The organism is Pontibacter harenae (assembly GCF_020907245.1).
GTDB classification, from domain to species: domain Bacteria; phylum Bacteroidota; class Bacteroidia; order Cytophagales; family Hymenobacteraceae; genus Pontibacter; species Pontibacter harenae.
Map to the genome: position 1 here is coordinate 1 of NZ_JAJJWH010000032.1, position 50,186 is coordinate 50,186.

At 45.3% G+C, this 50,186-nt stretch carries 38 protein-coding genes, 1 tRNA gene and 1 pseudogene; 18 read left to right on the forward strand and 22 right to left on the reverse strand.

The features are described from left to right. Positions 1-715: 715 nt before the first annotated feature. A complete protein-coding gene (locus LN893_RS14705) occupies positions 716-1,342 on the forward strand; it encodes a DNA-3-methyladenine glycosylase family protein (protein WP_229971346.1) in 627 nt (208 codons plus the stop codon). Positions 1,343-1,399: 57 nt separating this feature from the next. Here the strand turns inward: LN893_RS14705 and LN893_RS14710 are convergent, their stop codons facing one another. Continuing rightward, on the reverse strand, positions 1,400-2,503 hold the full coding sequence (locus LN893_RS14710; RefSeq protein ID WP_229971348.1) for a glycoside hydrolase family 43 protein: 1,104 nt from the start codon (positions 2,501-2,503) through the stop codon (positions 1,400-1,402). Between the two features lie 221 nt (positions 2,504-2,724). Between LN893_RS14710 and LN893_RS14715 the strand changes: the two genes are divergently transcribed. Then, complete coding sequence (locus LN893_RS14715) at positions 2,725-3,009, forward strand: hypothetical protein (RefSeq protein WP_229971350.1); 285 nt, start codon at positions 2,725-2,727, stop codon at positions 3,007-3,009. Positions 3,010-3,086: 77 nt separating this feature from the next. Here LN893_RS14715 and LN893_RS14720 read toward each other — a convergent pair whose 3' ends face one another. Next, on the reverse strand, positions 3,087-3,998 hold the full coding sequence (locus tag LN893_RS14720) for a DUF58 domain-containing protein (RefSeq protein WP_229971351.1): 912 nt from the start codon (positions 3,996-3,998) through the stop codon (positions 3,087-3,089). A 16-nt stretch (positions 3,999-4,014) separates the two neighbouring features. Beyond that, positions 4,015-4,425: a septal ring lytic transglycosylase RlpA family protein gene (locus tag LN893_RS14725; protein WP_229971352.1), complete on the reverse strand. Its 411-nt coding sequence runs from the start codon at positions 4,423-4,425 to the stop codon at positions 4,015-4,017. A 131-nt stretch (positions 4,426-4,556) separates the two neighbouring features. On the opposite strand from LN893_RS14725, the gene LN893_RS14730 reads away from it, so the two are divergent. Together LN893_RS14730 and ychF are read left to right on the forward strand one after the other, a co-directional pair. After that, complete coding sequence (locus LN893_RS14730) at positions 4,557-4,907, forward strand: DUF3276 family protein (RefSeq protein WP_229971353.1); 351 nt, start codon at positions 4,557-4,559, stop codon at positions 4,905-4,907. Positions 4,908-5,105: 198 nt separating this feature from the next. Continuing rightward, entirely contained in the window at positions 5,106-6,203 is a 1,098-nt protein-coding gene (gene ychF / locus LN893_RS14735) for a redox-regulated ATPase YchF (protein ID WP_229971354.1), read from the forward strand. Between the two features lie 411 nt (positions 6,204-6,614). Here ychF and LN893_RS14740 read toward each other — a convergent pair whose 3' ends face one another. The 3 genes from LN893_RS14740 to LN893_RS14750 all read right to left on the reverse strand — a co-directional run bounded on the left by LN893_RS14740 (position 6,615) and on the right by LN893_RS14750 (position 10,046). Then, positions 6,615-8,033 carry a ferredoxin reductase family protein gene (locus LN893_RS14740; RefSeq protein ID WP_229971355.1) on the reverse strand — a complete coding sequence of 473 codons (1,419 nt, stop codon included), beginning with the start codon at positions 8,031-8,033 and terminating at the stop codon, positions 6,615-6,617. Positions 8,034-8,179: 146 nt separating this feature from the next. Beyond that, on the reverse strand, positions 8,180-8,692 hold the full coding sequence (locus LN893_RS14745; protein WP_229971356.1) for a cupin domain-containing protein: 513 nt from the start codon (positions 8,690-8,692) through the stop codon (positions 8,180-8,182). Between the two features lie 88 nt (positions 8,693-8,780). Next, positions 8,781-10,046 carry a type IX secretion system plug protein gene (locus LN893_RS14750; RefSeq protein ID WP_229971357.1) on the reverse strand — a complete coding sequence of 422 codons (1,266 nt, stop codon included), beginning with the start codon at positions 10,044-10,046 and terminating at the stop codon, positions 8,781-8,783. A gap of 210 nt (positions 10,047-10,256) precedes the next feature. On the opposite strand from LN893_RS14750, the gene LN893_RS14755 reads away from it, so the two are divergent. Then, positions 10,257-10,805 carry an SDR family oxidoreductase gene (locus LN893_RS14755; RefSeq protein ID WP_229971359.1) on the forward strand — a complete coding sequence of 183 codons (549 nt, stop codon included), beginning with the start codon at positions 10,257-10,259 and terminating at the stop codon, positions 10,803-10,805. Between the two features lie 21 nt (positions 10,806-10,826). Then, positions 10,827-11,126 (forward strand): hypothetical protein, encoded by a 300-nt coding sequence (locus LN893_RS14760; RefSeq protein WP_229971361.1) that lies wholly within the window; start codon positions 10,827-10,829, stop codon positions 11,124-11,126. Between the two features lie 50 nt (positions 11,127-11,176). Here the strand turns inward: LN893_RS14760 and LN893_RS14765 are convergent, their stop codons facing one another. From LN893_RS14765 to LN893_RS14780, 4 genes are all read right to left on the reverse strand, one after another. Beyond that, positions 11,177-11,788 (reverse strand): TlpA family protein disulfide reductase, encoded by a 612-nt coding sequence (locus tag LN893_RS14765; RefSeq protein WP_229971363.1) that lies wholly within the window; start codon positions 11,786-11,788, stop codon positions 11,177-11,179. 4 nt (positions 11,789-11,792) lie between these two features. After that, positions 11,793-12,185, reverse strand: a complete 393-nt coding sequence (locus tag LN893_RS14770; RefSeq protein ID WP_229971365.1) for a hypothetical protein — start codon at positions 12,183-12,185, stop codon at positions 11,793-11,795. A gap of 548 nt (positions 12,186-12,733) precedes the next feature. After that, positions 12,734-13,174: an OsmC family protein gene (locus LN893_RS14775; RefSeq protein WP_229971367.1), complete on the reverse strand. Its 441-nt coding sequence runs from the start codon at positions 13,172-13,174 to the stop codon at positions 12,734-12,736. 70 nt (positions 13,175-13,244) lie between these two features. After that, the gene (locus LN893_RS14780; protein WP_229971369.1) at positions 13,245-14,330 is read right to left on the reverse strand and encodes a sensor histidine kinase; all 1,086 of its coding nucleotides are present in this window, start codon (positions 14,328-14,330) and stop codon (positions 13,245-13,247) included. Between the two features lie 146 nt (positions 14,331-14,476). Between LN893_RS14780 and LN893_RS14785 the strand changes: the two genes are divergently transcribed. Next, complete coding sequence (locus tag LN893_RS14785; RefSeq protein WP_229971370.1) at positions 14,477-15,265, forward strand: IS5 family transposase; 789 nt, start codon at positions 14,477-14,479, stop codon at positions 15,263-15,265. Positions 15,266-15,453: 188 nt separating this feature from the next. Continuing rightward, positions 15,454-15,528: transfer RNA gene (locus LN893_RS14790), tRNA-Glu, on the forward strand. Here LN893_RS14790 and LN893_RS20780 read toward each other — a convergent pair. The 5 genes from LN893_RS20780 to LN893_RS14815 all read right to left on the reverse strand — a co-directional run bounded on the left by LN893_RS20780 (position 15,488) and on the right by LN893_RS14815 (position 21,414). Further along, the gene (locus LN893_RS20780) at positions 15,488-17,173 is read right to left on the reverse strand and encodes a recombinase family protein (protein WP_369427685.1); all 1,686 of its coding nucleotides are present in this window, start codon (positions 17,171-17,173) and stop codon (positions 15,488-15,490) included. The two genes, LN893_RS14790 and LN893_RS20780, sit on opposite strands and share 41 nt — an antisense overlap. Then, a complete protein-coding gene (locus LN893_RS14800; RefSeq protein ID WP_229971374.1) occupies positions 17,157-17,531 on the reverse strand; it encodes a hypothetical protein in 375 nt (124 codons plus the stop codon). Before LN893_RS14800 ends, LN893_RS20780 begins: the two co-directional genes overlap by 17 nt. A gap of 334 nt (positions 17,532-17,865) precedes the next feature. Next, positions 17,866-18,828, reverse strand: a complete 963-nt coding sequence (locus tag LN893_RS14805) for a hypothetical protein (protein WP_229971376.1) — start codon at positions 18,826-18,828, stop codon at positions 17,866-17,868. Between the two features lie 73 nt (positions 18,829-18,901). Beyond that, positions 18,902-19,156 (reverse strand): hypothetical protein, encoded by a 255-nt coding sequence (locus tag LN893_RS14810; protein ID WP_229971378.1) that lies wholly within the window; start codon positions 19,154-19,156, stop codon positions 18,902-18,904. A 29-nt stretch (positions 19,157-19,185) separates the two neighbouring features. Beyond that, positions 19,186-21,414 (reverse strand): VapE domain-containing protein, encoded by a 2,229-nt coding sequence (locus LN893_RS14815; RefSeq protein WP_229971380.1) that lies wholly within the window; start codon positions 21,412-21,414, stop codon positions 19,186-19,188. On the opposite strand from LN893_RS14815, the gene LN893_RS20575 reads away from it, so the two are divergent. Next, the gene (locus LN893_RS20575; protein ID WP_255710073.1) at positions 21,413-21,538 is read left to right on the forward strand and encodes a hypothetical protein; all 126 of its coding nucleotides are present in this window, start codon (positions 21,413-21,415) and stop codon (positions 21,536-21,538) included. The two genes, LN893_RS14815 and LN893_RS20575, sit on opposite strands and share 2 nt — an antisense overlap. Before the next feature lie 196 nt (positions 21,539-21,734). Here LN893_RS20575 and LN893_RS14820 read toward each other — a convergent pair whose 3' ends face one another. Then, positions 21,735-22,490 carry a hypothetical protein gene (locus LN893_RS14820; RefSeq protein WP_229971382.1) on the reverse strand — a complete coding sequence of 252 codons (756 nt, stop codon included), beginning with the start codon at positions 22,488-22,490 and terminating at the stop codon, positions 21,735-21,737. Positions 22,491-22,891: 401 nt separating this feature from the next. Between LN893_RS14820 and LN893_RS14825 the strand changes: the two genes are divergently transcribed. The 6 genes from LN893_RS14825 to LN893_RS14850 all read left to right on the forward strand — a co-directional run bounded on the left by LN893_RS14825 (position 22,892) and on the right by LN893_RS14850 (position 32,032). Then, on the forward strand, positions 22,892-24,982 hold the full coding sequence (locus LN893_RS14825) for a type I restriction-modification system subunit M (RefSeq protein WP_229971384.1): 2,091 nt from the start codon (positions 22,892-22,894) through the stop codon (positions 24,980-24,982). A 12-nt stretch (positions 24,983-24,994) separates the two neighbouring features. Next, positions 24,995-26,143, forward strand: coding sequence for a restriction endonuclease subunit S (locus tag LN893_RS14830; RefSeq protein ID WP_229971386.1), 1,149 nt, complete (start codon positions 24,995-24,997; stop codon positions 26,141-26,143). After that, positions 26,140-29,349, forward strand: a complete 3,210-nt coding sequence (locus LN893_RS14835; protein ID WP_229971388.1) for a type I restriction endonuclease subunit R — start codon at positions 26,140-26,142, stop codon at positions 29,347-29,349. Before LN893_RS14830 ends, LN893_RS14835 begins: the two co-directional genes overlap by 4 nt. Before the next feature lie 44 nt (positions 29,350-29,393). Then, complete coding sequence (locus tag LN893_RS14840; protein WP_229971390.1) at positions 29,394-29,777, forward strand: hypothetical protein; 384 nt, start codon at positions 29,394-29,396, stop codon at positions 29,775-29,777. Positions 29,778-29,917: 140 nt separating this feature from the next. Continuing rightward, positions 29,918-30,646, forward strand: a complete 729-nt coding sequence (locus LN893_RS14845; RefSeq protein WP_229971392.1) for a hypothetical protein — start codon at positions 29,918-29,920, stop codon at positions 30,644-30,646. Positions 30,647-31,459: 813 nt separating this feature from the next. Next, entirely contained in the window at positions 31,460-32,032 is a 573-nt protein-coding gene (locus LN893_RS14850; RefSeq protein WP_229971394.1) for a hypothetical protein, read from the forward strand. Between the two features lie 286 nt (positions 32,033-32,318). Here LN893_RS14850 and LN893_RS14855 read toward each other — a convergent pair whose 3' ends face one another. Together LN893_RS14855 and LN893_RS20980 are read right to left on the reverse strand one after the other, a co-directional pair. After that, positions 32,319-33,209: a class I SAM-dependent methyltransferase gene (locus tag LN893_RS14855; RefSeq protein WP_229971397.1), complete on the reverse strand. Its 891-nt coding sequence runs from the start codon at positions 33,207-33,209 to the stop codon at positions 32,319-32,321. Positions 33,210-33,314: 105 nt separating this feature from the next. Further along, positions 33,315-34,026 (reverse strand): annotated as a pseudogene (locus LN893_RS20980) (IS1 family transposase). Between the two features lie 217 nt (positions 34,027-34,243). Here LN893_RS20980 and LN893_RS20985 point away from each other — a divergent pair. Continuing rightward, positions 34,244-38,791: a DEAD/DEAH box helicase gene (locus tag LN893_RS20985; RefSeq protein WP_439651215.1), complete on the forward strand. Its 4,548-nt coding sequence runs from the start codon at positions 34,244-34,246 to the stop codon at positions 38,789-38,791. A gap of 2 nt (positions 38,792-38,793) precedes the next feature. After that, positions 38,794-39,390, forward strand: coding sequence for a hypothetical protein (locus LN893_RS14880; RefSeq protein ID WP_229971403.1), 597 nt, complete (start codon positions 38,794-38,796; stop codon positions 39,388-39,390). 157 nt (positions 39,391-39,547) lie between these two features. Here the strand turns inward: LN893_RS14880 and LN893_RS14885 are convergent, their stop codons facing one another. From LN893_RS14885 to LN893_RS14890, 3 genes are all read right to left on the reverse strand, one after another. After that, entirely contained in the window at positions 39,548-42,907 is a 3,360-nt protein-coding gene (locus tag LN893_RS14885) for a hypothetical protein (RefSeq protein WP_229971405.1), read from the reverse strand. A 483-nt stretch (positions 42,908-43,390) separates the two neighbouring features. Then, positions 43,391-43,525: a hypothetical protein gene (locus tag LN893_RS20580; protein ID WP_255710074.1), complete on the reverse strand. Its 135-nt coding sequence runs from the start codon at positions 43,523-43,525 to the stop codon at positions 43,391-43,393. Between the two features lie 725 nt (positions 43,526-44,250). After that, complete coding sequence (locus LN893_RS14890; RefSeq protein WP_229971407.1) at positions 44,251-47,637, reverse strand: T9SS type A sorting domain-containing protein; 3,387 nt, start codon at positions 47,635-47,637, stop codon at positions 44,251-44,253. Positions 47,638-47,922: 285 nt separating this feature from the next. Between LN893_RS14890 and LN893_RS14895 the strand changes: the two genes are divergently transcribed. After that, positions 47,923-48,639, forward strand: coding sequence for a response regulator transcription factor (locus LN893_RS14895; RefSeq protein ID WP_229971409.1), 717 nt, complete (start codon positions 47,923-47,925; stop codon positions 48,637-48,639). A gap of 2 nt (positions 48,640-48,641) precedes the next feature. Here the strand turns inward: LN893_RS14895 and LN893_RS14900 are convergent, their stop codons facing one another. After that, the gene (locus LN893_RS14900; RefSeq protein WP_229971411.1) at positions 48,642-49,526 is read right to left on the reverse strand and encodes a proline iminopeptidase-family hydrolase; all 885 of its coding nucleotides are present in this window, start codon (positions 49,524-49,526) and stop codon (positions 48,642-48,644) included. Positions 49,527-50,186: the final 660 nt, after the last annotated feature.

Below are 50,186 nucleotides of genomic sequence, written 5' to 3' on the forward strand. Positions count from 1 at the left end.
AATACTCCTAATCCTTTGACACAGTTTGTTTTACAGCCTCGAAATATGCGCTTCTTTTATCTCCACACATGGTGCCACAGAATAGTTTCATGAAGTTTTTGCCCACACTTATGCAACTCCAGATGCTCTTCTTATATTCTGTGCATTAAGCAAGAGTCATTTGTTTAATCAAGAGACTCTTGTTTAACACATATCCCATATGTTTAACACACATCCCATACCCCCTATAAATTTAGGCTAATCCTATAAAAAAGTTAAATATTTAACACCACCCCTATTGTTTTATAACCCTATTAACTATATTTGTACACACACAAGCCCCCCCTTTACGAACAGGTTTAACATCAAAATAAACAAAGCTATATTAATCTAACTTTTCTAAACTTATTACCGCCTAGCCAAACTAATCTAATCTTTACCTAAACTCCTTTGAGCAGAGACGAGCAACGATTTATTCCGAACTTGTTTCTGCTCATTTTGTTAAGAGGCTTGTTGTTTCTAACGTTTAGCTCAAGTGTACCAATATTGCCTTACCTAAAGCTTAACATTAGGAAAAATGTAACTTGGTATGCCAGTGAGTGTTTGTCGTTCGCTCATAGAAACGCTGATCAATCTACCTTAGCTTTAATTAAAGTTCAAATTTGCAGTTACAGCTTATTACGCAGTTCGTACGTAGTTTTAGTTTTCTATATATTTACTTCGCAAACTATAATCTATGTCAGAATCAGCTATGCTTACTCCTGAGGCCAAAGCGATTCTAGTACAAGACCCCGTACTAGCAGAAATTATCAGAAACACTCCTCCCCTACAATCCCGAAAGTCAACAGATTTATACTTCAGGCTGTTGAGCGCTATTGTGTCGCAGCAGCTTTCTACCAAGGTTGCCGCCACTATTTTCAGAAGGTTCACAGAATTATTTCCAGAAAATTACCCGCACCCCGACCAGGTGCTGGCATTAAGCGACGAGACTTTGCGCGGTGCAGGCTTGTCTTTCCAGAAGCTAGGGTATATCAGAAATGTAGCTCAGTTTGCAGCAGCAGGCAATCTAACACACGACACCATCGATGCCATGCCTGATGAAGACTTGATCAAGCACCTTACCCAGATAAAGGGCGTTGGTAGGTGGACTGTGGAGATGCTGTTGATGTTTGCGTTGGAGCGGCCAGATGTGCTGCCGCTAGATGACCTTGGTATACAAAATGCTATAAAACGACACTATAATCTGGAAGAAACAGGAAAAGCCTTGAAGGCAAGAATGGTGGAAATTGCAGAAAATTGGCGGCCCTTCAGAACAATCGCCTGCAAGTACCTGTGGCAGTCGCTTGACAACATGCCCAAATAAAAAATCCCAGTTCATGCCTAGATGACATGAACTGGGATTCAACAAAAGAGAAAACAACTACTGCTCTCTGTAAGCTGTTATTGTCTGGATAGTGCCATCAGGGTTATGCTTAAGCTCCGTCACCTTGATGTTTCTTAAGTGCGTTTTGCCTGACATCTGTATATCGTGATAGAAAATGTACCACTTGCCGTTATGCTCTACTATAGAGTGGTGGTTTGTCCAGCCCTTCACAGGCTCTAATACCACTCCTTTATAAGTGAAAGGACCCATTGGGCTGTCACCTACGGCGTAGGCAATGTTATGCGTGTCGCCTGTAGAGTAAGAGAAGTAATATTTGCCATTGTACTTGTGCAACCAGGCAGCTTCAAAAAAGCGTCTGTCGTTATCTCCTGCCAAAAGCGGCTGTCCATTCTCATCTAAGAGTTTAACATCTTGCACGTCGCCTTCAAAGCTTTTCATATCAGCGCTCAAGCGAGCCACTTTAGGACTTAAAGCTGGTTGGTCATCTGCAGGATATTCATCGTTCGGGTTATACTGGCCAGTGCTCCAACGCTGTAACTGTCCTCCCCAAATACCACCGAAGTACATATAAGAATTGCCGTCTGTATCTGTAAATACAGCAGGATCTATACTGTAGCTCTTAGCTATAGGTGCAGATTCTGGCTTGAACGGTCCAGTTGGAGACGAACTAGTAGCAACACCAATTCTAAAGACATCTTCTTTGTCTTTAACTGGGAAATATAAATAGTAGGTACCGTTTTTGAAGGCTGCATCAGGAGCCCACATTTGCCTGCCAGCCCAAGGAACATCTTTTATATCGAGTGCTACGCCATGGTCTGTAACCTCTCCTCCAACACTATCCATCGAAAAAACATGGTAGTCTCTCATGTCATACTGGTCGCCAGAGTCATCCTCTTTTATGCCTGCATCAATATCGTGCGATGGGTAAATGTATATTTTACCATTGAAAACATGTGCTGAAGGGTCAGCTGTGTAAATATCCTTTACAAGCGGCTCTGACAAATACTGCTCGTTTGATGCAGTTTCTTGTTCTTCAGAAGCCTCCTGATTTTCAGTAGTCGTTGACTGGCAAGAGCTTACCATTACGGAGCCTAGCAACAGAGCAAACAAAGTTTTTCTAAAATGTGAGCGTCTATCCATTTTTATTTATAGTGTTTATAACAATTTAGCTATGTAAGAAAGTAAATCTTACCAATATATCCAATGCAGAACTAAACAACAGGATTGATTTGCCTGTAAGAGTTAAAAATATCCTTTATTAAAAACTATGCTCTCATACCTCAGTACAAACAGGATATAAATTTTACAAGCAGATAATTCTCTATTTAAATCAATACAAAAATAACTGAAATATACTAGCAATGAATTTTGTCACTTTTGAAGAAAGCTTACAAAAAGAAACTCCTCCCATTGATGCCTCCGTTTACCTGTGGGCATTATGGTTTGATGCCAAAGGAAACTGGAACAGCGCCCACGAACTGATCCAGGACTTACCCGATCAAGATGCCTCCTGGATACACGCCTACTTACATCGCAAAGAAGGTGACACTTGGAATGCAGATTACTGGTACCGTAAAGCAGGAAAAAAAAGTCCATCCGTTTCTTTGGACGAAGAATGGGAAGAACTAGTAAAGCATTTCTTATAGCTTACTGCCATGTAGAATAGTTAAAAAGTTTACTAACTTTTTAACTCTCTAATGCCTAAACCCCAAACCCTCCAACTCTACTTCACTTTCCCTCGCTTCACCAGGTAAGCATAAAGCACCTTGTCAAAAGGTTCGCTTATATCTACGGGTACAAAATCTATTTTGTACTGCCCGCACTTCAGGGCCAGTTCCTTTTTGTAGCTTTCTACAGCCGTTCGATAGTGTTCCTTCACCTGCGACGGCTGCAACTTTAGCTCCTGCCCTGTCTCCACGTCCACAAAAATGTAGGGACGCTCTGAAAAATCGAACTCCTCTTCCGTTTTTCGGTCCATCACATGGAAAATTAACACTTCGTGGTTTTGGTGCTTTAAGTGCTGGAGTGCGGCAAAAACAGCTTTCATATCGTCGTGGCGACTGAGCATATCACTGAAGATAACCACTAGCGACCGCTTCGGGATTTGCTGCGCTATTTGGTGCACCACCTGGGCTACATTCGTTTCGCGAGGCACTGGTTTTTCATCCAGTTGCTTTTGTAAAAGCAGCAAAAGGGTGTGCAGATGCGAGGCCGTGGAGCGTACAGGAGTTTGCTGTTCTATGGTATCGGCAAAAGTCACCAGTCCCACCGCGTCGCGCTGCTTGCGCAATAGGGTAGCTAAAGCAGCGGCACACAAGGCAGAAAATGTAACCTTACCGTAATTCTCGAGTGGGTAATACATAGAAGGAGACACATCGAGTAGCATGTGGCACCGCAGGTTTGTTTCTTCTTCGTAGCGCTTTACAAAAAGCTTATCGGTGCGGGCAAAGACTTTCCAGTCGATGTGGCGCGTGCTTTCGCCGTTGTTGTAGAGGCGATGCTCCGAAAACTCCACCGAAAAACCGTGGTAAGGCGACTGGTGCAGCCCTGTTATAAAACCCTCCACCAACTGTTTTGCCAGAAACTCCATATTCTGAAACTTCTGTACATCGGCTAAGGTCAAGGGCTTCTTCATGGGCAGCAGTAGGGGGTTACCTCTTTTGTTCTGGTTCTGAAACGGCTAAAGGGGCTTCTTGTTGCTTGGCTCCATTGTTTTTAACTTCTGCCAGACGTACAGTGCCATATCCCGCAAGTATAATATCAAGCTCTTTGGCAGCAGCTTTAGATACATCAATAATCCGATGCCTATTGTGCGCCATGCGGTCGTTTATCCTGACGATGACTGACTTACCGTTTTTTTTGTTCGTTACCTGCACCTTTGTATCGAAAGGAAGTGTGGCATGAGCGGCAGTAAACTCCTCTTTATTATAGGGTTCGCCGCTGGCGGTGACCTGCCCTTGCATACGGTCTGAATAGAAGGAGGCTCTACCTTCGGCAGTATAGGCAGCGTTGCTGGAAAAGACTGAAAGCCATAGTATTAGTATAATTGAACTTAGATTCATGCTATACTATTTTGGTTCAGCCACAAATATATACAAAATAAATTATCAAAATTTAAATTCAAAAATTTTTATATATCAGATCAATATGTTACTTTTAGATTCACAAAGTTGAATTTAACGTCTATTAAACGGTGGAAGAGAACAACGAAAAAGCAGAAATTTATTCCCAAAGAGTAAGAGCAGGGAAGAGAACGTATTTCTTTGATGTGAAGTCAACTCGCTCAAATGACTTTTACGTAACCATTACGGAAAGCAAGAGAAAGTTTAAAGAGGAAAGCTTCTCTTATGAAAAACACAAGATCTTTTTGTATAAAGAAGACTTTGTTAAGTTTATGGAGGCACTGCAGGGCACGATAGAGCACGTTAAATCTGAGCTATTGACAGAAGAAGCACTTGCCGCACTAGAAGCTCCTGCAGAGACAGAGGCTACCATAGAGCCAGTAACAGCAGTTGCTTTTGATGAAGAGTTGAAGTGGGAATAATATTTCCTTCTTTTGTATAACCCTTCAGAGCTTATGGATTTACCTTTCCATAAGCTTTTTTTATTTTTGCCTGATGCTGCCGTACCTCTCCTGTATAGGTTGCATGCTATAGCTTTGCCCTCGAAAATCTAAAGTGCTTGCCCACAACTCTCTATTTTGTTGTATATTTGCGCCTGATTTTAACACAACAAGAAATTAATGGGACTAAGATGCGGAATTGTAGGACTGCCAAATGTTGGTAAGTCTACTTTGTTCAACGCCATTTCTAATGCCAAGGCAGAATCTGCCAACTATCCTTTTTGTACCATAGAGCCAAACGTGGGTGTAATTACTGTACCCGACGAGCGTCTGCAGATACTGGAAGAGCTGGTACACCCCGAGCGCGTGCTGCCAACTGTTATCGAGTTTGTAGATATTGCGGGCCTGGTAAAAGGTGCTAGCAAAGGCGAAGGCTTGGGCAATAAGTTTCTGGCAAACATACGCGAGGTAGACGCCATTATACACGTGGTGCGCTGCTTCGAAGATCCGAATATCGTTCACGTAGCTGGCAAAGTAGATCCTATTTCTGATAAAGAGATAATTGATACAGAGCTACAACTGAAAGACCTGGATTCGGTTGAGAAGAAGCTACTAAAGGTGCAGCGTTCGGCCAAGGCAGGAGATGCTAAAGCCAAAAAAGAATTTGCTAGCCTGGAGAAGTATAAAGCACACTTGGAAGCGGGCTTAAATGTGCGTAGCCTGGATGCAACCGAGGATGACAAAGAAGCTGTAGAAGATCTTAACCTACTTACGGAGAAGCCTGTTATTTATGCCGCAAACGTAGACGAGGATTCTATGAATTCAGGCAACGAATTCTCTAAGGCTTTAGAAGAGCACGTGAAGAATGAGAATGCACAAGTAGTTTTGATCTCCGCCTCCATTGAAGCACAGATTGCAGAACTTACCGACCTAGAGGAAAAAGAAATGTTCCTGTCTGAGTATGGCTTAACAGAGTCGGGTTTGAACAAACTGATAAGAGCATCATACCAGTTACTGAACCTAATCACCTATTTTACGGCAGGTCCGAAAGAGGTACGCGCCTGGACGATAGAAAGAGGATGGAAAGCTCCTCAGGCAGCTGGAGTAATACATACAGACTTTGAGAAAGGCTTTATCCGTGCAGAAGTTATTAAACTGGAAGATTACCAGAAATTTGGCACCGAAGCTAAGATAAAAGAAGCTGGTAAAATGTCTGTTGAGGGCAAAGATTACGTGGTACAGGATGGTGATATCATGCACTTCCGTTTCAACGTATAAATTACTGTAGATTCTATAGAACAGGAAAGGCGGGTGATGAACCCGCCTTTCCTGTTCTATAGAAATATTTTTTTTCTGCATTCGCCCATTCGCTAAGGCTGACTTTGCAATACTTTGCTTACACCTACAGACTAGGCTAAACAACGAGCAAAGCCTTCAGCCGTAGCATGGCATTTAGGTTTTGTTGTAGGGCATTTTATATTTTACTAAAAGCGCCATATGATAGGCCTAAAGTCTTTTCACCAAAGTCCCCTGGAAGCTGTTATTAAAGTTACCAAAAATAAAAGTACCCCAACTACATCTGCAGTGCGAGAGGCTATTTTATAAAATAGTTTAGTTTGCTTTGACATAATGCTCTTTTTTATTCTTTAAGCCTATACCAGGTTCTTTTTATCATCTAGAAAACATTGCTTACACAATCTTGAACCTTTCAGAGTAAATTCGCCTCCAATCCACCCCCAGTTGGTGCAGGGCTACCTCTGTAACATCCATCAACCCACTAGGGCCACAGATGAAAAACATAAACTGATCATGGTTTTCGGGTAGGTACTTCGCTAGCATCTCCTGATCAATTCGACCTTCTTCTGTTTCAATCCCTTCGGTGGGGTTTTTAGGCGGCTCCTCCAGAATATGAATTACTCTAAGGTTCAGCTGTTGGCTTATTTCTACTAGTTCTTCTTTAAACGTGACATCGTCCCAGTCACTGCTGGCGTAAAGGAGAATAGCTTGGCGGGGATCTTTATCATCGCGCATCGTGCGCAGAATACTCATGGCTGGAGTTACCCCAATACCGCCCACCACCATAAATACATGGCTGTCTGGCTCTGGAGTAAACGACCCAAACGGCCCTTCCAGGAATACCTTGCGGCCAGGCTTCAGGTCTTTCCAGGTGGCGGTAAAATCACCAGAGACTTTTGCGGTAAAAGAAATTGTGTCGGCCTGGGCACTGGAAGAAAAAGAGAATGGATGCTGTTGCAGGCTCAAAGGCGTGTCACAAATGGTAATCCAGGCAAACTGCCCAGGTATAAACTTCATTTTAGGACCTTTTACAGGAGCAATTGTGAGGCTGTAACAATCATCATGTTCTTCTTTAAGTTCTACTACCCTGTAGGGGTGCTTGCGATTTAGCCAAGGCCTTACCAAGCGGGTATGGAGTACCTGATACATACAGGCGCCCATGGTTGCTCCTAATAAAATTTTCTTCCACAACGGATCTAAATAATGGGCTACCTGCACCGAATGCACCACCCCTATAAAGACAATGGAAAGTGCCAGAAACCCATGTAGAAGCCGCCACTTCTCATAACTCAACCCAAATTTTATCCGCCAAAGGCTGGTGGCTACAATACCTAGTATGGCAAAATTGACAAATACTAGGGCAATGGCACGCATTAAATTAACGCCCGGGTCGAAGTAAGAAATGAAAGCAGGATTATGCAGTAACAGAGTAACGGGGTGGACCAGCAGAAAAAGAAAGGCTATAATACCAATTTCGCGATGGAAATGAACAATGTTGTCCATGCCGAAGCTAGGAGCTACCCAGGCTAGCCGACCCGAAAAAATAAATTGGGCAGCAAATAAACCTAAGGCAACAAAACCAGCGGTAACACCAAACTCCATCCAGAAATTGCGGTAATCTGGCGTAGGGCTTACTAACCCTATACCAAGCGGAACAAGCGAGAGCAGCAGGAAGAACAATATCCATACACCTCCGCGCCTAAAAGAGTAACGGCTTCGCTCGGGAGCATCCGCTAAAACTTTATCCTTTTTGAACTGAGTATTGTTAGGATTCTCATGGTGTTTGTGATGGGCTGAGTTCTGATCTTTCATAGGCACATGCAGTAAATTTAGTGTCTTCCTTCCCCCCTCATCCACTAAGCTTTACCAGTACCGCCCAAAAAAGTTATTATTATAGTTTTAAATATAGCTAATACTCGTATTGGCTACATGCTGTATTGGCAGATGTGTATTTTGTTTTATTTGAAATTTATTCCAATCAACTTTCCATAACATCCCATCAATTTCATAACAAATAAAGGAGGTTTTACAGAAACTATTTCTTTTGGATAATTTGTCCAAAGAGTTGATATTCCAACAATTGATTTGAAATTCATTTTTCCATCTTTGATAAGTCCGCTCTTAGCAAATTTATGAAGGCCTTTAAAGAAATTCTCGAACTCCATTGCTGGTTGGTGGGTATTATAAACCCGGACAATTTCATCAGTAGTATTTTTAAAGGTATGAGGCTCCCCCTTTTCAATTATTATTTTTTCACCAGCTTTGGCCGTAATCCATTTATCTTTTTTAAATACTTCTAATTCACCACTTAGTATTTCATATGTTTCTATTGCGGTGGGATGAATATGAATTGGAGTTCCTCCTGAATTTGGAGAAAGTGTCCATTCCATTTCTAAAGATTTACCATTAGTATCCTTTGAAGATTTTACGATGGTCATAACCATTCCAAGTTCTTTACAATCTAACTGCATACTGTTTGATTAATTTTTTACATAGCTGCCAAATACAGGAAAAGCATGAATGAACGTTTGTCTGCACTATAGCTGTAGCGTATAACAGTTAAAACCTGTTATACAAAATCTCGGTGTACCCGATAAGCAAATCAGCTCTGGTGCCTGGTGGGCGGTAGTATATGAGAATGTCATAGACGTTGTTTGTGCTAAAGTGGCTGCCTTCAAAATAGGCTGCATCCGCTTCAGGATTACTGCTTGGTTGAAGGCCATAGTAGTAGTTATAATATCCCTGCTTTAAGAGCAGCTTGCCAGTATAAATTCCTCTCGCTTCATCGTACTGCAACCTCGATTCATTGCTTAAGCGCCAGTTGGTTAGTTCTCCTAGCACATACACAGCCCCACTGCCTACCTGTGGTGTCTCCAACTCAAAATCCACCCACGTATAGTCTGCACTTACATCGCCCTGTGTATACTCTCGGATATTAAACAAGCGCTTGCCGTTTATGTCAGGGTCCTGGCTATAGGCCTGGCCTTGCCTACTAATATCTGTTTGCAGGTCAACTGCTATTGGGTTCTCATTTAAGTTTACACCTGCCACTCCAATCCCATTATAGCGTACGCTTCGGGTATCAAAAGCGCGGAACTCACTTAAACCCATAAAATGATCTTTGGGCTCAAAAAACACATACTCCAGGCGCTTCACGTCTTCTCGCACAAAAGCTGGGCGGGCATAACGCTTGGCGTTGTCCCAGCGGTGATTCTGGCGCATAATCGCTTTTACCTCCTGCACAGGATTTACCAGTTCGTAATTGTTATAGAATACATTAAACTCTACAGGCTGCCGCTCCTGTTGCCCAGGTGAGCCTGTAGGGGCACCAAGCTTTGTAGTTACAGATACTAACTCCTGATACACCAGCAATCTACGCGTTATCAGCAGGCTGCCTCCCTCCTCCTGCACCACCAGCACATAATTACCACTCAGTTTTACACGTGGCACGCGAAACTGGTAATGCACGTACGGAACACGCGTATTGATGGAGGTTTGCACATCTGTCAGAAAGAACTCGTTAAAGTCGTTCAGGTATTGAGATTCTGCCAACCCAGAAGGAGTCCAGTCGGCGTTGCAGTGCACCAGCTTTGCCAATAGGCGCTGTGGTCCTGCATCCAAACGGTCGAACTCCAACATCATAGAGCCTTCGTTTAGCTTTACGACTGCAGGCTCTAGCACTTCCTCCTCTCCCCCTGTTGCACGGTAACACTGCACAGATTTTATACTGGCATCGTAGATAAAGTCTTCGTAGCGGATGGAAGTTTGAGCAGCATTGCCTGTAGAACTCTGCCCCTGCTGCTCTATGGGAACACAGGCTACCATATTTATAGCTAAGAATAGAGACGCTAGGTATTTTAAGCTTTTCGTTGTAAACATTTGTATGGCTGAATCAGCGTAAATTTTATATGCAGTTATACTTACTAATATACCTTAAAGGATAAAAACCACAAGAAAAACAGAAGCACATATCCATAAAATACTGGTAATAAGAGCTTATATCCCTATATTTAAGTATGCATCCCAAACAGAACTATGAGAAAAGTGTTATTAGCTGGTGCCACAGGTAACCTGGGCAAATATTTACTGCAAGAGCTTAAACAGCAAGGTTATTATGTCCGTGTGTTGGTAAGATCAGCAGAAAAAGCAAAGTTACTATCGCCAGTGCCAGATGAGGTTTTTATAGGCGATGCTACCGACTCTGAGCTTCTGAAAAAGATATGCGAAAACATGGATGTGGTTATTTCAGCTTTGGGCAAAAGCATCAGCCTATCAGACAAAAGCAAAGCAACTTTCCGCGACATCGACTTTAGAGCTAACCTGAATATACTGCATGAAACGCTGGTTTCTGGGGTAAAACAGTTTATTTATACGTCAGCTTATACAGCAGAAATGTACCCAAAATTGGCGTACTTCAGAGCACACGCCAATGTCACGGAAGCCTTATTCGACTCCAGGCTTACCTATACCATTTTGCAGCCCACTGCCCTGTTCTCTGCCTTTGATGAAGTGTTGAAAATGGCTAAAAATGGAAAAATTGCTTCTATGGGAAAAGGCGACAAACGCACTAATCCTGTTTTTTAGGGCGATGTAGCCAAAGTAGCGGTGGAAGCCATTGGCAAGGAGTCGCAGATTATACCCATTGGCGGCAAGAAAGTATACACACGGCTGCAGCTTATGCAGCTAGTCGCCAAGGCTGCTGGTTTCAAGAAAAGAATTCCCGTAGTGCCGTTCGGACTAGTAGAAGCAATCTTGCCTATTGTGAAACTCTTTAGCCCTAACACCTATGACAAAGCTGCGTTTATGGTTGCTGTCTCGAAAGATGATTGTATAGCGCCAAAGCTAGGCGCACTTACTTTGGAGGAGCACTTTCAGCTTAGCTTTGAAGCGACTGCTGTTGCATAAAAAGGTAATCTATATTCACTACTACCAATCTGCTCTTAGCTAAATCATTTTTATTTAGCGAGATAGGTGTCTATCAATTCTTTGACTTCCTCCTCTCCAGGCCTCGGAGCATCGGTTTCAACGACAGTACCTGCTTTATCGATAAGCAGATAACGGGGAATGGTTTTAACATCATACTTTGTAGCAAAATCACTGTGGAAGTTGTCCAGCAACAGATAACTATTATCATTCGACAGCACATCTTTTTGGCGTACCAAAGCTTTAGACCAACTCTCTTTATGCTCATCAAGCGATAGGTATAAGAAGAGTACATCCCTGCCTTTATATCGCTGCTGCAACTGCTGGGAGGCAGGCATTTCAGCCAGGCAAGGCCGACACCAACTCGCCCATAAATCAACGTAAATTACCTTGCCCCTGTGCAACTGTAAGAACGAATTTAAGTCTGTTACCACCTCCTTGTTATCTATGATGGCAACCCCATCTCCTATATTTTTTCGTGCTTCCTGCAGCCGCTGCGCTTCCTGCAGAAAAGCTACCATGCTTTTATCCTGCGTACGAGCTATGAACTCAGCCATTAGTTCAGCATGGGTGCTTTGCTTTTGAGACACCTTGTTTGCCAGAAGCGAAAACTGCATCAACTCAGCTAACGCAGGCTTAAGCATTTCATCATACTTCCTGTATCGCAGCTTTAGATCTTCGCCTTTGTCTTGTGATCTTTATGCCAATTCGCGCTACGGCTAAACTACAGGCATTCCTAAAATCGGGATAGTTGTAATCAGTTAGATCAGCATTATTAACATAAGCTTCTAAACCAGGCTGTACAGCAGGGACAGAAAATGCAAGTAAAGCTTTATCGAAGTAGTAGTTATGTTTGATGACTTTCTCGGCTATATAAAGTAGCTCTGGTCTAATATTATAATCAGCCGCATAAGTCGCTAAAAAACGTTTCCGTTTGTTATACGTGACATCAACAAGTGAATCTAGTTTGCTCGAGTTGATAGCAAAGTTTGATATGTTATCTATGACTACACTTTGCGAAGAACCAAGCTCTCTATACATACTCGGGAATAGATTTAGCTCAGCATTTCTAACACTATCACGACTTATAAACCTGCCTGGCGCTTGCTGGCTTTCCTTTACAAACTCAAGCGTATCACCAGGTAGCAGAATATAGGGCGTCTGATGTCGATCATTTTCTCGAATAAATAAAAACTCTTCAGCTTCAAACTCTACTTCCCTGTCCGATCCTTCTAAAACAATATTATGGTGATCTGTTAGTCGCTCATTATAACTGAGTGTGGTGTGTCCATTATTTTCGCTAGTATAGGTAATAAGTATCTTTTAAGGTGCGGGTACCTTTACAGCTACTGGAGCAAAAGAGAAAGCAGCTAATAAAGTTGAAGAAGTGCAGGCAAACAGAATGTAAAGTAGCGGGAACAGTTTATAGATTTTCATGGCTTGGTGTTTAGGTTTAGACTGTATACGGGGGTAAAACCTTACCTTTCTCCTCTTCGCTAACTGTGTTAAGGCCTATGATAAATATACTTAATTTATATAAATAAAACCATATTATTTACTCCTAAACCACATATTTTATTTAAAAACAGCTAAACTTCAAGAATAGTCTCCACCATCACTCCCGCCTCTAAGGTTTTCTGCACGGGGCATTTTGAGGAAATGTTTAAGAGCCGCTTGATTTGCTCAGGCGTAAGGTCGCCAAGCAAGCGCAGGTGCTTATAGATGAGCATTTTCTTAATCTTACCTGCTGCCAAACCAGGCGCATTATCCACTACCACAAATTCATGCCGCAATAGCACCTCTGCCCGCTCCAGAGGCCACTGCTTGCGGCTGGCGTACATGTGCAAGGTAATAACGGTGCAGGCTCCGAGTGCACTTAGAATGTAATCGTTTGGGTCTGGCCCATTTTTCACTCCCTCCGCTGCACCAGACTCATCTATTTTAAACGGCTGCCCTTCCATCACTATCTGAGCCATCATGCCCGAACCTTTATCTGCGCTCACTGTCACGCCTCGCGATATCTCACTCATCTTATAGTTCTTTACAGTTGGTATATCGTTTTGCACTTTATACTAACGAAAAGAACCAGAAAGGGTGCAGCTAAAAACGAAGTATAAACCGTGTGCCCTTCTCCAGTTCCGACTGCACCGAGATACTGCCCTTGTGCAAACGCATGATCTGCCGCGATAAACTGAGGCCTATACCTGAGCCTGCTTTTTTGGTGCTGAAGAAAGGTATAAAAATCTTTGTCATCGCCTCAGTCGTCATGCCGTGGCCGTTATCCCTCACTTCAATCGAAATGCGGCTGCGCTCGTCGTGGTAGGCCAGTAGTGTGATCAGCATTTCATGCTTCTGCTCCTGCACCGCCTCCAAGGCGTTCTTCACCAGGTTAATCAGCACCTGCTCTATCATCGTTCTGTCAGCGGAGAGCAGCAATGGCTGTGCTGGAGCATCAACGTGCAAGTCAATCTCATTTTTTGCCAGCTGATCTCGCAGCAGCATCTTAATTTCTTTTAGCAGCTCCGTCACATTAAACATACTATATACTGGAGAAGATATAGCCGTCAGGTTTCGGAAATCGCTTACAAAACGGATTAGGCCATCGGAGCGGCGGTTGATGGTTTGCAGGCATTGTCCAATATCAATCAACTCACCTTTGAGCAAGGTTATTTCCTCTGCCTCGGTATCGGTGTAAGTATACACGTCTTCGTAGGCGCTGGCCGATAGCGAGGCGATGGGCGTAACAGAATTCATAATCTCATGTGTCAGCACCTTGATCAGGTTGTGCCATGCCTCCATCTCCTTGTCCTCCAGTTCGCGCTGTATGTTCTGCACCGAAGCCAGCCTTATCTTATCACCCAGTAATGAAAGCTCCATCACATGCACTGAAAGGTTCAGCAATTCCCCACCCTGCCGTACCTGCACCAGCGCCTTTTCGCCGCTCTCCAACGCCAGCAGGCTCTGCGCCAGTTTCGGGTTAATCAGGCTCTGCTCCTCCACGTTTGTTGCCTTTTTAACCTGCAGCAGCTTTTTGGCTGCGTTGTTCAGCATCAGTATAGTTCCATTAGTTTTATAGGTTATGATGCCGATGTGCTGCACAATTACCTCGAAGTAATGCAAATGTGCCTCTTTTTCGGCACGCACCTCACGGAATTTCTCCATCACCTCGTTCATGCGCAACGCCATCTCCCGCTGTACTTTCCCTTCGCCTTCTACTCGAAAAGCCGACGAGTATAGTATTCTATCTATAAAGTTTGACTTAGAGGCTGTTTTGATTTGAATGGATAAAAAAGCAGGTGTCGGTTGTTAGGGTAAGAAAAGTTTGCAGACTTATGGCTTATCCCAGCAGTTTAACCGACACCCAGTGGCAATTTATTGAAAAGATATTAGAGGCTGAAACGCTACAGCGTAAGCGCGTATGGCCTCTTCGCAGCATTCTTGACGCCATCTTCTATGTCATCAAGGGCGGGGTGCAGTGGCGCATGCTGCCCTCGTACCTTCCTCCCTGGCAGACAGTCTACTACTATTACCGTAAATGGCGGCTGAATGGTTGCTGGGAGATGCTCCACGACTGTCTCTCCAAGAAGGTCAGGGGCAAACACGGCAAAGAAGATTCTCCGAGTGTAGGCATCATAGACTCGCAGAGCGTGAAGACGGTGCAGCAGGGCGGGCAGAGAGGCTATGACACGGCCAAGCATGTGAAGGGACGTAAAAGGCACCTGATGGTCGACACGCTGGGTTTGCTTATCGTGCTCATTGTCCACCGGGCAGATGTTGCTGAACGGCAGGGGGCCAGGTGGCTGTTGGCAAGGGCTGCCTCCAGAATAGCCGATTTCAGCCGCCTGAGGCTCTTCTTTGCAGACCAGGGCTACAGCGGGCTGGTCATGTGGGAGTGGGTCAAAAACACCTTCCGCCACCTGAATTGGGAACTGAGGATCGTAAACAAGATATATAAGAAGGTCTTTCAGGCTTTGCCCAAGCGGTGGATTGTGGAGCGGACTTTCGGCTGGCTTAATCTCTACCGTAGGCTCTCCAAGGACTATGAGTACCTGACTAAGTCATCTGAGACAATGATACAAATAACAATGATTCACATCATGCTTAAAAAACTTGATAAATGAATTCAAAACAGCCTCTTAGATTGACGTGACTTTAGCTGATTTTTCAAAAGGTAAAGGCCACTGTGCATAGGGTGGCTATTTTTTTACTTTGAGAAACAATGACTTACAGATTTTAAAGAAAAAATCCACAGCAAGGGGCTTGCAAATAAAAAAACACCCGCTATATTTGCATCGCATTACAGCAAAACGGTCCGTTCGTCTAGGGGTTAGGACTTCAGATTTTCATTCTGGCAACAGGGGTTCGATTCCCCTACGGACTACCAAGAGGGAAAAGTGATTTTCAGGATCGCTTTTCCCTCTTTCTTTTTGCCCCATTTTCTGCGATATTTCTGCGGCAAGGCCGAAAAAGGAATTTACGCGGGTGGTTCGATAAGCCTGTTTTTCACGGTCATACTGCACCCCTTGCGGGAACACCAGTGCCTGCAGCCTCTTTCGCTGCGACACGTCCGCCTTACTCCATGTGGATGAGAGACTTAGCATCATTTTCAAGCCGTTTTCCAACAGCGTTCTGTGGTTCGATAAAGGGCCAGAGAGTTTCTCCAGGTTCACCTCTATTTCCCGCACCTCCACCTTCACCTCACCGCTGAACTTAGTATAAATTTCCCGCTCAATATCTCCATAAGCATAGCGCCGCTCAAGCATCTCCAGCTTCTTTTTCACCTCCGTCAGCTGCAGCTTCAGGCGTCTCTCCTCCTGCTCGTGGTCCTGGCTCAACTTTTTAAACACCTGTGACATCATCTCCTGCACCTGCGGCAGAAGTACTGGGTCTATCTGGTACTCTTTTAGCAATCCCAGGTAGAGCTCGTGCATTTTCCCTGCGTTTCGGTTCAGGCAGCAACCCTTGGTGTTGCACTTGTAGTAGTGGATGCCCTTCTTCTTCATCTCGTAGCCCGTGAGCGGCTTTAAGCAGCTTCCGCACTTGATGTGGTGGCGCAAAGGCAGATGCTCGTCCTCCTTCACCTGGGTGTAGCCGTGTGCGTTCTGCGCCTGCAGCCCGTTCACCCGAAGGAAGGTCTCCCTGGAGATCAACGGCTCGTGCCTTCCCTGAACAACTTCATCTGGCCCCAATAGCCCGTGTGTGATCAGGCCACAGTAGAAGGGGTTGCGGAAGATCTTGGTGAGTGTCTGGTCGTAGAGCGTAAGCCCCTGCGCCTTCAGTCGCTGGATAATGTCGGTATTGCTCAGGCCCTGCTCTGCCTTCAGCTGAAAGGCCAGGCGGATGAGCTTGCCCTGTTTATTGGGCTTTATCACCTGCTCCCCGTTCACCTTATACTGGTCATATCCCATGGGTGCCTTTCCTGGCCAGTAGCCTTTCCTGGCCATGGCCAGCATGCCCGCCGTGCAGCGCTCCCTGCGCTGGTGGTTGTCCATGTGCCCCATCGAGAAGTAGATGCTCTGCATGAGCACGCCCATGGGCGTGGTGGCGTCCACTGGCTGGGTGACGGCCAGCAGCGAGATGCCCAGCTGACGCAGCCCGTCGGCGATGAAGGCGGCGCTGGGGCCCGAGCGGGAGAAGCGGTCGTGGCTGTAGACGATGATGTGGCCGATATTGTGGCGGCTCTTCTTCACGAAGTCGAGCATCCGCTTGAACTCCTTCCGCTCGTCGGACTTGGCGCTCTCGTAGGTGCCGCCGAATTCACCCACCACCTCATAGCCGTTGCGCTGGGCGTAGGCGCGGCAACTGTCGAGCTGTGTCTCCAGGCTCTGGTTCGTCTCGGCCTGCTCTTTTGTTGATACGCGAGTGTATATAACGGCCGCCTTGCCTCTGGAAACTGCCTTGCCTTTCTTCTTGCCGATCTGCTGCGGACGGGCGAAGATGCTCAGGTCGGAGTTGCCTTCTGTTGCTTCTGGGTAGTTGCCGTTTGTTACTTTCGGTTGCTTTCTCATCGTCTTAGTCGTTGCTGCCATAATTGCTTTCGGATACCGCTGATTTCTCAGGTAAATAGTGATCTTTCAATGGTGTTTCTCCCGTATCCAGGAGCATCTCGTACATCAGGGTGGAGAGCCGAAGCATCTGCTCCACCATCTCGCCTGCCTCCTCCACACTCAGGTGGCTGTAGCCTGGCGTGTCCAGTAGCCTTGCCGTGTGGTAGACTTGAAGCGCATCGTCCTCCTTTACCAGCTGGTAGAGGCCTTCTTCCTGCTGCGATGGCTGTTCCTGGCTTTCCCCTGGATTGGAAGCATTTACTAATGTTTGCTGTGCCTTTTGTCTTTTCCGGCCTTGCTGTCTTGTTAACTGTTGTTTTTGGTTGGTTAAGGTTTGCACGGAGTGGTCCGTTTGCGCCTCCGTCCAGTGTTTCCGGTACGGTGGCCCTTCCTTTTTTCGGTCTGAGGTCTTCAGTACCGTTAATGTGACTTACCTGCTGCTTTTACAGGTTTGCCGCTCTTGAATTACTGTTTGCCTCTGTTGCTAAAGGCATTTTTGCCGTTGCCGCGCCTGTAAGGCGTTGCTGATTCTGTTGCCTAGCCTGTTGCTAAGGCAGTTTCCATTTGTTGCTATTCCCTGTTGCCTTATGTTGACGGGCATTGCTGCCAACAGACTTGGATCAATGCACTGCTCCATTACTGAATCAGAATCTACAATGTTGGAAGTACTGCTTTTACACGCGCCTGCGCTTCTTTCGCTCTATATAGATCGTCTTGCCGTCCTGCCCCTTCATCCTAACGTCGGTGAACTTGCCCTGGATGATCCTCTGGATGGCCTCCTCGTTCAGGCTCGCCAGGTCCAGCACCTCGCCCGTGGTGGTGGTGATGTCCAGCCGCCGCCGCTCCCCCTTCTCCACGAAGTTCACCGTCACCTCCTTGGCCCTGCGGTCGCGGATAGCCCACACCACCTGCCACTCCTCGGCCGTCAGCTCGTCTAGCTTCTCCGCTTTCTCCTTCCATATCCCGCTGGTGCGGAAAATATCCACCTGCTCGGTGATGGAGAGGTAGACGTGGGTGGTCTTCAGGCGCGGCTCGCCCGACGACTCCATCCACAGCACGGGATAGCCCTCGGGCAGCAGCTGCACCCCCGCCTCGTCACGGCTGGCCAGCAGGTGGAACAATACCGAGTCCAGCACGGTGTACTTCATCTTGCCCTGCACGGAGGCGAAGGGCGCGTCTGAGGCCATCTCATCCTGTATTGCCTGCCGTTGCTCCTCGCTCATACCCGAGCGGTCGAGCATCTTTCCTACCCAAGCCTGATTCTCGGCCGACTGCATCGCCTCCGCCGCCAGCGCCTGCACGTCTACTTCAGCGAAGAGGTACTCCTTCAGCGCCTGGATGTGCTCCAGGGGCGTGCCCACCTGGCGTAGCCTGCTGATAAGCTTTACCCAAATGAACTCGGGCAAATTCATCAGGTTCTTTTTCCCCTCGGGAATATCCAGGGGCAGCAGCCCTGAGCGTAGCCAGTCGTGGAAGCGCTTAGCCGTGATGAAGGCGTCCTTCACCGAAAAGACTCGGCTGTAGTAGCGCTCGTAGGAGGCCTGCTGCTCCTCAGAGGTAGACATCCTAAAGGGCCAGGTGGAGAAGCTATCCACCTGTATGTCCACTATTGGTAGCTCCTTATCTGCTGGCTTCATATTCTCTTATCGTTATATCTAAATATTTTGTTACACAAATGTAATAAAGTTTTCCGTATACCCTCAGGCATCTTCAAGTTTTTTTGGTGCTTTCAATTTCCCGCTGCTGTGTCGGTAGCTTATCAGGTCTCCCCACATGTCGGGTAAGATGGGTAAGCAAAGTCGGCAACAAAAGCTTACCCGCTCTTCTCATGGTGATTTGCAAGGAACCGCCTGTGGCGAAAAAGGCCTTTAGGAGGCGCTGCGGCGGTTCTGGTATCCCCTTGCCCCCGCTGCTTTCTCTTCGGGTAAGATAAATTCCATTTTTACCCGAAAAGCGCTTACCCATCTTACCCGCTTTCTGTGGAGGCTACTGTATTAGAACGGCGGAACCGTCTCTGGTGCCAAGGCTGGCTGCTGGCTGTTGTTGCCATCCACCTCCTCCCACGTCAGCTCGCGCACCAAGTAGCCGTAGCTGCTGCCCCGCTTTTTCCGCTCGAATCCATGCTTCCTGAGGGCCTTTCCCAGCTTGTTTGCGCTGGCGTCAGTGACGCTGATCTTTGCCTTCTCGGCAAGCTTCGCCGCGATCTGCGAGGTGGTCAGGAAAAGGCAGGATTCGTCTTCGCTGGCTTTCTCAAACCAGGTAAGCAGCAGCTCCTCCTCCACGCTTCGCACCTGGAAGCGCTCGTTGCTGGAGGTGATAAGCTTTATCTCCTCTTTGTCAAACCAGAAGCGGAAGCCCTCTCTGTAGAGGTGCAGTGCCTGCGCGTAGGCCATCTCCAGATCCACCTCGTGCCGATAGTCGATATCGGTGACCTCAAAGCAGAGGAAGCGCCTGCTACCCGTGGTGTCGTTGAGGAACTGGGCCGTGTTCACCGAGCCCGCGAAGCTGGCCCTCCTGGGCATCTTCTCGTGGTGGTGGCCGTAGGCCCTGCGTACCTTGATCTCGCTCTTAGTCACCATCTCCTTTAGCGCGCCTATTTCACTGCGGTTAAGGTTCTCCAGCTCGTCGAGGTTGATGAGCATGTTCTCCGACAGCTGCTGCAGCGTGTCCTTGTTGCTGGGGTTGATCTCGCCCGAGTACAGGTACTCCTTGAGTTGATCGGGAATCAAGTTCAGCACCCAGGTGGTCTTACCCAGACCCTGCCCGCCGCTGAGCACGATGAGCGCGTGGTTCACCACACTCTCATCCAGCACACCCGCCACCATGGCCACAAACCATTTCCTGAAACACATTTGCCACTGCTCCTGGTCGGTGGTGGTAACTGTTACGGCCAGCTCGCCAATGTGGTCCGTCTCGCCGTCCCAGGCGGGCAGGCTCTTGAAATAGGCCCTGAAGGGATCGTAGAGCGGGCAGAAGTCTGAGGAGAGCAGTACCCGCAGCTCCGCCTGGCTTACGCGCACCTGCGCCTTCTTCAGCTCCCGTAGCATGGTGCTCTCGGCGCGGTCGCTCAGCAGCCTCCACTTTCCCCTTTCGCTGGTTCTGTACTCTGCCCTGCTGGTGACGCTGTTATAGCGGAATTCGTACCGCGCCAGGAGGAATTCCTCAATCCTGTCGATGTGGGTGTCACCTGACGTCTCCCCTTTGGGGGCATGCTGCTCTGAATCATCAAGGTCATTGGCTGGCCATGTTGCCGATGCTGTTGCCATTTGTTGCCGAGGCTGTGTTGCCGCCTGTAGCGGACGCGTGGCCGCTGCGGCATTGGGCTGTTGCCCTGCGCTCCTATCGGCGCGGAGTGTAAAGGTGCCGTGTTCCTGCACATGGGCATAGGCGCTCTTCACCGATGCCGTCACCTCCTGCTCGCTGAAATTGTAGTCGGAGAGCAGGAAACCAAGAGCCTCCGCTTGCTGCACGCCGTAGCGGTTCATGTTGCAGGCCAGCTGGTGCACGAAGCTGTTGCGGCTCCCCTCCGCGTAGCTGTACCTTCGCTCCGTAAGGGCAATACAGTGCCTGTATACCGCTTCCGCGTCATCTAGGTGTGTGTTGCCTGGCTGTTGCCCGCTGTTGCCTGCCTGCCGTTGCCTTTTGTTGCTAACCACGGCAACGGGCGCAGCAACAGTATTCACCTGGAAAATGGAGGCAGACTCGTTCAGGTAAAGGTCGCTGTCGAAGGAGACAAAGCACAGGCGTGTTACGTCGCTGCCCGACTCGTCCACCTTCAGCCCCAGCAAACATACATAGTGTTCCTTCACCTGTTTATATGCTTGCTTGTGCGCTTCAGCCAGACTTGTCACCCGCACCAGCACCTTCAGCCCGTTTCCCGAGGGGCTGGTGAAGGCGGCGTAGGTATAAGGCGATTCGCAGCTTGCTTGCTTTGCCCTAGCCAGCTCCTCATCTGTTAGCTTGTCAAAGTCAAGCACTACTGTTCCGGAATAGGATTGCAGGTGCTCCATTCTGCGGCCTCCTTCAAAGATGCCTGAGGGGGTGAAGCCTGGCAGGCTTTTCTTTGCCTGCTCGTATGCCTCGGTTTGCCCATTTTGCCTAAAGGAGCGTACCTGATCCACCTCTTTGCGGTAGTCGCCACGCTGAATGCTGTGGAGAACAGCCGCTAGGGGCTTGTTCTCCGTAGTTTCGTTGAAATTCTGAAATATACTTACAGGAATCATGACGCGTCACACTCTGGGGAGGGTGCTACGTGGGGTTGGCTTGCAGGGCATTGAAGTGACTTGTCTGCCTCTTTTGCGCTACTGGTGGGTTGTTTTTGCCGTGCTGCGAAACACAGCTCAGTGATGCCCTGGATGATTACTGGAATCACCAACAGTGCCAGGAATAGGTAAATGGAATCCATTGTTTTTAGGATTATGGTTGAACAATGGATCAAAGCAAACTAAAAAAACGCTGCTCATTTTTTTACCATATGAATCCGCTCATCTACCATATACTTTTTATTGTTCTACCATACGTTTCTGCGGCATGGGCCATACAGTTATAGGTTTTTATAGATGGTAGTAAGCTCGAAATCCTTTAGCTTTTCAAAAGTTTGCGGCATCAGCTCGATCATTTTTCGCCGCAGGTCCTTGTTGTGTATATTCTTTCCGTAGCCACGGTAGAAGCGTTTTATCACATCCATCAAATAGCGGGCGCTTACATTGGTTTTCAGATAGGATCCAGGAGGAATGACGGCAATATCACCCGTATCGGCAAACCAGGAGCGCATGAACAGGTCGAAATCATCCTCATACATGATCTGCTCTCCTTTTTGGTTAGCGGTCAGAAGCTCCCCAGCGAACCAGAATCGAATTTTATCACCAGATATCGATGTTTTCTTCGTTTCCATAACAACTATTCTTGGATCGTTATCTGGTGAGATAGCCACCTTAGAAATGTTCTGCCGACTCTTTAGCCAACCTTTGGCAACAGGCTTAATTGTATTCCTGACCCACGTCAAAACATAGAAGTCATATGCCTCATGCCACAGGTCTTTATAGCTCCACTTCACAAAGTCGAGGAAAAGCTTGTCTTCACCCTTAAATCTACTTTCCTGATAACTGAGGAAGGCGTACTTCTCTTCAATATCTTTCTCCCTATCGCCTAAAAGAGCGCTGTATTTTTCAATCAATTCCAGCCTAAGGGTATTAGGGTCGCTTGCATAATCAGCGGCTACTTTATGAAGTATCAACTGGTATTTGCTTTCAGGTTTTTTATCCTGGAATGTGAAAGAAAGGTATTTCTCAATATGCATGTAAAATTATTGGAACTTAGGCTAAAAAAGGAGTCCAATATAACACTTATCTTAACAGGAGTGGTAAAAAAGCATACGTTTGAGATAAAGTGTTCTCCACAAGATATTTCTAGTTCTCCCAATCAAGCGCTAAGGCAATCTGTAGGCTCTAAAAAACCTTATATCGTTACATTAAAATAAATTATAGAGTTCACAAACTTATAATTTACTATGCACTCCTATTAAAGGCTTTAACTTTTCCTACAGTAAGCTAAGGCTATATGAATAAGCTAAAGTTATAACATAAAGTTAAACAATATGATATAAATTTAATATATCGAAATTATAATTTATTTATAACAATAGATTGTGAAAACAGGTGCATTTTGGTAGTTTAGAAGCCAAATACCTTTTGATTTTTAATGGAAAACCTGGAACAACTGGAGCGTAGGCTGTGGTCTGCCGCGGATCAACTGCGCTCTAACTCGAAACTGACTTCTACTGAGTACTATATGCCCGTGCTGGGCCTTATCTTTTTGCGCCACGCCTACAACCGCTTCCTGGTGGTGAAGGCCGAAGTGGAGGCAACGCTGCCTTCGCGTGGAGGCGTGACCAGACCTATCACCAAAGAAGACTTTACCCGCAAGAGTGCGCTTTATCTGCAGCCGGAGGCGCAGTACGAGTACCTGCTCACGCTGCCATCTGACCAGGACGTGGCTGGTGCCATTATCAGAGCCATGGAGCTGATTGAGGCGGACTATGCGCCGCTGCAGGGCGTGCTGCCGAAGGACTACCAGATATTCGAGAGCGATGTGCTCAAGAGCCTGCTCAAAACCTTTAACGACCAGGCGCTGCAGTCTGCTTCCGGTGATATGTTCGGGCGCATCTATGAGTACTTCCTGATGAAGTTTGCCATGCAGGGGGCCCAGGACAACGGCGAGTTCTTCACGCCGCCTTCGCTGGTGCAGACGCTCGTGAACGTGATTGAGCCGGACCACGGCATCGTAACGGACCCTGCCTGTGGTTCGGGCGGCATGTTTGTGCAGACGAGCCATTTCCTGGAGAAAGTGGGCAAACCGGCACATGAGGCGGTAACGTTCTATGGGCAGGAGAAAACAGCTGCTACCATACGCCTGGCTAAAATGAACCTGGCAGTGCATGGCCTGGAGGGAAGTATAGCCGAGGGCAACAGCTTCTACGAAGACCAGCATAGCCTGCTGGGCCGTGCTGATTTTGTGATGGCGAACCCGCCGTTCAACGTGGATGAGGTAGACGCCGAAAAGATAAAGAACGACCCACGCCTGCCCTTCGGCCTGCCGGGTGTGAACAAGAGCAAGAAGGTAAGCAATGGCAATTATCTGTGGGTATCCTACTTCTACAGCTACCTGAACGATAAAGGCCGTGCAGGCTTTGTGATGTCCTCGCAGGCGAGTAGTGCGGGCAATGCCGAGAAAGAGGTGCGCCGCAAGCTGGTGGAGACCGGCCATGTGGATGCCATGATTTCTATCCGCTCCAACTTCTTCTACACCCGCACCGTGCCCTGCGAGCTGTGGTTCCTGGACAAAGGCAAGCCAGCCGCCATGCATGATAAGGTGCTGATGCTGGATGCCCGCAACGTATTCCGCAAAGTTACCCGCAAAGTATACGATTTCTCGCCAGAGCAGTTCCAGAACCTGACCGCCATTGTATGGCTGTACCGTGGCCAGCAGGAGCGCTACCTGCAACTGGTGAATGATTACCTGAACCAGGTATGCGAGGAGGCCGCTAAGGTGCCGGCACAGCTGCAAGCCTATGATTCCGTTCTCCGAAACCTGGAAGGTGCTGTGAAGGACTTCCTGAAAGTGGCCCCGAAGGCAGAGGTAGCGAAAACGGAGCTGGAGGCTACTTACCACGAGTGGGAGCTGGCCTTTGGCAACTACTCCCACGATCGCGAGGCACTGCTGCAGGAGCTGGCCAGCTACCGCGACACCTGGTGCCCAAGCGTGCTGCATAGCAATGACTGGCAGCAGCAGGCACGCAAGGCCTTTGAACCATTGGCTGCCAAAGCTAAAGGCCTTACAAAGCAGCTCGACCTGCTCTACAAGGTTGCCACCCGCACCCTGGATACCGCCACCGCAATTGCCAAAAGTATAAACCGGCCTCTGCCGGTTACCGCCGAGGGCCCTGTAGCACAGCAACGCAAGGCACTGGACGCACAGCGCCACGAGGCAGCCGAGCAGCTGAAGCTGATGACCTACTTCCATAAGCAAGCCGCCTGGTTGCAGACGCGCTTCCCGGAGGCGAAACTGCGTGATGTGGAGGGACTGGTGAAGCTAACAAGTATAGCCGAGATAGAGGCCAACGACTGGAGCCTGACCCCAGGCCGCTATGTGGGCATGGCCCCGCAGGAGGTAGACGAGGACTTTGATTTTGAAGAAGCTCTGCGCGACATCCACCTGGAACTGGCCGGCTTAAACGAGGAAGCCGCCGAACTGGCACAAACGATTCAGCAAAATTTTGAGGAACTAGTATAGAGCCTACTACAAATGCTTACAAATTTTGATACAAAACCTTTCCCAGAGTGTGTCTTTTTTCAAGAAGGGCCAGGACTAAGAAATTGGCAGTGGACACAGCATGGCATGAAGGTTATAAACGTAACTAACATTCTAGGTGATGGTTCCATTAATATTTCTAATACTGACAAATATATTTCAGAAGTAGAGTTCGAAACTAAATACAGTCATTTTTTAGTAGATGAAGGTGATATAGTAGTAGCAAGTTCTGGTAATACATATGGGAAGATAGGTAGGATAAAAAGTGAACACCTACCCCTAATGATGAATACAAGTGTTATTAGGTTTAGAAGTTTAAATACAGAAGCCTTAGATAATAACTATTTGTATTGCTATTTAAGGTCACCACTATTTAAGCATCAAATTGAACAGTTTGTAACGGGAGGAGCGCAACCAAACTTTGGTCCTACTCATGTAAAGAAAATGTTCATAGACATACCTCCAATTTCTATACAGAGAAGAATAGGTAAAATAGTTGGTGCCTACGACGACCTAATAGAGAACAACCTGAAGCGCATTGCCCTGCTGGAGAAATCGGCGAGGCTACTGTACGAGGAATGGTTTGTGCGCCTTCGTTTCCCCGGCTACGAACATACCAACATCGTAGATGGCGTGCCGGAGGGATGGGAGAAAAAGAAGTTAGGTGATACGATAATCCTTAACTATGGTAAAGCTCTAAAAGAAAGTGATAGAGTAGCAGGTGACTTTCCCGTTTATGGTTCAAGTGGTGTAGTAGGCACAAATGAAAAGGCGTTAGTTGAAGGGCCTGCCATTATTGTTGGTAGAAAGGGGAATGTAGGCAGCGTTTACTGGTCTGACAAAAATTGCTGGCCTATTGATACGGTATACTATATCAGCTGCGAGGAAACTAATCTACACTTATACTTTGCCTTACAGTACCTACCATTCATTAACAGCGACGCGGCAGTACCTGGATTGAACAGGAATCACGCCTACAACTTAGATGTGGTTTTACCTTCAAAAACAATATCAGAGGCATTTGATGAGCTGGTAAAACCAATGCACAACCAGATACTCAAACTACAATACCAAAACTACAGACTTAAACAAGCCCGCGCCATACTGTTGCCTAAACTCATAAACGGAGAAATCACCGTATGAACCAGCTGAACGAAGACAACCTGGTACAAGCCGAAGCCGCCCGGTTCCTGCACGAGGAACTGGATTGGGAGAGCGTATTTGCTTACAACGAGGAAGTGCTGGGGCCGGAGGGCACCCTGGGCCGCACCTCCGATAAGGAAGTATACCTGGTGCGCTACCTGCGCCAAGCGCTGCAGCGGCTGAACCCAGGTTTGCCCTTCGAGGCGTATGAGGCCGCCATGCGGCAGCTAACCGAAACACGCGCTGGCCACAATGTAAACATCCGCCTGAACCGCGAGAAGTATAACCTGTTCAAGAACGGCGTAGTGGTAGAATACCGCACCGCCTCCGGCGAGCTCAAGAAGCCCCGCCTGCAAGTCTTCGACTTCACATCGGAAAACAAGAACCATTTCCTAGCCGTGCGTGAGCTGAAGGTGAGCGGCACCATCTACAACCGCCGCCCCGACATCATCGGCTTCGTGAACGGCATTCCGCTGCTATTCATCGAGCTCAAGAACGTCAACGTCCACATTAAGGAGGCCTACAGCAAGAACTTCTCCGACTACAAGAACACCATCCCGCACCTGTTCGATGCCAATGCCTTTGTGGTCATCAGCAATGCGCACGAGGCCAAGATAGGCTCCGTCACGGGTAAGTACGACCACTTCAACGACTGGAAGCGCCTGGAGGAGGAGGCCGAGGGAAAAGTGAGCCTGGAGCTGTTACTACGCGGCGTGTGCACCAAGGCCAACTTCATGGACCTGTTCGAGAACTTCATCCTCTTCGACGACAGCAAAGGCAAGCTGGTCAAGATTGTGGCCCGCAACCACCAGTACCTGGGCGTTAACCGCGCTGTGGAGGCTGTGCGCAACCGGGAGTACAACAACGGCCAACTAGGTGTGTTTTGGCATACGCAGGGCTCCGGCAAGTCCTACTCAATGGTATTCTTCTCAGAGAAAGTGCGCCGCAAAATTCCCGGCAACTTCACCTTCCTGGTAGTCACCGACCGGGTAGAGCTCAATGACCAAATCTACAAGACCTACGCCGGCAGCGGCCTGGTGGATAACGACGCCGACCCCTGCCGCCCCAGCTCCGGTAAGCATCTGCAGGAGCTGTTTCAGGCAGACAAGTCTTACCTGTTCACGCTGGTTCACCTGTTCAACCAGGATGTTACCGAAGAGAGCCCCTACTCTACCCGCTCCGACATTATTGTGATTTCAGACGAGGCGCACCGCAGCCAGTACGGCCGTCTGGCCCTGAACATGCGCACCGCCCTGCCCAACGCTAACTACATCGGCTTCACAGGCACCCCGCTGTTCAAGAACGACGAGATAACCGCCCGCATCTTTGGGCAGTACGTGTCCACCTACGACTTCCAACGGGCTGTGGATGACGGTGCCACCGTGCCCCTGTATTATGATAGCCGGGGTGAGAAACTGCAGCTCAACACCCCCGAGATAAACGAGAAGATAGCTGAGAAACTTGACGAACTGAACTCTCAGCTGAACGCTGACGAAGAGGCCTTGCTGGAGAAGGAGCTGGCTCGAGAATACCACATCATCACTGCTGAGAAGCGTCTGGACGCCATTGCCCGCGACTTTGTGGAGCACTACACCACCCAATGGGAAAGCGGTAAGGCCATGTTCGTGTGCATCGATAAGATTACTACCGTGCGCATGTACAACCTTGTGCAGAAGTACTGGCAGGAGAAAAAACGTAGCCTGCAGGAAAAGCGCGAGGCCAGCAACAACCGCGACGAGATACAGCAGCTAAAGACGCAGCAGGACTGGATGGAGCAAACCGAAATGGCCGTGGTGGTGAGCGACGAGCAGAACGAGATAGAGCGCTTTCGTAAGTGGGACCTCGACATCATCCCGCACCGCACCCGCATGAAGCAGGGCTTTGAGACAGCCGACGGCAAGCGCATTGACCTAGAGACAGCCTTTAAGCAGGATGAGCACCCTTTCCGCGTAGCTTTTGTCTGCGCCATGTGGCTCACAGGCTTCGACGTGCCGAGCTTGGCTACGCTGTACCTGGACAAACCACTGAAGGCCCACACGCTGATGCAGGCCATTGCCCGAGCCAACCGCGTGCACGAGGGCAAGAACAACGGCCTGATTATAGATTACTGCGGCATCCTGAAAAGTCTGCGCGAGGCCTTGGCCACCTTTGCCACCGGTACCCCGGGAGGCGGCGAAGAAGGCACAACCAAAGATCCCACCAAGCCAGGCCTGGAACTGCTGAAGGAGCTGGAAGAAAGCATCCACATGACCCGCGCCTACCTACTGGAGCGAGGCTTTGACCTGGACACCATACAGGACAAGAACGCCGCCTTTAGCCAAGCCGCTGCAATCCTGGCGGCCAAAGAAGCTATCAACTACAGCGAAGAAACCCGCAAGCATTTCGAGATTCTGGCCCGCGAGGTTTTCAAGAAGTTTAAAGCCTGCCTCACAATAGATGGCGTGCTAAACTATCGCACCGACCACGATGCCATTAGCATTATATACGGCAGCCTGCAGAGCGACAAAGATAAAGCCGACATCACCGATATCCTCAAAGAACTGCACCAGATTGTGGACGAGGCCGTGGTGCCTGTGTGGCAGTTGGGTGAGGAAGAGAATCACAAGCTCTACGACATCAGCACCATTGACTTCAATAAGCTCAAGGATGAGTTCGCCAAGTCGAAGAAGCGCAACACCACCGTTCAGAACCTGAAGAACTACATTGAGCAGAAGCTGGCAAAGATGATGCGCCAGAACCCGCTCCGTATGGACTACTACAGGCGCTACCAGGAAATTATAGCCGACTATAACTACGAGAAGGATCGCCGCACCATTGAGGAGACCTTCGAGCGCCTGATGCGCTTTATGCAGGACCTGAGCGAGGAAGAGAAACGCGCCGTGCGCGAAGACCTGGCCGAAGAGCACCTCGCCCTGTTCGACCAGCTACAGAAGCCGAACCTCTCAAAGGCAGACCGCGAGCGCATCAAAAAAGTAGCTAAGGAGCTGCTAGAGGCCCTAAAGGAAAACAAGGAGAAGTACGACCATTGGCGCGAGAAAGAAGCCTCACAAGCCGATGTACGCACCTTTATCTACAATTACCTGTGGGACGAGCAAAAAGGCTTGCCAGAGTCCTTTACGCCCGAGGAGATACAGGAGAAGTCAAACCAGCTCTACGGCTTTATCTTCGACCATTATTCAAGCTTTGGCGGTACGGTGGCTGCTTAGGCAGAGTCCATTCTTTTAAAAATAACCTTAACAACAATGTATAAATGAGAAAACTCTACATCCCCCTGCTGTTCCTTTCTTTAGTCTTTCTATCTCCTATTGAAGCTTTTGCCAGCTCTGTGGAAACCGTTGAAAATATTGGCTCCATGCTCCCTGCTTTATTTCTTGGAGGCGGGATTGTATTTGTTGCTTTCCTGCTGGGGAGAATAGGCTTAGAAGGTTTAGCCAAGGTAGTAGGCATAATAGGCCTGATAATAGGAGGTTTAGCGCTTGTAGGTATAGTATTGAGCATTGTCGCTTTAATCTTTTCCTTTGTTGCTGTAGTACTCGAATTTGCGTTTACCGCCGCTTTCTATGTAGGCCTCTTCTTGCTGGCCTGCTTCATAATTTACTCTATATTTAACTGGCTTTTCACCACAAAACAATAAGTCAATAGCAGGGAGTTTTAGCTGTCATAATGCTCCGAGAATGAAAAAGTTTTCACGTAAATATTAGAGGAAGATGTTGCTCTACCTGTGTAGAGCAACATATAATTGAATTATAATATACCTAAATGTATAGCAACCACATGTATTTAACAAATGAGCAGGTTTCAAATAAAAACAATCAATTAAAGATTGATCTATACCATGGAACCTCTACTTTATTTATTGAAAGTATAATCAAAAATGGATTAGGAGGTGTAAACCCTGTTGAAGATTGGAAGTTACTTGAACTCGGCAGAGAGGTGTTCGACCTTAGTAAAATACACTTAAGAAATAGCGAGTTGTTTGAAAGAAGTTCAGCCTCTTTCCAAAACATGACTGAACAAACTAAGACCGGTAGTTTTAACTGGCAACATGGTGCAACATATCTTTCTCCTGCTGAAAAAACAGCAGTAAGTTACGCTACAAGAAAGCAGTATGGTTCTGAGCTGTTAACTTACACCTTAGAGTTCCTAAGAGAGCTTATCAATCTAAAAATTTCATATGTTACAAGAGACCTATACCAGAGGCACAGCAAAGTGTTTAACCTAATAGAAGCAAGGCCTTCACCTATATTGATTCAAGTAAAAGATGTTTTCAAAGATTCTTTATTAAATGAGTTGGGGGAAGACCCGACATCGAGTTTACAATCTATAGAAAAAGAAATAAATGATTTCCCTGAAACATATGAGGATGTTCTTCAACAATGCAATTTCCGGCTAACAAAAGCAATACCAGCAAGCCAATTAAAGTTTTGGTTGATAAATATTACAGAGTGGAATCAGTTCTCACCCGCCTACAAATTATATGAGTTAAAAAAGCCCAAAGAATAACGACATATTTAATTGGTATTCTAGTGGTATCTCTCTTATATGTGATACATAAGAAAAAGCAGAGGGTATTCTAACCTTATCCGTTAGTATCTCGTTAACCCATCCACACCTCCAAAGCCACTAAATTATTGTGAATAAGGTTCAAAAATTCACTCCTTCGGTCTACTTGAAAGGCCTCCAGCATACACTGGAGGCCTTTTCTCATTTACTTCGGACACTATTCGGACGCTAAAGCAACTACTCTCATACTTTGAGCTTTACGAATCCTGGATTCTATGGGCGCTACTCGCTTAAAAGCAGATTTATATTCAAACGAACGTACTCCAAGACGTTGGAAAAGGTTGGAAGCAGTTGGGTTCTGGTTTGGGATTTTTCTTTAGGAGAGACTCCATCTTGTAGTGTGTGGCAACATGCCTTGTGCTTTCTTAGTCAGCATCACCCGCGTTATAACGCGAGATTACGAGAATATATTTGGATAAAAAGGTGCCATTTGTCAGGTACCTCTACTTATATAATCAAAGCTTTGGTGCAAATGACCTCTTGATGAGCTTATTTCAACTACACTTAAGCGTGAGTAACAGCCAATACAACAAAAGAAAAGCTTGCGGTCGCTCACTTTTTGCTGGCTTGTAGGAACGGCACCCAACGGTAATGAAATTCTGTTGGAATTACTACAATGAGGTATGGCTGAAAAATGAACAATTCACACAAGAGCACCGAAAAGAACAGGGAATATGCTTCCAAGCAATTACGTAAATATGGCAGATAAGTTTATGTTTGCGTTGAGCAAATAGTTGGACAAGATTGTAAATTATGAAAGAGGCATTCGCGAAAGCAGGATTTAATGTAACAACAGAGACATGGGCTTTGTTACACTTAGCTAAAGAATCTGAAATAAGAATTCGAAAATTTTTCCTTGAAAAGCATGTTATTAACCCCAAATATATACTGTCGGGATTACATATAACAGTATATTACTCAAAGCATGCTTTTGATCAAGTTCCCGAAATTATTCAACCTTGCAATCATACTTTAGAGACTAAGTACACAAGATTTATGGTTATGCGCCCTGGAGGAGAAAATCCAGATCCTAATCTTTTGCCAGCAAATAATAAAGTAGGGATCAGACTTCAAAAAACTTCTGAGCTGCGTGCTCAAATTGAAAGATATCGCGAGCAGATATCCAAATTTGAAAATACTGAGATTCTAGGAGTGCGGAAGCCGAGTACAAAATCCAAAAACGCATTTGGAGCTAAAGTATTTCAGCCTCACATTTCCCTTTTAAAACGAGGTAATGGAATCATTAACTTAACTGAATTAGCTGAAAATTTTCGCAATGAGTTAGAACATATCTATTTCGACCGATTTGAAATCAAAAAATCATAAACAAATTGCGCCTAAACAGGAAGAAAACTGTTGCTTGTCTTTTTGTCTGGTTAGGTGCAAGTCAAATTGTAAAAAAAACTAGCTTATAAGGTATGGATCTGATAGTCTAGATATAGTCTTAAGGGTGTGGATAAGCTGGTAAGCAACTGCCTTAACATATTATTCAATGAGCCCGCTTGGTCGGGCTCATTTTTTCTATCCACTTCGTCTGTGGGTGTAAGGCCTGGTTCCGAAAAAATGTTCATTAAATATGAAAAAAGCAGATGATTGATATTAACTTTTATGATTACATCTTATAGTACCTTCTCTCATACACTCTCAGATATTTCTCTTCAACCTTTGAGTTAAATTCTTCAACTTCATCCGTCTTCTTAAACACCATTACATGTATTAGTTCGACCACTGCCTGGTTACTAGGTAAGGGAACTCGTAATACTTCACTGTCTTTAACCAATAGCTTCCAACCATGTCTGCCAAAGGCATAAATCAACTGCAGGAAGTCCTTTCCATGTTCAAACCCTTCTGAAATCATGAAATAGGAATCCTTTTTAGTCAGGTTGTCTAGATTTGCTAAAACACTTGCAAACTTTTTATGTGCTTCTTCTCTATAAGCTGGATTATCATTTAAATAAATGCCTGAGTTTAATACTTCATAGCTAACAACTGCAGGCTTTACACCAAAAATTGAAACTACGAAATCAAAAGGCTCATCTGATTGGTATGCCTCATATGTAGCACTATGTAACTCGTAGCTATAAGTAGGGTACTCAAGAGTCTCATTTGTAAAATGTATGTTTCTATCAATTCCTACAAAAGTCTTTACACCTGCCCCAGCAGAACTTAAATATTCAAGAAACCAACCATTAGCACAACCCAATTCTAATAAACGGCTGTTCTTCTGGGCTAGACGCCTTACCAGCTGATATACCTTTACACCCGCCTCTACGGAAGCATGAATCTGGTAACTGTAAATTAATTTAGAGACATCCGCTTTCTCGCCAAGCCACTCCGCAATAGCGTCTGGATTTTTAGTGCTTCTAATAAACTCATCAAACTCCTCTTGCTCCTCAGGAGTAAGCTCCTCCTTTAACGCATCCTGCAAGATATTAGGGTTAAAATTTACTCCTGGGTCATATCCAAATTCCTTAATAATATTGTTCAATCTAGCTTTACTCATAATTGTTGTACACAAATAACCTCTTGATGATACATACTCAAATTATTTGCGCAAACTAACTATAAAAAATAGTATTAGAGAATGATTAAAATATTCAGTTGTGTTTCATAAAGTATGATGTTTGCATTTTTGTTTGTTTCTATGGCTGAACATGATATTCAGGCTTGCCAGATGGTTCTCCTTTTTCTTTTGAGAAGCAGGTTGTCCTTCTCATCAGCCGCCTGTTTCTGGTCCTCAGGCAGGTGTTAACCCCCTCTATGTTCTTAGTGTACTCCTTGCCCACCCTGTGCCTTTGGGCTGGCAGCACCTTGGCAAAGGCACGCCAGGTGTTGGTGCAGTACTGGTCCACCTCCCCGAGCTTTTCCACCAGCCTCTCCACCGTATCAGCGCTTCTGCTTCCGCACTAGTAGCCGATGATCTCATCGTAATCGGGGCTGTAGGCGTAGATAAGCTAGCATTTCCCTTTCTTCCGCCTCGCCACAAAGCTCCACAGCTCGTCTAGCTGCACAGAAGGGTAGTACTTGCGGCTGGGGCTGACACATGCCCCAGCCCCACGCCTGCAAAGGGTGCCGAGCACGCACCGCCTGCTCACGTGCAGCACGCTCTCAATGTCCCTGACGCCGCTGTTGCGCTCCAGCATCCGAAGGATGAGCCCCCCTACTGCGGGGTCGGCGCCGCGGTAGCGGTATTCGTTCTGGAACTGCTTGCTGCAGCCTCGGCACAGGAAGTTCTGCCTCCCCGTGCGCTTTACCCCGTTTTTTACTACCTTGGCGCTGTGGCAGTGGGGGCAGCTTACCTGGATAGTTATCTCGCACATAACTTCCTGGTAACACCTTCGCTGCCATATCTATTCCTACATCATACATTCTAAACCAAAACCCTAAAAATATTTAGCAAACATGATTTAATTAAATTTACTTTATAGATTGCATTAATATTTTGGCAAATAACACCAACTGCAGGCACAAGTAAATCTGACTAGAGTAGGCATTACTGACTCATGCTGAAAATACAGACTTAAACAATTCATTTTCATGTCACAATACCAAGCAGGTTATCTTCTTGAGGCAGTAAGAGACAACTTACATTCATATGCTCGTCACAATAACAAAGCTGCAGCACTTAATGGGCTACTGCGTCAACTGAGCACATTTGATACCGAATCAAGGCTTAATTTAGAATTACCTCACAGAATCAATCCTATTCTAGCGGTTGCCACTAATATTCTTACCAGGGGGCTACCAACGCTTGCTAGTGTGAATGTAGAGCAGCACTTCGCCGATACGCTACGTCTCACTAACAGACAGGATATACCAGAACGAGGCAAAGTAAGTTTTCCGCTTTCGGGCCAGTATGACAGCAAAAGTTTAAATCCCTTTTTTAAATCTTTTCATGCTATAGATAGCAGGGCTAAAAATCGTAGTCAGTACCTAAACCTAAGTAATACTGATAGTAACTTTGAGCGTAACTTCTTGCTCACCTATATACCTGAGCAACATAGTTACTTGGCGCAGCTTATAGAGCAGCAACGAAGTCGCGCTTCGTTTACGCGTGACAATAACCAGGGACGGGTTGACCTTAGTTTGGAGGTACCCTACGATATAGTTGCCGAACGCCTAAACAGGTATAGGCAATTAGTGCAAGTAAAACACCATACTACCTATGTAGTGGAAGTAGATGGCAGGCGTTACCACAAAGACTATATTGATGACCTGAAGGATTTTGAAATTGCCCAGTTATCCCGTGATATCAGCCACATAAAAGAAGATACAGCTTACCAAAATGTTAATGACTTCATAGCGAAGCTTACTGCAGACAACTTTATAAAACTAACTGCAGAAAATTATCGTGACGAGACATATCTGAATAATCCCATTACTGCCGCCGCACTGGCACCATTTGGAGTAGCACGCCTGCAGCGAATGCTGCTGCAGTACCTGATGGTAAACTACGAAGAGTTAAAACACCAACAGGTTATAAAGCTTGCCGTACTAGAACGTGATCTTCCATGTGCCCACGCCGCCCTCACCGATCTGCAAGAGTTGTTACAGACGCTTGCTGAGTTGGCCTTTACAAATTTTTATTTACCCGAGGTTGAATTAAAGGTATACTCCACACCCGAGTTTATTAACCACCCACTGCATGGCTCTAATAAACCTGAGCCACTAGAAAAGTTTATCTCCGCCCAGTTTGATTTGGTGCTAGATATATCCTTGTTGTGGCGCGAAGGTATTTTCAAAGATGATAAGCAGGTTCCTGAGAACTGCGTTCGTATCAGGAGTGCACATTATACAAATTACCAAACAAGTACTGGTGTCATATCTGCACCTGCCATAAAATATCGTCCTGTAGTCGACCATTTACAAAACGAACTATATGAGCCCAGAGAAGAAGTAGCTACCTTATTTAGAAAACTATTACAAGATATCTTCCGGAAGACAGATTTCAGACAGGGGCAGCTGCCTATACTGAACCGTGCCTTGCAACTGAGGTCAGTAATTGGGCTACTACCTACTGGCGGTGGTAAGTCACTTACATATCAACTGGCTGCTATGCTGCAGCCAGGTACCACTATTGTAATTGACCCTATCCGTTCACTAATGGTGGACCAGTACAATGGACTGAAAGAAATTGGCATAGATAAATGTGAGTTTATTAACTCTACCCTAACAACTGCTGAACGAAATTACAACCAACATAATTTGCTTTCAAACGGACAGCTGCAGTTCCTATTTGTCTCACCCGAGCGTTTCGTAATTGATGACTTCCGCAAAGCACTTGATAATGCCATTAGAAGAGGGCATTTCTTTTCTTACGCTGTTATTGACGAGGTTCACTGCGTATCAGAGTGGGGTCACGACTTCAGGGTGCCTTATCTTAATTTAGGAGACAATGCGCAGGAATTCTGTATTACCTATAATGGAGAACCAATACCCTTGTTCGGCTTAACTGCTACTGCCTCGTTTGACGTACTTGCGGATATAGAACGGGAACTTAATATAAAAGAAAACGATGGCAATGCTGTTGTGCGGTTCGAGAATAGCGTACGTGACGAAATCAATTATATCATTAAAGAAGTACCAGCCAGTTTTGACGGGCTTGAAAATTTAACTGAAAAGTCTTTGCGTGAAAGTATAGGTGGTGTAAAACAAGCCACAGTCTTTCAGTTCATAAATAACAAGCGTAAACTTTTTAAAACTTTCCATAACCAATCTGCCTTAGAAGACATTATCGCCCAGTCCTACACGAATTTTATGCCCTTATCTATGCGGCAAAAATTATTCGAGGAGCATGCAGGGAATGAAGAAAAAGCTATTGAAAGTTATAAACAGCAAGCTTATAACAGGCTCAGTATTAACAATGATCCATTTAGTTATTTAGATGAATCTGATAGCAGGAAATTCAATTACGGTATTATAGTCTTTACTCCACACCGCCAAGGTTGGCTCGGTATCCGTAACGGTATGAAATCTCACGGTGTATTTGATAAGCCGCATTATATAGATATAAGGGAGACAGCAGCTACGAACGGCGAAAGTGAGACCATACATTGTTTCGAGGATGAGGTGCTTGGCTACTTTATGGGCAGCGGGGATGACGAGGGAGCCGATATAGTTGACAAGGAATCGTTCAAACATCTAGACTTATTTAAAGATAACCAAGAATCGGTGATGGTGGCCACTAAAGCATTTGGCATGGGAATAGACAAGCCAAACGTACGCATGACTATCCATCTCAATATTCCACAATCAATAGAGTCTTATGTACAGGAGGCCGGTCGAGCCGGTCGGGATGGCAAGCTATCTACTTCAATTATTCTCTATAATGACGACAGCCCTATACTTAGCACCCACCCAAAAGGTTTCCATCTGGACAAGGATGTATTGATGTACTTTCACAAGAACTCCTTTAAGGGTCAGATGAAAGAACGTGTTATGATTTATGAACTGCGAAGTAAGATTGTGTATCCCAATAACACCAACTTACAAATGCTTACCGACCAGCTAAATGACCTGTTCGAAAACGATACAATGCAGTTTGTTATCAAACTTGGCGGAAATAATCATAGCAACAGAGTATTCATCAATACAGTAGAGGGTACTGGTATTGGTTACATTTATTTAGATAATTTCAATACTGGCATCTATCCTGACCTAGGAGATAGCGCTTTATGCTACGAGATAGTTGAGTGGTTAAAAAGCAAGATCCCATTTGCAGAGATTGCAGGAGTTGCAAATCTACAAGGTTGGTTCAAGCGCCTGATTGTTAATACTAAGTTTGAGATTGGCTTAGAGAAGATGCTAAATGATATGGCCTTTGGCGCTTCAAAGAAATTGCCAGTACCATTCACTAACCGTTATTACTCAAAAAAATCGAGAACTGAGAGAGACTTCATTTTAAATAGCGAGCACCTCCAAAAGGTGTTACAAACAAAAGTTGTCCAACAGTTGCTAGCTGAAAAGAAACTAACTGAACCATCATTTAAAGGATTATTAAGGGAGGCAGTTTATAATGGGCTGGATTATCCTGATTTTATTCAGAATCTAGTGAAAGATGAGGTAATGGTAGAGCAACTAAAGGATTTGAATTCGCCCTTGTCTCTGGAGCTGCAAAGAGCTTATTTCGCACCTCGTAGTCAAGAAGACACAGCTAAAGCAGTGTACCGCCTACTCTCTATTGGCATCATTGATTCTTATACTATAGACTATCAAAATAAGCTGTATAACATTTCCTTCACTAAGAAACAGGATGATGATTACTATGGCTCTTTAGAGCAACTAATAACCCGCTATTCATCAAAGAACGCAGCACGTATGGCAATTGCCAATCTAAAACAGGATGCTGCTGATGATATAGCATCTGGTAAGGCTACGGTTATTAGTAAATGTCTGGAATATCTTACAAAGTTTATCTATAGTAAAATAAAGGAAAAGCGCTTACAGGCTATTGATGATATGATCAAGCTTTGCCGCACTGCTATTGAAATTCACAATCCTTTACAACAAAACCAGTACGTAAAAGATGAGATTTACTATTACTTTAATGCGAAGTATAGCAGAGTAGCATTTCAAGAAAAGTGGAATGAGATAACTGAAGACGGACTATTAACAGAGCAGCTAGTTCCAGCCAGCTTACACGATGATATCATGAATGAAGTGGATTCAGCTCTTACCATACATAAATACATCGGTTTAACAGAGGATGAAAGAACAGGTGAATTTATTAATAATGTAAAACACCTTCGAGGCTCTACTATGCGATTACTCCGTTCTAATCCTGATAATTCGGAATGTCGCATTTTAAAAGCTTACACGCTCTTCATATTAGCCGACTATATTGAGAGCTTACTTAAAGAAGCAAAGGAAGAATTAGTAAGAGGACTGTTGAATTGGGCAGATAAAAATAACACATCTTTTAATGTTAGCGAATTTATCTTATACCTAAGAGATAAGGTAGAAACACATGTTGCCAATTACGCAGTAGAAAAGGCCTTTGACGATATTGAAGACATATTCTTTGCCTCTTACTATGCTGAATGGACGAGTAAATTCAATGAACAATTTCAATTACAATATAAATAATAATGGCATCACAGGAAGTATTGTCTGCACTAGATAAGCTACATAAGGAACTGGATAAGCTGGAACCAGCAATAAAGCATGTAGAAACTGCCCAGCAGATTACACAGTCAGTTAAGGGGATCCCACAAAAGCACCTTGACTTACTGAAAGAAATTAAAGAAGAGGACACAAAATACAAGAATCAGCTCAGAGAGCTCTTCACACTTGAACTTGCTAAAATCACAAAAGAGCACCAAGTTCTTAACAATATAACCGCTGATATTCAAACCCATGTTAAGACTGAGCAAAAAGCGCTGGGTGACTTAAAAGAATCAGTACTAGCTTATCACGATAAAGTAGAGGAGATCAATTTCCCTGAAAGATTTATTAAGTTAGAGTCTAACCTTAATGAGCTTGCTAAGGTCGTTAAAATCTTACAGAATAATCTTGATAAGATGGATCAAAACAATGCTAATAGAAGTAAGGATATTAGTTTAAAATTACAGGAAGCAAGTGTGGCTTTTGAAACAGCTAATAAGAAACAACAGCTTCTGAACTATGTTACATGGGTATTAATAATTGTTACTTCATTAGTTGCAACTTATACATCAATAGGTTAATCTTCTGTTGAGACGACCTTTAAAATGATAAAATAGTATATTCATGATATAGTCAGGTTCAAATGATAAAATGCGTCACATTCAATTTACTTAAACTGTCTCGATTTTAGGGTCACTTACACCCTTTCATTTAGCAAACTAAACAAGTTTTAATATCTCAAGCAGAATCATTCAATAAATTTAAATAACCGTCAAGCATAATCATACTATCGGCTATAAAGGGCTCTGCGTGTTTTTTTTGTAAATCAGTAATTGAATTTTCAACAAAAGAAGCTGTTTCTATAACTCGATGTCTTAAGTAAACAAGCATGAATTCATAAAAATTCTCTAAGTTGAGTTTACCAAATGGTAAATCACCTGAATAATCAGGCCTCTTCTGAAAATAGAACAGGCTTTTAGTAAAATCAAACTCTTGAATATTTCCTTCTATGCTTGCTTTCTCCTTTTTTTCTACCTCTTCCAAAAAACCATATAATATTTTGTCGGCCTTCTTTGCTACATTAAATGAATATATTCTTTGAAGACTCATTTGTAAATCTTCAGTACGAAAAATTTTGTCAACGTAATCTACAATAAAAGGCACCATACCTTTTGAAGCTATATTATTATTGAGTCTTGAGGTAATATAAAGGGATGGTCCAATGTGATCGAGTTGATGTTTATTAACAATATTTTCATTAATATACTCTGATAGCTTACTAACAGCATTATTCTTTACCCCTTTCAACCTCATGTCAACCAGAAACATGACAAGATCAATAATGGATGATGAACTCAAAGAATCAAGGAGTAGCTCCAACTCTTTTTCTCTACCTCGTGTTGTTAGCTGCTCAGTAATTTGTTGCATCCATGTCTGCTTGAAGCGATCTTCAAAAAATCTAGGTGTTGGAGCGAAGGAATATTCATTGAAAAAAGTATTCGCCCAAAACATCCCAAGAGCGTTTACGGCAACGCCGCCACATATCACCTTTGATTGGGTAAAGTAAATCTTTATGCCATTAAGTAAAGGAAGGTTATGAAATTCAAGTTCAAAGAGGGTAGATTGTAAAGGCTCTCCTATCATTGTTGGTCGTCCTGTTAATCCATACGTGACACCGTCTGTCTTGTACTCACGAATAAAGCTGTCTTTTTTAGTAATCTTTCCAAGATCAAAGGCTTTAATCAATTCAATGAGATTAAAGTTTGTTTTGTCTTGTACATAGACTTGGTCAATTGAATAAAAGTTTTCTGAACTGCGAATGTAGTATACATCTTGTGTAGTTACACCTAAGTTGATACCTTGGAACACTTGATTGCTTTGTCTACTAAAACCCTTCTGGCCTGATTCACGAATTATATTAAGATTAGACAATTCTGCAAATACTACATTTGTATTGGTTTTTATTAAGGTATAACCATTAAATGGCATTTGGTAAGAGCTATATGCAAAAGCTCCTTCATTAAGATTAGAACCTGACGTTCTAAGACTAAAGTGTTCCGCGACCTTCAGTATTTCCTGATAATTGCTACTTTGTCCTTCAAAATTCAATAAAGGTGATTTGGAAAAGTTATTAACAACAAAAGAATGAAGAGAAGCACCACTATGTCTGTAAAACAGTCCCTGTGCTTCTTTTAAATATACCTCCAACAACCTATTAACAGCTTTTTTACTTACTATTTTGTTTAGTTTCTCCAAAGTACTTTCAGCAATTGTATATAATTTTCTGGCTTCTTCTATTCTTAATGCTGTTGATTTGATAGAAGCTTGCGGGAAAATAAGTTGTGCTGTGATAAAATTACCAACACCTTTTTGGAAAGCTTTAGGATTAGGCACTGATTCTATCAAAGAAGTATCGCTTTCTACATATTGTTTATGTATAAATGTTAAAATGCCAATACTATCATAAAGATATACCTTATTCATAGTAGAAAATTCTGTGGCAGAAGAATCTATAGGATTTTGAGAAGGAGTAAATATAGTTAACTTTAGGCTAAGTGGTGTTGTTAACTCCTCAGGCTTCATATCCCCTATACCATTATAACTAATGGATTTAGTTGTTATGAACGCATAGTTATAGATAGAAGTAAACGCAGAATCAATCTTTATTTTCTGGTGCTTAATTTCCTTTTTCTTCAAAGCCCTTTTTTTCTTTCGATATATTACTTTTGCTAAGCTATCTATGGTATCCATAGGTATTATTATTCCTTTAGCCTCTGCATCTCCTTTATCTCTTTCTGCTTCTTTACTATAATTATAATGTTGTATGTTGACTATTTCATTCAATTTGAATTTGATAAATTCAATATCCTTTTTCTGATTCTGCAGCATGCGCATGATATCATTAAGGTGCACTAGCATAATGAACTGGTTTTCCTCAATACGATAGAGCGAATTGCGGATTTCCTGTAATTGTTCAAAAACCATCTCAAATGCTTTCATGACGGCTCCTTCAAACGAACCCTTGCCATTGGAATAATTAAGTAGGCTAGTTACTACACTTACTCCTATAGCTGACCAACCAATTGGTCCCAAAGCGACTGAGCCCAATGCTGTAAGTGACAAATATTGCATACTGCAATTAAGCAGAGAACTCAAAATCTCTTTTTCGTTTGGTCCAGCAAATTTCGTGATGAGAACATTTCCTAATGCTTGAAAATTTTGTGCAAGCGCTAGTCCTTCTTTGATCTGTTGTTCAGTTAATGGCTTATTTGCTTCGGAGGCCTTTGAGCTTTTTTCAAGGAGCTTTTTGTTAAGCAGCTTTGTATCTTCCATCAATTGCTTTAGTATATCATCATCCGGTGATGTCATAGGATCCCTGCCACCAGAGGCGATAAATTCAATAATCGAATCACCAAGCTCTTTGCTCAATTGTGGATAAAAAGAATTGTTCTTAATTTTAGTCTCAATATTTGAAGTGTCAGCTACATTTTCCTTCACCTTTGATGGTACAGGAAAGTATTTTTCTTGCAAAAACACTTTATTATTGAAGTCAAGTTGAGTAGCTTGTTGTAACCTGGTTCTTGAACTAGAACTACCATATTCTGCAGCTAGCCAAGCAATACCGCTTGATGTACCGGAGGAAATTATACCAAGTGTTCCCAATGCTAAGGAAGCAGCAGGACTGAAAGGAAGGGCAACGATAGCCGCTCCTTCAAAAAAAGTGCCGGCTACTGCCCCTCTTGAAGCAGTCATATTAATTGTTTCGAGCCTTTTATTATAACCCTCTTGAACCTGTCCATAGCGTGCCTCCCAAAGATTATTGATATTATCAAGTGTTAGTTTGCTACCAGAACTATAAGGAACAAAATCAGATGAAAAAGTACCTTTGTTCAGGTTTAAGTAAAAGTCTTTCAGTTCTTGATTACTGAGTTGAGCTATCACAGAACTATTATGAGTGTAAACTAGTGACTCTTTTAAAGATGGTTCATCAAGTAAAAGCGGTAACGGAATAGCACTTGTTGAGAAATTAAGTCTAGGAGCAAGTATTATAGAAGTTCCTGATAATAATAAATTTTTAGTAAAGCATCTACGGTCCATAAGTACGCTAAGTAAAAGAAGGACTTAACTTAATGAAAAAGCATATAAATACAAAAAGTTACAATGTAATTATTTTGTTATTTTACGTATTTTATAAATTATCAACCACAATAGAGTTCAGAGCTACTTCTTCACAACAGTCATTAAGCTAAGAGAGTATTATGGATTAGGGTAGAGGCTGTTAATACTTTTTGTAACTGATAAATACCGGTACATGCAGCGGGCCTGCTATCTACAGGAAGCCGTATTTTGTTTGTAGGAAGAGAGCACAATTTAAATGAAAGTTAACAGCCTCTAATTAAAGAATATTTGTCTATCGCATACAATGTATGATGGCATTAGATGAGATGTATTTTGTTCTTAAATAAATACAAGACTCACGTTTAAGGTGATTTAGAGGCTCCTTTTTATTTGCTTTTCCGTCCATTGTTAGCAAGTGAGCCCTCATCATACATTGTATACTACCACTAATTTTTTTTCTTCCTATGCTTTCACATAATCACCAATAGCAGCCAAATCCCTGTGGATAAGGTTCGATAATTCAATCCTTCGGTCTACTACTATAAAAAAGCCGTTCCACATCAAATGGAGCGGCTTTTTTGGTTCGATAAAATACATGTTTTCCCCTTAGGTCAGCTTGCCTGGTAGCAAGATGTCGAACAAAGGCTGAGAGGCTGAGGGATAAGTACTACTTTCCTACAGCTCGACACCATAGACAGCAGTTGCATTAAAGAATAAACTTCTCCCCCTCCCACCTCTACAACTCCTGTATGTCAGCTTTGCAGGCAGAGAGAGGAAATAGCCTCTCCTTAGTCTCGAATACCTATTCCATGTAGATGTTAGGCCACCACCTGGCCAAGTACATAAAGGCAGAGGGCCTTAACTGGAACTTAAGAAGGCAATCAATAACAGGACATAGGATCATCAACTCATCCACCACTCATATAAGGGGCTGCAGCACTGGAATGTGGTGGCCAAGCGTATTAACTGCATCCTATAGGATGAGCTCTTTATCGGTGACGGCTTTAGCTGATATGAGCAGGCGGAAAAGGTGATAAGGGAATTTATTGCTATTTACAACAACCTCAAGCCGCACCAAAGCTGCCTCTTGCTGACACCAAAGCAAATGTACGGACAGCGAGAAAGAAATATAGTGACATGAAAAAAAGCCTCCAAAGTGAGCACTTTGGAGGCTTCGGATAAAGTCGTAATCTTAAACCAATTCTGTCAACTTAACTAAGGACAGAATAATGATGCATAAACTTTATTTTTTGTTCAACTCTAACTAGTAAAAAGGCTCCAGCCAATTGTAATAACCCAACGACGCATTTATGGGCGTAACTTCACCTGACAAGCAGCACTCTCTTGTAGAGCACCCCTGTTGCTGTGTTCAGCCTGCAGAGGTAAACCCCTGCTGCGTGGCTGCCCCCGTCGAACTTGAAGCTGTAAGCCTTGCCCGCCTCGGCCTCGCCCTGGTACAGTTTTTCCACCAGCTCGCCCTGCAGGCTGAACACCTCCAGCCTCATCTTCCCTGACTCCTTCGCCACAAACTCAAGCGTCACCGTCTCGGCAAAAGGGTTGGGATAGGCCGTGATAGACTCAGGCTCCTGCAGCTTTACCCCCTCGCTGGCAACAGGTGCCGCAGCCGTGGCCGCTGACACTGCCGTGCCCACTACATTGAAGCTCTGCTCCACGGGCTCTGCCGTGGCCCAGCGGCCGTTGCCCCACTGCATGGCCTTCACCGTCACAAGGCCTGGGCCCGTCACTGTAAGCACATTGCCAGACACCCTGGCTGGACCGCCGATCACCTGGTATTTCATCGCAAGCCCAGAGGTCGCGCTGGCCTTCAGCTCGAATGGGGCCACGGGGTACATCTGGTCCGCTATCGGCGCGAAGGAGATCGTCTGCGGAGCCTTATCCACTCTGAAGCGCTGCCTCACAGGTTCTGCGGTGGCGTAGGTGGTGTTACCCTCCTGTGTAGCCTCCACCTCCACGTCACCTGTGCCGATGATGCTGACAGTGCCGCCGCTCAACCTGGCCGTTGCCTTGCCCGAGACAATACGGAAACTAACTGGTAAACCAGAGGATGCCGTGGCCGCCAATTCAAACGGAGCGTCGCCGTACACCCTGTCCGCTATCGGAGCGAAGGTGATTGTCTGGCTCTCGGCCGCCCTCACCTCGAAACTTTGCTCCACGGGTTCGGCAGATGCCCAGTAGCCGTTGCCCCACTGCGAGGCCTTCACCGTCACCGTTCCCAGCCCTGTTACAGTTAATACATTGCCAGCTACCTTGGCTGGGCCACCTACCACCTGGTACTTTATTCCAAGACCAGAGGTGGCGCTTGCCTCCAATGCGAAGGGAGCAACACCGTATATCTTATCCTCTATCGGTGCGAAGGTGATGCTCTGAGGCACCTTGTCCACTGTGAATGTCTGTTCCACGCTTGCCTCCTGGTAAAGTACGCTGCCCGCCTGTCTGGCACGCACTGTCACCACGTCATAGCCCTTCAGCGTCAGTTTATTGCCTGATACCGCGGCTTTGCCAGACACCACGCTGAAGGTGACAGGGAGACCTGAGGAGGCAGAAGCCTCCAGTGTGAGCGTCCAGCTGTCAGCTCTGGTGATGTCGGGAATGTCGGTGAAGCTGACCATTTGAGGGGCCTTGCCAGCCGTGAATGTCCGATCCACGCTCGGCGCGGCGCTGTAGGAGCCGTTGCCTGGCTGCGAGGCCCGAACCGTCACCTCTCCCACGCCTGTTATTGTCAGCATACTGCCTTCTAAGGTCGCAGGGCCGCTCAGCACCGCAAACGAGACAGGCAAGCCTGAGGAAGCCGTCGCATGCAGTGCAAAGGCATCGCCGTAAACCTTATCCTCTATCGCGGCGAAGGTGATCGTCTGCCCTATAGCAGTCCCCTCTCCTGTTACGCTAAAGCCTTGGTCAACTGCTGTGGCAGCCATATAGTTGGCGTCCCCCTCCTGAGAGGCTCTCACCACCACTTCGCCTGAACCTGTCAGAGTAACTGTACTGCCGCTTATGGAAGCAGGACCAGACACGACGCTGAAGGATACTGGCAAGCCTGAACTAGCAGTAGCGCTGAGCTCGAAAGCCCCGTCTGCCAAGCTCCTGTCTGCCAGCGGCCCGAAGGCTATGGTTTGCCCAGCTTTCTGCACCATGAAGGTCTGCGACACTGGGCTCGCCGCGTTATAGGTGCCGTTTCCTGGCTGCGAGGCTGTAACCGTCACAGCGCCCGCTCCTGTTAAAGTAAGTATGTTACCCGCCAGTGTTGCAGGCCCGGAAACAAGGCTGTAGCTTACAGGAAGACCTGAGCTAGCAGAGGCATTCAATATAATTGGGCCGTCTCCATACCCTACGTCTGATAGAGGGGCAAACGTTAGGTTCTGATTCCCTTTGGCAACTGCCGTGTTATCTTTTAACTTAACGATCCAAATATCTGAGGCATCACCAGCGACATTGGTCTTATCACCACTAACCGGTGAACTAGAGACACCTGCAACGACAATTTCCCCCTTGCTGTACGTGCCGACATAACCATGGTCTCCAAACACCCCACCCAGCGTCTTGTCCCATAGCTTATCCCCATACTGGTCTGCTCTGACAATCCAGTAGTCCAAACTTCCTCTTCCCGCCTCTGTTTTTTCTCCGGATATAGGAGATGAAGATGTTCCAACCAATAAAAACCCTCCGTTATCGGCAACTATGATGTTATAAAGATTATCTAACTCTTTTCCTCCGTAGGTTTTATCCCAAAGAACATCTCCTTCTGAATCCATCTGGAAAATCCAGTAATCCGCAGCCCCTCTTCCATTTTCGCTTTTTATACCGATAGCACTAGAACTGGTATAAGCTCCAACGAGTATGTTTTCATTCTCATCCATGACAGAAGAGGTAATAGTATAAATCTGCGGTCCATTATAAGTCTTATCCCAAATAATCCCCCCGTTATTGTTTAACTTGACATTCCAAATTGATCCTTCTGAGGTTTTATCGCCAGAAATAGGTGATGCAGATGTACCCACCACTATATAATTCCCGTCGGATAGCGAATGAATATTGACTGGAACGTCCCTCTTGCTGCCTCCAATGGTCTTATCCCATACAAAATCCCCCTGACTCGTAACCTTCACTACCCACATATCCTCCTCCCCTCTAGTAGGCTCTGTCTTGTCTCCTTCCGACGGGCCTCCGCTACTTTTAGAAGTCCCTACCATTATGTATCCTCCATCTCTCGTAGCTGAGATATTTAATAAATTTTCTGAACTATAAACGTTACCGTAGTGCTTCATCCAAATTACATCCCCTTCCTGATCTATCCGCGCTATAAAATAATGTCTGTTTCTATAATTTTGATAACTAAGAGTTATAGTCCCACCCACAACATATCCTCCTTTAGTTGGAATAATATTGTTTACAGACTGAATACCTATTGAATTATCAAACTGAATAGAATCGTAGTGGGTTGCTAAAGGCTTTTCCCACAACAATTCACCTGTCGCTGAAACCCTAGCTAAATATCCTCCATTAGGAAACTTCAAGCCTGATCCTACAATTATGTAATCAGTGTTATCAGTTGCAGGTATTATTGCATTCGGACTACTATTCTTTGAGTTACCAATGGATTTATCCCACACCACCTGTGCCTGAGCATATAGCTTAAGTGAGTAAAAAGAGAGAAGGAAACAGAAAAGTGAAATGGCGTACAATTTTTTCATAGTTTGCTTGGCTTTATGGTAAAACAAAAAAACTTGTTCAGTCTAGACGCTTCAGAGCAACGACGATGGGTAAAACAGCTTATATATATAGCCCCTCTCACCACTTGTGCTCATGAGTTCCAGTGATCTAAAATAAAATTACTGATAAGCTAGGGAGCAGCATATACCTATCCCTAGGTATATTTGTACTTTAAAGCAAATATATCCTTGTATTACATTACCCCTATAAATTAAACCTGATAAAGCTATACCCGTTAATACAAATAAATCATAAGCCTGTGCCATATGTATGCAACAGAGAAAGAGTTACTACAGAACCAGCGACACCAGCTTTTTCGCCTGCAGAAGTTCCTCAGAGATAAGAGAATAGACATCGACGACTTCTGCGACCTGCTACCAGGCGTGTTCCACCTGAACCGCATCAACTCCGTGGAGATGGTGTACCTGGACAAGACCACCAGGGAAAAGGTAGAGATAAAGAAGAACAGGGTAGAGAGTGACGGGATGCAGGTTCTGAAAAACCTTTTGGAACCCTCCTGCATGGAGTATCTAGTAGGTGTGAATAAGCACGCTGATTTCTCTGATCCCTCCTACATCCTCTCCACTTTCCAGCACCTCTCGTTCAATCCCATAAAAGTCATTGAGCAGAAAAAGCACACCTACACCTGGTGTTTTTCCAGTAAGAAGCGCTTTTCCGATGACTTGACCATATCGATTACGCAGCCCCTTGACGAATTGGGCAGTGTGTACCGTCAGTTGGAGAAGGTACTGGAAGAGAATGTCTACCTGAAGAAGAACTTCAAGAAGTTCAGCGCCCTCACCCGACGGGAGAAGGAGATCATGAGGCTTATATCACAGGGTAGAACAAGCGCACAGATCGCAGAGCAACTGTTCCTTTCCCCCCACACAGTCATCACTCACAGAAAGAACATCTGGCAAAAGCTGGAGATCAGGAGCTATGCAGAACTGCTTAAGTTCTCCGAGCACTTCGACCTGCTGTGAGGCTAGCGGTGTTCTCTTATAAAGCGGCTTAACCTCCCGAAGTACGCCTCCCCGTCCTTCCACCAGCAGAAGTGGCCTCCTGTGGGGCTGATGAACCATTCAGCGTTCGGCATGCGATCGGCCATGAACTTCAAGTCCTCCTCAAACACCAGGTCCTCCCTGCCTGCCGTAAGCAGTGCCGGTGTCTTTATTTTACCTAAGTACCCGCTTCTGTCCCAGGAGGTGGCAGGGCCGTCAAAATCAAAGGCATTGCCTCCGAACAGGCTTACCAGCACCGGTACCGCCAGATGCCCGAATCCGCTCAGCAAAGGCTCCGGCCATGGCTTCAGTACACAGTAGTGCCTGCCGTACCAGTGCTCGAAAAGGAGTTGCCGATAGGCTGGGTCTGCAGTCGTTCCCTCTCTCTCATGCTCCTCTAATTGTTTTATGACATCATGGGAAAGCCTTGTCCTTAGCTGTTTAATGTTCTGCTTAAACTTTCGAAAGCTGGCGGGCATGCCAGCTAGGATTACTCCCCTGAAGGAAGTTTGGTACTTTAGGAGGTACTCGATCAGAATCATAGCGCCCCAGGAGTTGGCAAAGACAAACTGATTCTCCAGGGCATGCTCCACTACTACCTGATGCAGTTCATCTACAAACCTGGGAAGGTTCCAGAGCGAGGGATCATCGGGCTGATCAGAGTGGAAAGAGCCAAGCTGGTCGTATAGAACGACCTGTACACCCTCCAGGCATAGATATTCTGGGAAATTGGCAAAGCACTCGTGCGTGAGGCCTGGGCCTCCGTGGATGGTCAGGAGCTTCACGTCTCCCTCTCCTACTGTTTTAGTGTAGACTTTATACCCTTCCCTAAGCTGAGTGTGTTCTTCTTTGGTAGCGAATATATCCATTTTCCTGAGTTTCGGGTGTTGGTAGATGTCGTGATGAGATGCCAGTTTAACTTACAAAATAAATTTGATGCCCGGAAGATATATTTACCATAGGGGAAAAATATGACGCTATCTGAATGCTGTAAATATTTCATTAAAACATTAAGTTCTTCTACTACTTTACTCCCACTAGAAACTCCTTCAAAGAAGCCACATCAATGTGGATAAGGTTCGATAATTCACTCCTTCGGTCTACACAGTAAACATTAAAAAGGGGGCTTAAACTGCAGTTTAAGCCCCCTTTTTCTTTTCCAGAGTAACAAAAAAGTAACAAAAAGTGTTTTTAAAGTTGTTACTGCACTTTCCTTCCTACTTGATCTAACTTATCAGTTTTGCATTGAACGAAGCTATCTGTGGTGNGTTTTTAAAGTTGTTACTGCACTTTCCTTCCTACTTGATCTAACTTATCAGTTTTGCATTGAACGAAGCTATCTGTGGTGAGGTAATCCTGCGGCTTTAGCTCCTTCCGTTACCTCTCAGCTATGTTGAGGTGTGGCTAGTAAGCAGGCAGGTAAAAGAGAAACAGCCGCTGCTGCCAACTATCCAGCCACTCACTCATCTTGGATGCCGTTTATACCATGGTGTGACCTCCCCCCGAAAAACTGGACCGCTGTTAAGTAG

Coding starts and splice junctions, on each gene's coding strand:
- LN893_RS14855 (WP_229971397.1), bottom strand. CDS start 33,209: ATGAGTAAAGCTAGATTGAACAATATTATTAAGGAATTTGGATATGAC.
- LN893_RS14825 (WP_229971384.1), top strand. CDS start 22,892: ATGGAAAACCTGGAACAACTGGAGCGTAGGCTGTGGTCTGCCGCGGAT.
- LN893_RS14715 (WP_229971350.1), top strand. CDS start 2,725: ATGAATTTTGTCACTTTTGAAGAAAGCTTACAAAAAGAAACTCCTCCC.
- LN893_RS20580 (WP_255710074.1), bottom strand. CDS start 43,525: ATGTATTTTATCGAACCAAAAAAGCCGCTCCATTTGATGTGGAACGGC.
- LN893_RS14810 (WP_229971378.1), bottom strand. CDS start 19,156: ATGGGTAAGCGCTTTTCGGGTAAAAATGGAATTTATCTTACCCGAAGA.
- LN893_RS20780 (WP_369427685.1), bottom strand. CDS start 17,173: ATGGCAGCAACGACTAAGACGATGAGAAAGCAACCGAAAGTAACAAAC.
- LN893_RS14805 (WP_229971376.1), bottom strand. CDS start 18,828: ATGAAGCCAGCAGATAAGGAGCTACCAATAGTGGACATACAGGTGGAT.
- LN893_RS20985 (WP_439651215.1), top strand. CDS start 34,244: ATGTCACAATACCAAGCAGGTTATCTTCTTGAGGCAGTAAGAGACAAC.
- LN893_RS14705 (WP_229971346.1), top strand. CDS start 716: ATGTCAGAATCAGCTATGCTTACTCCTGAGGCCAAAGCGATTCTAGTA.
- LN893_RS14710 (WP_229971348.1), bottom strand. CDS start 2,503: ATGGATAGACGCTCACATTTTAGAAAAACTTTGTTTGCTCTGTTGCTA.
- LN893_RS14765 (WP_229971363.1), bottom strand. CDS start 11,788: ATGCTTAAGCCTGCGTTAGCTGAGTTGATGCAGTTTTCGCTTCTGGCA.
- LN893_RS14820 (WP_229971382.1), bottom strand. CDS start 22,490: ATGCATATTGAGAAATACCTTTCTTTCACATTCCAGGATAAAAAACCT.
- ychF (WP_229971354.1), top strand. CDS start 5,106: ATGGGACTAAGATGCGGAATTGTAGGACTGCCAAATGTTGGTAAGTCT.
- LN893_RS14850 (WP_229971394.1), top strand. CDS start 31,460: ATGAAAGAGGCATTCGCGAAAGCAGGATTTAATGTAACAACAGAGACA.
- LN893_RS14815 (WP_229971380.1), bottom strand. CDS start 21,414: ATGATTCCTGTAAGTATATTTCAGAATTTCAACGAAACTACGGAGAAC.
- LN893_RS14785 (WP_229971370.1), top strand. CDS start 14,477: ATGGCTTATCCCAGCAGTTTAACCGACACCCAGTGGCAATTTATTGAA.
- LN893_RS14750 (WP_229971357.1), bottom strand. CDS start 10,046: ATGGTAGCCTGTGTTCCCATAGAGCAGCAGGGGCAGAGTTCTACAGGC.
- LN893_RS14770 (WP_229971365.1), bottom strand. CDS start 12,185: ATGTATAGAGAGCTTGGTTCTTCGCAAAGTGTAGTCATAGATAACATA.
- LN893_RS14880 (WP_229971403.1), top strand. CDS start 38,794: ATGGCATCACAGGAAGTATTGTCTGCACTAGATAAGCTACATAAGGAA.
- LN893_RS14835 (WP_229971388.1), top strand. CDS start 26,140: ATGAACCAGCTGAACGAAGACAACCTGGTACAAGCCGAAGCCGCCCGG.
- LN893_RS14775 (WP_229971367.1), bottom strand. CDS start 13,174: ATGAGTGAGATATCGCGAGGCGTGACAGTGAGCGCAGATAAAGGTTCG.
- LN893_RS14830 (WP_229971386.1), top strand. CDS start 24,995: ATGCTTACAAATTTTGATACAAAACCTTTCCCAGAGTGTGTCTTTTTT.
- LN893_RS14895 (WP_229971409.1), top strand. CDS start 47,923: ATGTATGCAACAGAGAAAGAGTTACTACAGAACCAGCGACACCAGCTT.
- LN893_RS14840 (WP_229971390.1), top strand. CDS start 29,394: ATGAGAAAACTCTACATCCCCCTGCTGTTCCTTTCTTTAGTCTTTCTA.
- LN893_RS14725 (WP_229971352.1), bottom strand. CDS start 4,425: ATGAATCTAAGTTCAATTATACTAATACTATGGCTTTCAGTCTTTTCC.
- LN893_RS14740 (WP_229971355.1), bottom strand. CDS start 8,033: ATGAAAGATCAGAACTCAGCCCATCACAAACACCATGAGAATCCTAAC.
- LN893_RS14890 (WP_229971407.1), bottom strand. CDS start 47,637: ATGAAAAAATTGTACGCCATTTCACTTTTCTGTTTCCTTCTCTCTTTT.
- LN893_RS14720 (WP_229971351.1), bottom strand. CDS start 3,998: ATGAAGAAGCCCTTGACCTTAGCCGATGTACAGAAGTTTCAGAATATG.
- LN893_RS14745 (WP_229971356.1), bottom strand. CDS start 8,692: ATGCAGTTAGATTGTAAAGAACTTGGAATGGTTATGACCATCGTAAAA.
- LN893_RS14845 (WP_229971392.1), top strand. CDS start 29,918: ATGTATTTAACAAATGAGCAGGTTTCAAATAAAAACAATCAATTAAAG.
- LN893_RS20575 (WP_255710073.1), top strand. CDS start 21,413: ATGACGCGTCACACTCTGGGGAGGGTGCTACGTGGGGTTGGCTTGCAG.
- LN893_RS14780 (WP_229971369.1), bottom strand. CDS start 14,330: ATGGCGTTGCGCATGAACGAGGTGATGGAGAAATTCCGTGAGGTGCGT.
- LN893_RS14900 (WP_229971411.1), bottom strand. CDS start 49,526: ATGGATATATTCGCTACCAAAGAAGAACACACTCAGCTTAGGGAAGGG.
- LN893_RS14885 (WP_229971405.1), bottom strand. CDS start 42,907: ATGGACCGTAGATGCTTTACTAAAAATTTATTATTATCAGGAACTTCT.
- LN893_RS14755 (WP_229971359.1), top strand. CDS start 10,257: ATGAGAAAAGTGTTATTAGCTGGTGCCACAGGTAACCTGGGCAAATAT.